Annotated in this window: 47 protein-coding genes, 1 tRNA gene, 1 pseudogene and 1 other annotated feature (1 of these 50 running past the window's edge); of the genes and pseudogenes, 13 read left to right on the top strand and 36 right to left on the bottom strand. The window is 57.6% G+C overall.

Annotated elements, in window-relative coordinates; genetic code table 11:
- Window positions 1-1,240 carry the beginning of a phosphoribosylformylglycinamidine synthase gene (locus DWZ54_RS09615; RefSeq protein WP_118475868.1) on the bottom strand. The gene continues 2,537 nt to the left of window position 1, outside the view, so 1,240 of the gene's 3,777 nt are visible here — the first part of the coding sequence; its start codon is at window positions 1,238-1,240; the stop codon falls past the left edge of the window.
- A 323-nt stretch (window positions 1,241-1,563) separates the two neighbouring features.
- Between DWZ54_RS09615 and DWZ54_RS09610 the strand changes: the two genes are divergently transcribed.
- From DWZ54_RS09610 to DWZ54_RS09595, 4 genes are all read left to right on the top strand, one after another.
- Window positions 1,564-2,043 (top strand): Lrp/AsnC family transcriptional regulator, encoded by a 480-nt coding sequence (locus DWZ54_RS09610; RefSeq protein ID WP_118015293.1) that lies wholly within the window; start codon window positions 1,564-1,566, stop codon window positions 2,041-2,043.
- Window positions 2,040-3,230, top strand: coding sequence for an aminotransferase class I/II-fold pyridoxal phosphate-dependent enzyme (locus DWZ54_RS09605; RefSeq protein ID WP_118475866.1), 1,191 nt, complete (start codon window positions 2,040-2,042; stop codon window positions 3,228-3,230). Before DWZ54_RS09610 ends, DWZ54_RS09605 begins: the two co-directional genes overlap by 4 nt.
- Window positions 3,231-3,413: 183 nt before the next feature.
- The gene (locus DWZ54_RS09600) at window positions 3,414-3,635 is read left to right on the top strand and encodes a hypothetical protein (protein ID WP_118475864.1); all 222 of its coding nucleotides are present in this window, start codon (window positions 3,414-3,416) and stop codon (window positions 3,633-3,635) included.
- Between the two features lie 81 nt (window positions 3,636-3,716).
- Window positions 3,717-3,791 (top strand) — tRNA-Arg (locus tag DWZ54_RS09595).
- A gap of 174 nt (window positions 3,792-3,965) precedes the next feature.
- Here DWZ54_RS09595 and DWZ54_RS09590 read toward each other — a convergent pair.
- Entirely contained in the window at window positions 3,966-4,862 is an 897-nt protein-coding gene (locus DWZ54_RS09590; protein ID WP_199663334.1) for a 5'-nucleotidase, lipoprotein e(P4) family, read from the bottom strand.
- Window positions 4,863-5,076: 214 nt separating this feature from the next.
- Between DWZ54_RS09590 and DWZ54_RS09585 the strand changes: the two genes are divergently transcribed.
- On the top strand, window positions 5,077-6,759 hold the full coding sequence (locus tag DWZ54_RS09585; protein ID WP_118475862.1) for an alpha-glucosidase: 1,683 nt from the start codon (window positions 5,077-5,079) through the stop codon (window positions 6,757-6,759).
- A gap of 70 nt (window positions 6,760-6,829) precedes the next feature.
- Here DWZ54_RS09585 and DWZ54_RS09580 read toward each other — a convergent pair whose 3' ends face one another.
- From DWZ54_RS09580 to DWZ54_RS09570, 3 genes are read right to left on the bottom strand one after another with little or no spacing between them, the layout of a single operon-like run.
- Complete coding sequence (locus DWZ54_RS09580; protein ID WP_118475860.1) at window positions 6,830-10,213, bottom strand: ATP-binding protein; 3,384 nt, start codon at window positions 10,211-10,213, stop codon at window positions 6,830-6,832.
- Complete coding sequence (locus tag DWZ54_RS09575) at window positions 10,210-10,896, bottom strand: DUF4194 domain-containing protein (RefSeq protein WP_118475858.1); 687 nt, start codon at window positions 10,894-10,896, stop codon at window positions 10,210-10,212. The genes DWZ54_RS09580 and DWZ54_RS09575 overlap by 4 nt, the downstream gene beginning before the upstream one ends.
- Window positions 10,896-12,404 carry a DUF3375 domain-containing protein gene (locus DWZ54_RS09570; protein WP_158573646.1) on the bottom strand — a complete coding sequence of 503 codons (1,509 nt, stop codon included), beginning with the start codon at window positions 12,402-12,404 and terminating at the stop codon, window positions 10,896-10,898. Before DWZ54_RS09570 ends, DWZ54_RS09575 begins: the two co-directional genes overlap by 1 nt.
- A 118-nt stretch (window positions 12,405-12,522) precedes the next feature.
- Between DWZ54_RS09570 and DWZ54_RS09565 the strand changes: the two genes are divergently transcribed.
- A complete protein-coding gene (locus tag DWZ54_RS09565; RefSeq protein ID WP_118475854.1) occupies window positions 12,523-13,296 on the top strand; it encodes an SDR family oxidoreductase in 774 nt (257 codons plus the stop codon).
- A 210-nt stretch (window positions 13,297-13,506) separates the two neighbouring features.
- Here DWZ54_RS09565 and DWZ54_RS09560 read toward each other — a convergent pair whose 3' ends face one another.
- From DWZ54_RS09560 to ileS, 6 genes and pseudogenes are all read right to left on the bottom strand, one after another.
- Entirely contained in the window at window positions 13,507-15,174 is a 1,668-nt protein-coding gene (locus DWZ54_RS09560) for a 2-isopropylmalate synthase (RefSeq protein ID WP_118475899.1), read from the bottom strand.
- Window positions 15,175-15,211: 37 nt separating this feature from the next.
- Window positions 15,212-15,464, bottom strand: a binding site (T-box leader).
- Window positions 15,465-15,560: 96 nt separating this feature from the next.
- Window positions 15,561-16,076: an acyl-CoA thioesterase gene (locus tag DWZ54_RS09555; protein ID WP_118475853.1), complete on the bottom strand. Its 516-nt coding sequence runs from the start codon at window positions 16,074-16,076 to the stop codon at window positions 15,561-15,563.
- 201 nt (window positions 16,077-16,277) lie between these two features.
- A complete protein-coding gene (locus tag DWZ54_RS09550; protein WP_233519483.1) occupies window positions 16,278-16,613 on the bottom strand; it encodes a metal-sensing transcriptional repressor in 336 nt (111 codons plus the stop codon).
- Window positions 16,614-16,795: 182 nt separating this feature from the next.
- Window positions 16,796-17,920 (bottom strand): annotated as a pseudogene (gene tnpB / locus DWZ54_RS09545) (IS200/IS605 family element RNA-guided endonuclease TnpB).
- 5 nt (window positions 17,921-17,925) lie between these two features.
- Window positions 17,926-18,333 carry an IS200/IS605 family transposase gene (tnpA, locus tag DWZ54_RS09540; RefSeq protein WP_040636139.1) on the bottom strand — a complete coding sequence of 136 codons (408 nt, stop codon included), beginning with the start codon at window positions 18,331-18,333 and terminating at the stop codon, window positions 17,926-17,928.
- A 271-nt stretch (window positions 18,334-18,604) separates the two neighbouring features.
- Window positions 18,605-21,742 carry an isoleucine--tRNA ligase gene (ileS, locus tag DWZ54_RS09535; RefSeq protein ID WP_118475851.1) on the bottom strand — a complete coding sequence of 1,046 codons (3,138 nt, stop codon included), beginning with the start codon at window positions 21,740-21,742 and terminating at the stop codon, window positions 18,605-18,607.
- A gap of 431 nt (window positions 21,743-22,173) precedes the next feature.
- Between ileS and lgt the strand changes: the two genes are divergently transcribed.
- The 3 genes from lgt (at window position 22,174) to DWZ54_RS09520 (ending at window position 24,341) form a co-directional block, all read left to right on the top strand.
- A complete protein-coding gene (gene lgt / locus DWZ54_RS09530) occupies window positions 22,174-22,995 on the top strand; it encodes a prolipoprotein diacylglyceryl transferase (RefSeq protein ID WP_118475849.1) in 822 nt (273 codons plus the stop codon).
- A gap of 81 nt (window positions 22,996-23,076) precedes the next feature.
- Window positions 23,077-23,535, top strand: coding sequence for an adenosylmethionine decarboxylase (gene speD / locus DWZ54_RS09525; RefSeq protein WP_118475847.1), 459 nt, complete (start codon window positions 23,077-23,079; stop codon window positions 23,533-23,535).
- A 95-nt stretch (window positions 23,536-23,630) separates the two neighbouring features.
- Window positions 23,631-24,341: a DUF554 domain-containing protein gene (locus DWZ54_RS09520; RefSeq protein WP_118475845.1), complete on the top strand. Its 711-nt coding sequence runs from the start codon at window positions 23,631-23,633 to the stop codon at window positions 24,339-24,341.
- 12 nt (window positions 24,342-24,353) lie between these two features.
- Here the strand turns inward: DWZ54_RS09520 and recO are convergent, their stop codons facing one another.
- From recO to DWZ54_RS09485, 7 genes are all read right to left on the bottom strand, one after another.
- Window positions 24,354-25,085: a DNA repair protein RecO gene (recO, locus tag DWZ54_RS09515; RefSeq protein WP_118475843.1), complete on the bottom strand. Its 732-nt coding sequence runs from the start codon at window positions 25,083-25,085 to the stop codon at window positions 24,354-24,356.
- Window positions 25,085-25,750, bottom strand: coding sequence for a DUF502 domain-containing protein (locus tag DWZ54_RS09510; protein WP_118475841.1), 666 nt, complete (start codon window positions 25,748-25,750; stop codon window positions 25,085-25,087). The genes recO and DWZ54_RS09510 overlap by 1 nt, the downstream gene beginning before the upstream one ends.
- On the bottom strand, window positions 25,750-26,655 hold the full coding sequence (gene era, locus DWZ54_RS09505; RefSeq protein WP_118015277.1) for a GTPase Era: 906 nt from the start codon (window positions 26,653-26,655) through the stop codon (window positions 25,750-25,752). The genes DWZ54_RS09510 and era overlap by 1 nt, the downstream gene beginning before the upstream one ends.
- A 213-nt stretch (window positions 26,656-26,868) precedes the next feature.
- The gene (locus DWZ54_RS09500; protein ID WP_118475840.1) at window positions 26,869-28,170 is read right to left on the bottom strand and encodes an RNA-guided endonuclease TnpB family protein; all 1,302 of its coding nucleotides are present in this window, start codon (window positions 28,168-28,170) and stop codon (window positions 26,869-26,871) included.
- The gene (locus DWZ54_RS09495) at window positions 28,118-28,774 is read right to left on the bottom strand and encodes an IS607 family transposase (RefSeq protein WP_118475838.1); all 657 of its coding nucleotides are present in this window, start codon (window positions 28,772-28,774) and stop codon (window positions 28,118-28,120) included. Before DWZ54_RS09495 ends, DWZ54_RS09500 begins: the two co-directional genes overlap by 53 nt.
- Window positions 28,775-28,861: 87 nt before the next feature.
- Window positions 28,862-29,323 (bottom strand): rRNA maturation RNase YbeY, encoded by a 462-nt coding sequence (gene ybeY / locus DWZ54_RS09490; RefSeq protein ID WP_118475836.1) that lies wholly within the window; start codon window positions 29,321-29,323, stop codon window positions 28,862-28,864.
- Window positions 29,320-30,345 (bottom strand): PhoH family protein, encoded by a 1,026-nt coding sequence (locus DWZ54_RS09485; protein WP_118475835.1) that lies wholly within the window; start codon window positions 30,343-30,345, stop codon window positions 29,320-29,322. The genes ybeY and DWZ54_RS09485 overlap by 4 nt, the downstream gene beginning before the upstream one ends.
- Before the next feature lie 258 nt (window positions 30,346-30,603).
- Between DWZ54_RS09485 and bioB the strand changes: the two genes are divergently transcribed.
- On the top strand, window positions 30,604-31,608 hold the full coding sequence (bioB, locus tag DWZ54_RS09480; protein ID WP_118475897.1) for a biotin synthase BioB: 1,005 nt from the start codon (window positions 30,604-30,606) through the stop codon (window positions 31,606-31,608).
- An 85-nt stretch (window positions 31,609-31,693) separates the two neighbouring features.
- Here the strand turns inward: bioB and DWZ54_RS09475 are convergent, their stop codons facing one another.
- The 18 genes from DWZ54_RS09475 to tsaE all read right to left on the bottom strand — a co-directional run bounded on the left by DWZ54_RS09475 (window position 31,694) and on the right by tsaE (window position 53,622).
- A complete protein-coding gene (locus DWZ54_RS09475; protein WP_118475833.1) occupies window positions 31,694-32,350 on the bottom strand; it encodes an HAD family phosphatase in 657 nt (218 codons plus the stop codon).
- Between the two features lie 123 nt (window positions 32,351-32,473).
- A complete protein-coding gene (gene glmS, locus DWZ54_RS09470) occupies window positions 32,474-34,303 on the bottom strand; it encodes a glutamine--fructose-6-phosphate transaminase (isomerizing) (protein WP_118015273.1) in 1,830 nt (609 codons plus the stop codon).
- Window positions 34,304-34,693: 390 nt separating this feature from the next.
- Window positions 34,694-36,319, bottom strand: coding sequence for a chaperonin GroEL (gene groL, locus DWZ54_RS09465; protein WP_118015272.1), 1,626 nt, complete (start codon window positions 36,317-36,319; stop codon window positions 34,694-34,696).
- 51 nt (window positions 36,320-36,370) lie between these two features.
- A complete protein-coding gene (gene groES, locus DWZ54_RS09460) occupies window positions 36,371-36,652 on the bottom strand; it encodes a co-chaperone GroES (protein ID WP_118015271.1) in 282 nt (93 codons plus the stop codon).
- A 222-nt stretch (window positions 36,653-36,874) separates the two neighbouring features.
- The gene (locus DWZ54_RS09455; RefSeq protein ID WP_118475831.1) at window positions 36,875-38,506 is read right to left on the bottom strand and encodes a sulfate adenylyltransferase subunit 1; all 1,632 of its coding nucleotides are present in this window, start codon (window positions 38,504-38,506) and stop codon (window positions 36,875-36,877) included.
- Between the two features lies 1 nt (window position 38,507).
- On the bottom strand, window positions 38,508-39,416 hold the full coding sequence (gene cysD / locus DWZ54_RS09450; protein ID WP_118015269.1) for a sulfate adenylyltransferase subunit CysD: 909 nt from the start codon (window positions 39,414-39,416) through the stop codon (window positions 38,508-38,510).
- A 32-nt stretch (window positions 39,417-39,448) separates the two neighbouring features.
- Window positions 39,449-39,763 (bottom strand): ferredoxin family protein, encoded by a 315-nt coding sequence (locus DWZ54_RS09445; RefSeq protein WP_118015268.1) that lies wholly within the window; start codon window positions 39,761-39,763, stop codon window positions 39,449-39,451.
- Entirely contained in the window at window positions 39,744-41,444 is a 1,701-nt protein-coding gene (locus tag DWZ54_RS09440; RefSeq protein ID WP_118475829.1) for an adenylyl-sulfate reductase subunit alpha, read from the bottom strand. Before DWZ54_RS09440 ends, DWZ54_RS09445 begins: the two co-directional genes overlap by 20 nt.
- 67 nt (window positions 41,445-41,511) lie before the next feature.
- Window positions 41,512-43,005, bottom strand: a complete 1,494-nt coding sequence (locus tag DWZ54_RS09435; RefSeq protein WP_158573645.1) for a chromate transporter — start codon at window positions 43,003-43,005, stop codon at window positions 41,512-41,514.
- Window positions 43,006-43,174: 169 nt separating this feature from the next.
- Entirely contained in the window at window positions 43,175-44,326 is a 1,152-nt protein-coding gene (locus DWZ54_RS09430; RefSeq protein WP_118475825.1) for a mannitol-1-phosphate 5-dehydrogenase, read from the bottom strand.
- 71 nt (window positions 44,327-44,397) lie between these two features.
- Window positions 44,398-46,287, bottom strand: coding sequence for a PTS mannitol transporter subunit IICBA (locus DWZ54_RS09425; protein WP_118475823.1), 1,890 nt, complete (start codon window positions 46,285-46,287; stop codon window positions 44,398-44,400).
- Between the two features lie 60 nt (window positions 46,288-46,347).
- On the bottom strand, window positions 46,348-48,471 hold the full coding sequence (locus tag DWZ54_RS09420; protein WP_118475821.1) for a BglG family transcription antiterminator: 2,124 nt from the start codon (window positions 48,469-48,471) through the stop codon (window positions 46,348-46,350).
- Between the two features lie 231 nt (window positions 48,472-48,702).
- Window positions 48,703-49,293 carry an ANTAR domain-containing response regulator gene (locus DWZ54_RS09415; RefSeq protein WP_118015262.1) on the bottom strand — a complete coding sequence of 197 codons (591 nt, stop codon included), beginning with the start codon at window positions 49,291-49,293 and terminating at the stop codon, window positions 48,703-48,705.
- Between the two features lie 50 nt (window positions 49,294-49,343).
- Window positions 49,344-50,783: a sensor histidine kinase gene (locus tag DWZ54_RS09410; RefSeq protein WP_118475819.1), complete on the bottom strand. Its 1,440-nt coding sequence runs from the start codon at window positions 50,781-50,783 to the stop codon at window positions 49,344-49,346.
- Window positions 50,784-50,933: 150 nt separating this feature from the next.
- Window positions 50,934-51,956: a tRNA (adenosine(37)-N6)-threonylcarbamoyltransferase complex transferase subunit TsaD gene (gene tsaD / locus DWZ54_RS09405; protein ID WP_118475817.1), complete on the bottom strand. Its 1,023-nt coding sequence runs from the start codon at window positions 51,954-51,956 to the stop codon at window positions 50,934-50,936.
- A gap of 40 nt (window positions 51,957-51,996) precedes the next feature.
- Entirely contained in the window at window positions 51,997-52,452 is a 456-nt protein-coding gene (gene rimI, locus DWZ54_RS09400; protein WP_118475815.1) for a ribosomal protein S18-alanine N-acetyltransferase, read from the bottom strand.
- Entirely contained in the window at window positions 52,449-53,159 is a 711-nt protein-coding gene (gene tsaB, locus DWZ54_RS09395; RefSeq protein ID WP_118475813.1) for a tRNA (adenosine(37)-N6)-threonylcarbamoyltransferase complex dimerization subunit type 1 TsaB, read from the bottom strand. The genes rimI and tsaB overlap by 4 nt, the downstream gene beginning before the upstream one ends.
- Window positions 53,140-53,622 carry a tRNA (adenosine(37)-N6)-threonylcarbamoyltransferase complex ATPase subunit type 1 TsaE gene (gene tsaE, locus DWZ54_RS09390; RefSeq protein ID WP_118016350.1) on the bottom strand — a complete coding sequence of 161 codons (483 nt, stop codon included), beginning with the start codon at window positions 53,620-53,622 and terminating at the stop codon, window positions 53,140-53,142. The genes tsaB and tsaE overlap by 20 nt, the downstream gene beginning before the upstream one ends.
- A 369-nt stretch (window positions 53,623-53,991) precedes the next feature.
- On the opposite strand from tsaE, the gene DWZ54_RS09385 reads away from it, so the two are divergent.
- The 3 genes from DWZ54_RS09385 (at window position 53,992) to DWZ54_RS09375 (ending at window position 57,302) form a co-directional block, all read left to right on the top strand.
- The gene (locus DWZ54_RS09385; RefSeq protein WP_118016351.1) at window positions 53,992-54,537 is read left to right on the top strand and encodes an NADH peroxidase; all 546 of its coding nucleotides are present in this window, start codon (window positions 53,992-53,994) and stop codon (window positions 54,535-54,537) included.
- 286 nt (window positions 54,538-54,823) lie between these two features.
- Window positions 54,824-56,017 carry a type III PLP-dependent enzyme gene (locus DWZ54_RS09380; protein ID WP_118475811.1) on the top strand — a complete coding sequence of 398 codons (1,194 nt, stop codon included), beginning with the start codon at window positions 54,824-54,826 and terminating at the stop codon, window positions 56,015-56,017.
- A 142-nt stretch (window positions 56,018-56,159) separates the two neighbouring features.
- On the top strand, window positions 56,160-57,302 hold the full coding sequence (locus DWZ54_RS09375) for a metallophosphoesterase (protein WP_118475809.1): 1,143 nt from the start codon (window positions 56,160-56,162) through the stop codon (window positions 57,300-57,302).
- Window positions 57,303-57,671: the final 369 nt, after the last annotated feature.

Raw genomic sequence — 57,671 nt, 5'->3', positions numbered from 1 at the left:
CGTGGTAGACTTCGCGGACCTGGCCCGTCGCGAGGCCGATCTGATTGCCGTAGGAGCTGTAGCCGGCTGCGGCGCCGAGCGTGATTTTCTTCTGCGGCAGCTTGCCCGGCAGCGTCTCACTGAACGGGCGGCGCGGATCGGCAGCGCCCGTCACACGCATGGCCTGATAGACGTAGGAACGGCCGGAGAGCGGATCGCGGATGGCACCGCCGAGGCAGGTGGCCGCGCCGCCGAACGGCTCGATTTCCGTCGGATGGTTGTGCGTCTCGTTCTTGAACATGACGAGCCAGTCTTCCTGCCTGCCGCCGATATCGGCCTTGATCTCAATGCTGCAGGCATTGATTTCCTCGGATTTATCGAGGTCTTCGAGCAGGCCCTGCTTGCGCAGTGCCTTCATGCCGATGACAGCGATGTCCATGAGCGTGACCGCGCGGTCCGTATCCTCACCGTAGAGGTCTTTGCGGTCTTTCATATACTGGTCATACGCCTTCTTCATGGCCGGCGTGAAATAGCCGTCCTCGATCTTCACGTCGTCGATGGCCGTCGTGAATGTCGTGTGGCGGCAGTGGTCCGACCAGTACGTGTCGATGACGCGCAGCTCCGTGATTGTCGGGGCGCGGTGCTCCGTGTCGCGGAAATACGTCTGGCAGAACTTAAGGTCCTCAAAGCTCATGGCAAAGCCGCGCGCATCCATGAAAGCGTGCAAACCGGTTTCATCGAGGTCGTTGAATTCGCTCAGGACTTCGACATCGGCCGGCTCCGTCGTCACCATGTCGAGGGATTCCGGCTTCTCGAGCGAGGCCTCGCGGCTCTCGACGGCGTTGATGCAGTAATCCTTAATCTTGGCAAAGTCGGCATCGCTGACCTCGCCCGTCAGCACGATGACGCGGGCCGTCGCGATTTCCGGGCGTTCCTTCTGCGTGACGAGCTGGACGCACTGGGCGGCCGAGTCGGCTGTCTGGTCATACTGGCCTGGCAGGTACTCGACGGCAAATACGCGGGACTGCGGGAAATCCGGCAGCGTCTCCTCGTAGACCTGGTCTACCGGAGCTTCGGCGAAGACGACGAACTTGACCTGCTCATACTCTTCCTCGCTGAGACCTTCCATATCGTAGCGCTTGATGATCCGCACCGACTGCAGGCCTTCGAGATGGAAGGTCTCCTTGAGGTCGTCGCAGAGCTGCTGAGCTGCGATATCGAATCCCTGTCTTTTTTCTACGAAAATTCTTCTTACCGTCATGAGTGTTTCTTTCCTCCAAATACAACGAGATGAACCAATTCCCTCACAAGCGATCGACTGCAATCTTGCCCGCAGGAGCTGCCACGGGTGCAGACGTGAAAATTTGCTTCTATATTCGTATTGTACCGAAAAGATTTGGCAGATGCAAGAAGCCATCACAATCTTTTCGCAAAGAGACGCTTGTCCAGCAGTTATTCATCATTTGTTTCCTTCTGGTGGATAGTATCAGCATTTGCTTTATTATTGCTTGCACTTATGATATAATTGTTCTAATTTCTATGAATTGTTTTACATGTGATTTGACCAAAAGGAGGGCCTGGAACATGAAAGAACTGCTAGAGCTCCTGGAACATGACGCGCGCCGCCCCGTCAGTGAGCTGGCATCCATGCTGCACCGCAGTGAATACGAGGTCGAGCAGGACATCAAGAAGCTCGAGAAGGACAAGATTATCCTGTCCTACAACACGCTGATCAACTGGGAAAAATTCGGCACGGATACGGTCACGGCCATCATCGAGATCAACCTGACCCCGCAGCGCGAGGTCGGCTTCGACGCGATTGCCGAGCGCATCTACCGTTTCGACGAGGTCCGCACGGTCTACCTCATGAGCGGCAGCTTCGACCTGCTCGTCATCATCGAGGGCAAATCGCTGAAGGACGTGGCCAATTTCGTCGCGACACGCCTCGCCACGATTGAGGGTGTGACGCAGACGCGCAGCCATTTCATGCTCAAGCCGTACAAGAAGGACGGCGTCATCATCAACGATGAGGAACGCGACCGCAGACTGGTGGTGACGCCATGATTGAGACCCGCTCTGACTGGCATGACCGCCTTTCCCCCGCCGTCAATGCCATTGCACCGTCCGGCATCCGCAAATTCTTTGATATCGCCGCCCAGATGGAAGATGTCATCTCCCTTGGCGTCGGCGAGCCGGATTTCGTGACGCCATGGTCCATCCGCGAAAGCTGCGTCTACGGCCTCGAACAGGGCTATACCTCGTACACGGCCAACCGCGGCCTGCCCGAGCTGCGCGAAGAGATCGCCAGGCACTATAAGGAAGAGTACGACTGCTCGTATGAGGCCAGGACCGATATCCTCGTGACCGTCGGCGTCAGCGAGGCACTCGATCTTGCGATGCGCGCCATCCTCGCACCCGGCGACGAAGTCCTGATTCCGGAGCCCTGCTACGTCTCGTACCAGGCCTGCACGACGCTTGCAGGCGGCGTTCCCGTGGCCGTGCCCGCCAAGATTGAAAACGAATTCCGCATCACGCCGCAGGAGCTCAAGGAGCACGTCACCGACAGGACGAAGGTACTGCTCATCGGCTATCCGAACAACCCGACGGGTGCCATCATGCGCCGTGAGGATCTCATGGCCATTGCAGCCTTCGCGAAGAAGCATGACCTCATCGTCATTTCCGACGAGATTTACGGCGACCTCACGTACGGCGGCGAGGAACACGTCTGCTTCTCCTCACTGCCCGACATGCAGGAGCGCACGATCCTCCTGAACGGCTTCTCGAAGGCATACGCGATGACGGGCTGGCGCATCGGCTATGCGATGAGCAATCCGACCATCATCAGCGCGATGACGAAGATCCACCAGTACACGATGCTCTGCGCGCCGATCACGGCTCAGATTGCCGCCATCGAGGCCCTGCGCCACGGCAAAAAGTACATGCAGAAGATGGTCGCGGAATACGACCGCCGCCGTCACCTCATCTACGACGGCTTCACGAAGATGGGCCTCTCCTGCTTCGAACCGAAAGGTGCCTTCTACATCTTCCCGAGCATCACGAGCACGGGCTACACCTCCGAGGAATTTGCCGAGGAACTCCTGAAGAGCGAACACGTCGCTCTGATCCCGGGTTCCGCGTTCGGCGCCTGCGGCGAAGGTCATGTGCGCTGCTCCTACGCGACGTCCATCGACAAGATTTCCGAAGCCCTCGCGCGCATCGAGAACTTCCTCAAGAACCATCCCAAACGATAAAAATGACGGCATCTCAACAGGCCCCGACCTGCGTTTACGCGCATGACGGGGCCTGTTTTTGTATTTCTGCCGTTTTCTTCTTCGCATTTCCGGATTTTCCTGTCAGTCCACTTGTCAAACGACCGCACTGTGATATAATGAAACAATCTCGTAAGTTGATCGCTTTGTTACAGGAGGTTTGTCATGGATTGGTCCAGGGGCTATGCGCTCATCGTCGCTGCCGCATTTCTTTCGGAATACATCCGCGTCCGCGTGGATTATCACATCCTGGAGCTCACGCTCATATGCATCGCGGTACCGGTCCTCTTCTTCGCCGTCAGTGTCGTCTGTTATCTCGTGCTCGCGTCGCTCACCGACCGCGTCTGCAATTTCATCGAGGGCAACGGCTTCCGCACCGATCCCTGACCGTCTCTGAAGGGCTGCCGGCTGCCGTATCGTTGACAAAGCATACCGTTCATGGTATACTATTTCCTGTTCCGGACATATGCGCTCGTAGTCCAGTGGATAGGACGTTGGCCTCCGGAGCCGAAAGCGGCAGTTCGACTCTGCCCGAGCGCACCACTATATGACAACAACAGGTTTCAGCAAAGGCTGCGTGACCTGCAGCAGGATTCCCGACACGATGTGTCGGGAATTTTTTTATGCACAGAAAAGAACAGGGGACGTTCCCGGCACATATATGCGTGCCGGAACGTCCCCTGTTCATCCATATGGTGTTATACGTTTGTCCGCCCGTTATTTGGCAGCCTGAGCGGCATCAGCCGTTTTCGTTCCTTCCGGCTGCCACTTGCGCATGGCCTCGTTGCGGACCTTGCTCTTCTCCTCCGGCGTCAGTTTCCAGTAATCGCCGAATTTGCCATCCTGCTTAAGCGCCGGCTCCCAATCGCCGTACGTCGGGTTCGGCAGGGCGATGAAGCGATGCCCAAACTCTGCCTTGTGCTGGTCAACGAGAGCATTGCGCTCCTTCTGGCCCTTGTGGTACGTGCCGATTGGCAGATCGCCTGCATTGTCGCCGAGGTAGACGACGACATCGTATTTCTGGCTGACCGCATCGTAACGCGGCTGCTTGTTGCTCGTATCCGTCTTGAAGAGCATGTGCTCGCGGTCGATCTGCGGGAAGCCGACGGCCTTCATGTTCTTGGCCGAGCCATCATACTGCGTCTTCATGCTGCGGTTCGTGACATAGAAGATGTCGACGCCGAGCTTGTCAACCGACTGCAGGAACTCTGCGGCACCCGGCATGGCCGTGGCTTTGGCGGCAGCGCACCAGGCATCCCAGTTCTTGTTGGTGTAGGCATTGTCCGTGCCGATGAGGCCAGCCTCAAAGGCGCTGTTGTCAAGAACCGTCTCGTCGGCATCGAGCACGATGGCCAGCGGCTTGTCGCCAGCCTTGTGATGAGCCACGGCGCGCACGACCTGGTCAAGAGCGGCATTGTATGCCTGATAGCAGAGCTCGCGGTATTCGGCCGAGTTCTGCATCCAGGCAGCGGCCATCGTCAGTTCGGCGTTGAGATCCTGCTGCGTGTAAGCCTGTGCTTCTGCGGCAAACGTCGTCTGCGGTGCACCCGTGATCAGCGAAATCCCCAAAGCGGCAGCAACCAGCAGGCTCTTCTTCTTGCTCATGAACGTCATCGTCATTCCTCCATTTTCTCTCTCGGAGCGATGCTCCAAGAATCTCTCTCGTTTTCAATAAACAATATTATTATAAGTCTTAAAATATAAAGATAAAAGGACATATGACCAAAAAACTTCGGACTTATGTCCTTTTTTTGTACCGGTTTCGGGTAGGAATCACCGCTGGAAGAAACGAAATAAGAAACATCAAGATTTGGCAGGAGGTTTTTTTATGGCAAATGAACAGAAGGCCTGGTGGAAAGAGGCCGTCATCTATCAAATCTATCCGCGCAGCTTCCAGGATTCCAACGGAGATGGCATCGGCGATCTGGCGGGCATCACGCACCGCATCCCCTATCTCCGGAAGCTCGGGGTCAACGTCATCTGGCTCTCCCCGATTTATCAGTCCCCGAACGACGACAACGGCTATGACATCTCCGATTACCGGGCCATCATGGACGATTTCGGCACGATGGAGGATTTCGACACCTTGCTCAAGACGGCACACGAGGCCGGCATCAAACTCGTCATGGATCTCGTCGTCAACCATACGTCCGATGAGCATGCCTGGTTCGTCGAGAGCCGCAAGTCCCGCGAGAATCCGTACCGCGATTTCTACATCTGGAAGGATGGCAGGAACGGCGGCGCACCGAACAACTGGGAGTCGTACTTCAGCGGCCCGGCCTGGCAGTACGATGAGGCAACGGATCAGTATTACCTGCACTGTTTCTCGAAGAAACAGCCCGACCTCAATTGGGAGAACCCCAAGGTCCGCGATGCCGTCTTCGACATGATGACTTGGTGGTGCGAGAAAGGCATCGACGGCTTCCGCATGGATGTCATCTCGATGATCTCGAAGGACCAGTCCTTCCCGGACGGCCCCGTCAAGGCGGACGGCTACGGCGACCTTTCGCCGCACGTCTGCAATGGGCCGCGCGTCCATGAATACCTGCAGGAGATGAACCGCCGCGTGCTCTCCCATTACGATCTGCTGACCGTCGGCGAAGCTGCCGGCGTCACGATTGATGAGGCCAAGAAGTACGCGCGCAGCGACGGCAAAGAGCTCGGCATGGTCTTCCAGTTCGAGCATGTCGGCCCGGAGAACGGCAAGGGCAGCATCATCGACAAGTGGACGACGGGCAAGCCGCAGATGCCGAAGGTCCGTGCCATCCTCAACAAATGGCAGCGGGAGCTTGAGGGCAAGGCCTGGAACTCACTCTATCTCGACAATCACGACCAGCCGCGCTGCGTCTCGATGTTCGGCAACGACAGCCCCAAGTGGCGTGTGCTCTCCGCCAAGATGCTCGCGACCTGTCTGCACATGCAGAAAGGCACGCCGTACATCTACCAGGGCGAGGAACTCGGCATGACGAATATGAAATTCCACTCGCTCGCAGACTGCCAGGATCTCGAGGAAATTAATGCCTGGCACCAGTATGTCGACGAGCAGAAGAAGGTATCGGCCGAGACGATGCTCCAGTGCTTCGATACCGTGGCCCGCGACAACGCGCGCACGCCGATGCAGTGGGATGCCAGTGCCAGCGCCGGCTTCACGACAGGCAGGCCCTGGCTCGCCGTCAACCCAAATTACACGGAAATCAACGCCGAAGCCGCGCTCAAGGACCCGGATTCCACCTTCTACTACTACCAGAAGCTCATCCGGCTGCGCCATGCACATCCCATCATCGTCTATGGCACCTTCGAGCCGCTGCTCGAGGACAGTGAGACGATTTACGCCTTCGCGCGCGAGCTCGACGGCAAGCGCCTGACAGTCGCCTGCAACTGGACGGAGCACGAGGTTCCCTGCAGCCTCTTTGACGAAAATCCGGGCGAGGAACTCATCTCGAATTACCCGAGCCATAAAGCTGGCATTCTGCAGCCTTACGAAGCGCGTGTCGTGCTCACCGATAAATAATGCGCCTCATCCTGCAAAGGATGTAAAAATCCCGCTTCCCAGGACATGTTCCCAGGAGCGGGATTTTTTATCATTCGTCGTTATTGTTCGCTGGCTGTGGATCATCCTGCTGCGCACGCAGCTCCTCGATGGAGAGATTCTGCAGATACGAACGATGCTCATCATCATGGAAATAGACGAAACCCACATGGCGCACATACGGCTCAATGGTCGCAAGCTTCAGGAGAGGCGTCACCACGAGCAGCTGGAGGTCCAGCTTGCGGAAGAGCTCGAGTCCAAAGGCCGCCGCCTCATCCGAACTCTTGAGAAAGGCCTCGTCGATGGCGACGAAACGGAAGGACTGCTCGCCCGCATGCTTGCCCTCGATGCCGAAGTTGTAGACGATGCTGGCCGCAAGGATCGTGTAGGCGAGCTTTTCCTTCTGCCCGCCGGACTTGCCGCCCGAATCCGTGTAATGCTCGTATTCACTGTCGTCCTCACGCCAGTGCTCGGCTGCTGCGAAGGCAAACCAGTTGCGCACGTCGGTGACGTGACGGCGCCAGGCAAGATCTTCGCCCGTGTGGCCGGGACGCCCCTCGAGGCGCTGCACCATGGCCGACACCTTCTGGAACTGTTGCTCGCCATAGGCAGCAGCCTCGTCCGGATGCTCTGACTCCGCGTCCGTGCAGGCTGCCAGGTCCATGCGGAAGGAACGCACGCGCTCGTCAGCCGCCTGCACGCATTCCATCTGGATGTAGCGTCCGGGATTGTAGTCAATGTCGTAAAGCGAGGTGTTGATGCGCGCGATGCGCTCCTCGATGTCGCGGGCCGCCGCCTCGAGATGCGCCCGGAAGAGCGTCATCTGCTTGATGGTGTTTTCCCGCAGCAAGGCGCGGAAACGGCTCTCGAAGCGCGGCAGATCATCTGCCTGCAATCGCTCGAGGATGGCTTCGTAATCGCGCAGGGCTTCCGGCGTGACGGCAAGGTCACGCCCTGCCTGCGGATAGCGTTCCCGGAACAGCGCCATCTGGCTGACCATGCGGCTGCTGCGCGCGGCAAGCTCCTCATCAGCGCGTTCCAGATGCTTTTTCAGCCAGGCTTCATACGCCATGCGCAGATCCCTGCCAGACTGTGCGTCGCCGCTTTTGTCCGGCCGGTCGCGCTCAAGCAGCGGCGAGATTACCTGCCACTTCGTGCTGGGAACGGCATCCCGGCTAGCCTTTGCCGCCTGCATGCGCCCGGAAAGGTCCTGCAGGCTCTGCGCACCGCGCGTCAGGGCATCGCGCAGAAGATACATCTTTTTCTGCTGAGCTGCGCGGCGTTCCTGCAAGTCCTGCACGCGCTGCTGCTGCAGGCGGTAATCCTCATTGCCCTGTTCGAGCTGCCGGCGTTCCTCTCGCAGGGCGCCGAGGGATTTTCGCAGCGGCTCCGTATCAATTGCGTCAAAGTCCGTCACGGCCGTGAGCCGGTCAAACTGGCGCAGTTTCCCCTGGATGTCCCTTTCTTCCCGCTTGAGTTTCTGGGCCGCCTGATGGAAGTAGCGTTCCTCCTCCTGCAGGTCGAGCTGCTCCGCTTCGAGTGCCTGGACCTTGCGCTGATTCGAGAAGCCCAGGATGTAGCGGCTGCGGTCGCCGATATCGCGGCGGTCATCCTTCTCATGACGGCGGCCGCCCGTCTTGATCTGGCCGGCTTTCGTCAACGCGAAGCGCGCATGGCGGAACTTCTTCATTTCCTCGACACACGTATGGGCAAAGCGGCGCGCAAGTTCCGCCTGCAGCCAATTCGCATACGGGGAATCTTCGCGAAGGTTCAGCTTGCTGCAGGCTGCATCTTGAGGGACCTCCGGCAAGTTTTCCTGCACAAGCTCATCGACGCAGTAGTAGACGAGCTTCAGGTGCAGCGGATGGCGCTCGAGCCAGTTGGCCACCTCGCCGTAATGCGTCTGCGGCACGATGAGCGAGAGGCCGAAGCTGTGCAGCAGGCGCTCGAGCGCCCCTTCCCATTCCTGTTCATCCTCGCGGACCTCCAGGAGCTCGCCGACGAACGGCATCTCACTCGGCGCGAGGTTCAGGCTTTCCGCCAGCTGCTCGCGCAGCCTGACGTACTCGTGCGGGATGTTCGACTGACGGCCGCGCAGAGAGGTCAGCTCCGTCGCGAGCGTTTCCGCGCGCTTCTTCATCTCCACCTCGTTGCTGCGGGCCGTGGCGCGCTCGTCGCCGATCTCGTCGAGGCGCTGCTCGGCAGCCTGACGCAAGGCAGTGATTTTCTCCCGGTTTTCCGCGAATTCCTCCAGGCTCTGCGGGAGACGGCAGCCGGTCACGCCGGCAGACGAAAGGGCCTCGCCATACTTGGCGGCAGCCTCCTCGCGCGCGGCGAGGGCTGCTTCCGCCAGCCTGATCCTGCCGACGAGCTCGCTGAGGCGCTGCCCGCCATGCTGGGCAAGGGCCTGGCTTGCCGTCAGGAATTCCTGTTCAAGCGCCTCCTGACGCCGCTGTTCGTCGTCAAATTCCCGCTGGCGCGCGGCCTGCTCCTGCTGCAGGCTTTCCGCCTTCTTCGAGAGAGCCTCGCAGGCCATGCCCGCGAGCCAGGCCGGCAGCACCTCGCGCATGTCGATGAGTTCCTGACGGCGGCGCTGCAGGCGGCGGTAGGCCATGCCGTCCTCAACCAGAGGCTTCAAGAGCTCCTGCTGACTCCGCGCCTGCAGGACAGACTGATGCGCCGCCTCCAGGTCGTGGTAATGGTGCAGCAGGTTCTCGACATAGGCATCCGTATCCGGCACATCGAGCATGCTCTGGCGCACGAAGTCCGTCAGCGAATCGACCTTCTTCATCGAGACGGTCTGCTGGAAGAGCTCCATGGCCTGTTCCTGATGAAGGCCGAACGCGCGCCGAAAGACGCGCGCATAGGCCGGATAGTCATCGAAGACCTCGAGGCCTTCCTGCGAGGAAAGCTCCTTCTTGAAGCGGCGCATATCCGGGCCAATCTTGCTGAACGCATCGCAGATATGGAGCTCCTTATTGGCTGCCACGTAGAAACGGCTCGGATAGCGGATGCTCTCATCGCGGAACCAGAAGACCTGCGCGAGCGTCATCGTCTTGCCGAAATTCTCATCGGCAAAAATTCCGAGGATGACGCTGTACTGACTGCGGTCGCGCAGGGCCAGCGGGCGTCCGCCGCCGTCCTCGGTCCGGCGCTGCGCATAATAGCCGAGCACGTAGCTCGCGAGGTCGCGTTCACGTGCATCGGCGTCGGCCGCCTTGTTGTACGTGACTTTGCGCGGCGGCACGAGCAGCGTCAGTATGGCATCGACGAGCGTCGACTTGCCGGAGCCGACATCGCCTGTGAGCAGTGCAGCCTCGCCGCCGAGTTCAAACGACCAGACGCGCTGGTCGAACGTTCCCCAGTTATAGACCTCGAGCCGCTGCAGGCGGTAGCCGAGCTTCGGAAGCTCGCCCGTCGTATCAAATAAATTCATTTTCCGGCCTCCTCTCCACCGTCCTGCTGACCGTATGCCTCGTATTCCTTAAGGCGCGCCTCAAAATCACGCAGCCATTCCGCCGTCACGAAGCTGCGCAGGAGCGGGCGCACGGCATAGGCCGCCTCCGCCCCAGCCGGCTCGAGAAAGCCCATCTGCACGGCCTGCTGGATGTCGCGGTCAACGCGCATGAGGAACTGCGTCTCATTCGTCACGGGCGGGAAATACGGGCGCAGCGAGAGTGCCAGATCGTCGCGCGTCACGATGAGGCGCGCATCGCCGCGGGCTGCATCGAATTCTCCTAGTTTCTTCCGCAGCGTCACGAGCATCATGCTGAGGCTGAAGCCCAGCGGATGACGCGGCATGATGCGCGGCAGCCCCGAGGATTCGTCCTGGCGCAGATAAGCGTATTCATCGGCTTCATCGACGTAGAGCTGCAGGCCAATGACGCGAAAGTAATCCATGAGCCGCACGCGTTCTTTCCATACCGTCTGCCAGAGCGCCTCATCCTTATCGCGAAAGACGACGCCGCGCAGGAGCGCAATGGCCGCGCGCGCGAGCGGAGCGGCATCGGCTGCCTGTTCTTTGTCGGAAGAAAACGCGGCTTCTCCCGACGAAGTCACGCCAGCTTCCGGTTCCGTATCTTCCCAGACCGTCCTGTCATCCCGATTTTCGATTCCCATTAAGCGTGTTCTCCTTTCCTTGCGGCATGATGATGGCGGCCATCCGGCCGTTTCCGGTGAAAGACAATCGTCTCGCAGCGCGCAGCCACATCCCGGCCATCCCTGCAGTAGAGGATGTCCTGCCACTCATCCTCCCGCACCTCGCTGCCTTCGCGGCGGCTCGCGATGACGAGATAGGCGAGCAGTTCGCCAAGTCCCTGCTCGAGCGGATGAGAGCGGATCACCTCGCCGAGCGTCACCGTTTCCTGCTGCTCCAGCATGCCGTCAATCTGCGCCTGCAGGCGCCGGCGGTCAATCGGGCGTTCCCGCAGCAGTGCCGTCACGGGGCCATCGGCCACCCCCTCGATGAGATCCTGATCGCGCAGCCGCGTGCGCTTAGGCAGGACGAACATGCGCCGGTCCATCGGCAGAGAGATGGAAGGTGCCATGCCGTCGATGGCCGTGAACGGGCCGTTCGGCACCTCCGGAAGCTTTGCTGCCCGCTGCTCGATGCGGCCGATGAGCTCATAGATGTACCGTTCCTCCTGCAAGGTGTGTTCATCGACGAAGCGGCGAATCTGCTTGTCAAGCGCTCCCACCGTCTGCTCCACGGCAGCCGCCGCGCGCAGCCAGTCCTGCATCATCTCGCCGAGCGGATGTTCTTTGAGCAGTGAGCAAAGCTCCGGCACCTCCTCGAGATGGGCAAGCGTTGCGCGGAAATCCTCCTGCTTGAATCCCGTCATGAGAAAGCGCCAGAACGCCTCAAAACTCTGCCCCTGCTCCGACTGACGGATGACATCGCGCTGCGCGAAAATCTCCTCGAGCAGATCGCCCTTGCCCTGTTTCCAGGTCATGACGTCCGTCATGAGCCGGTGCTCGAGCAGGCGGAAATTCTCCTCGACCTCGCGAAAATCGGCGAGCAGTCCCTCAGAAGTCTGCACGGCCTGCAGGAAGCGTTCCTTGACCTGGACAGCGCTGAGCGCAGGCTCCACCCTGCCGCTCGCCTCAATCGCCGCCATCTCCCGCTCGATGGCATCCTTCTGCCGGCGCAGCCAGTCCATGCGGTGCTGCGGATCCCGGTCCGTCTCGCGCTCCACCTCATGCAGCAGCGAGAAGACCGTGCGCAGCCGCGATTCCGTGCCGATGAACGGGCGATGATGAAGCCCTGCGAGCCATTCCACGGCTTTCTGGGCATCAGATGTCAGATCGTAGAGCACTTCGTTATCGGGACCGTAGAAGCGCCGCAGCCAGCGGTGCTGCTCGTCCGACCAGCTCAGAAGCAGGCTGCCGGCCTGCCGCGCAAGTTCCGCCGTATTTCCCGCGGCTCCCGTCTCATAAAGGAAGCTGGTCAGCGCATCGAGCAGCTTCTCCTCGGGCAAAGCCCGCGTTCTCTTTTGCAGAAAGACCTCATAAAAGAAGGCCGCGGCCAGCGGCCCGTGTTCTGCCGCCAGCAGCCGCCAGGCAGGGCTTTTGGCCCGCAATTCCTTCAAGGCCGCAAAGCCCATATCCGCCCGCTCTTCGTTCAACACGTTTCCCTCCCGAACCTGCCTCTCGGCAGGATTATTGCTCAAAATCACATATCTTCTATTATACACAAAAAAGTCTAAACGGTATAATAAAAGAAAACGATGCTGGGGAGGAATCATCATGCGCATTGCCATCATTACGGGTGCTTCGAGCGGCCTCGGGGCGGAATACGCCCGGCTGCTCGCCGAGGAGACCGGGCTCGAGGAAATCTGGCTCATCGCCAGAAGAAAGGAACGGCTCGAAATGCTTGCCCGCTCTCTGCCCCTGCCCTGCCGCCTGCTGCCGCTCGACCTCACGCGGGAAGAATCCCTGCGGCAGGTACGCGACCGCCTGCAGCATACAGAGGACCTCACCGTGAACTGGCTCATAAACGCCGCAGGCTTCGGCCGCATCGGCAGCTGCGAGACGATCGGCGTGATGACCGAAAGCCGCATGATTGAGCTCAACTGCCGTGCGGCCACGGCCATGACAGAACTATGCCTGCCGCACATGAAGGAAGGCTCTCATATCATCGAGGTCTGTTCCTGCGCCGCCTTCCAGCCCATCCCTTACCTGACGACCTACGCCGCCACCAAGGCCTTCCTGCTGCGCTACAGCCGCGGCCTCTGCGCGGAGCTCGCGCCACGCGGCATCTCGGTCACGGCCGTCTGCCCGTACTGGATCCGCAATACCGAATTCATCGCCGGGGCCAAGGAAACCGACCACGAGGTCCTCTTTCACGGCTTCCCGCTCGCCACGGACAAACATACTGTCGCGCGCCGTTCGCTGCACGCCGCGCAAAACGAGCGCGCCATCTGCACGCCCGACCTCGTCTCAACACTCGACCGCTTCTTCGGCGCCCTCATCCCCGATGACCTGATCATCCATCTCGTCAATCTCTACCGGCACCTGTAAAAATACAAACAGTCAGACCAGCGACGAAAGGCATGAGCCCAAGCGGAGGGATGTATTCCGCCTGGAAGCGTCCAGCGACTGCCCGCAGGGCTGGGGCCCAACACGAATGAACTTCATGCCGGATGTCGGAACGCCGCGGCAGGCTGTGGTTTGCAAACAAAAAGCTGACGTACGGATCTCGTCCATACGTCAGCTTTTACTGTCTTTTGTTTATTTACCGGCCTTCATGCGGTTGATGGCACTGATGAGCGCCTGGATGGAAGCCGTGATGATATCCGTATCCATGCCGGCACCCCAAGTGATGTGTCCATCATCGTTCGTGATGCCGATATAGGCCATCGCGCGGCTGTTCTGGCCGATTTCCAGCGCGTGCTCGCTGTACGTCAGATCCTTGTAACTCACGCCGAGATTCTGCTGCAATGCATTGGAAACGGCATCGAGGCGGCCGTTGCCCTTGGCAATGAACGTCTCCGACTTGCCGTTGACGAAAATGTCGACCGTGCCCTTGCGCGTGCCGTCCGGCTCCTTCTTGAGCAGGAAATCGTCGAGCTTGTACGGCGAATCGACATTGACATACTCATCCTGGAAGATCTGATAAATCTCATCCGGCATGAGCTCCTTATGCTTGTGATCGGAAACACCCTTGACGCAGTAACCGAAATCCTCGCGCATCTTCTTCGGCATATCGATGCCGTACTTCTGCTCCATGATGAAGCCGACGCCGCCTTTGCCGGACTGGCTGTTGATGCGGATGACATCGCCGTCGTACTCGCGGCCGACATCCTTCGGATCGATGTAGAGGTACGGCAGCGTCCATTTGTCCGGGTTCTTCTCTTCCTTCCAGTGCATGCCCTTCGCGATGGCATCCTGATGCGAACCCGAGAATGCAGCGAACACGAGGTCACCGGCATACGGCTGACGCGGCGAAACATGCATGCGCGTCACACGCTCATACATCTCGACGAGCTCCGGCATATTCGAGAAATCGAGCTCCGGATCAACGCCGAGGGCGAACATGTTCATCGCCACCGTAATGATATCGACATTGCCCGTGCGCTCGCCATTGCCGAACAGCGTGCCTTCGACGCGGTCTGCACCGGCCAGGACACCCATCTCCGTATCGGCCACGCCGCAGCCGCGGTCATTGTGCGGATGCAGCGAGAGGACGACATTGTCGCGGTACTTGAGGTGTTTGTTCATGTAAGCGACCTGCATGGCAAAAACATGCGGCATGCTCATCTCGACCGTAGCCGGCAGGTTGATGATGGCCTTGCGGTCAGCCGTCGGCTGCCATACATCGAGCACGGCATTGCAGACTTCCAAGGCGTATTCCGGCTCCGTGCCCGTGAAGGACTCCGGCGAATACTCGAAGCGGTAGTTGGCACCGGCTTCTTCGGTCAGTTCCTTGAGGAGCTTCGCGCCGTCGACAGCCATCTGCTTGATCTGCTCCTTGTCCTTGCGGAATACCTGCTGGCGCTGTGCAACCGACGTGGAATTATAGACATGGACGATGGCGTTCTTGACGCCCTTGAGGGCATCGAAAGTCTTGCGGATGATGTGCTCACGCGCCTGCGTGAGTACCTGGATCGTGACATCGTCCGGGATGAGGTCATCCTCGACGAGGCGGCGCAGGAACTCGTACTCCGTTTCCGATGCAGCCGGGAAACCGACTTCGATTTCCTTGAAGCCGACCTTGAGGAGCATCTTGTAGAATTCCAGCTTCTCATCGAGACTCATCGGAATTACCAGAGACTGGTTGCCGTCGCGCAGGTCAACGCTGCACCAGACCGGTGCATGGTCCGGCGCATCCTTCTTCGCCCACTCGAGATCGATTTCCGGCGGCATGAAATAACCTTTGCTGTACTTCTGATAATTCATCATAATGCAAAACCTCCCAATAGAAAAAGGCCTCCGTCCATGAGACGAAGGCCTGTGCCTGCGTGTTACCACTCAAATTCATGCTCATAAGGAGCATCTCTGCGGGATTCTGCCAAATCCCCCTGATGTAACGGTCAGTCCCGTTCCAGCCTAATAGCTCGTGCCCAAGGCGCGGGTGTTCAGTGGACTGCTTCGAAGCGAGTTCCGCATCCCTTCACCATTGCCTCGCACCAGACGGCAACTCTCTTGCGATGTACAGGATGTGTACTATTCTTCGTCACTGCATTTCCCTGTGTTGGGTACTAGAATAGCACAACCATGTACATTTGGCAAGCACTTTTTGTAAAACTGTAAACATTTTTTCGCGATGAATTTCCAGGCCAGAATCAGTCCTGCGGCTCGCGCAGCGTCTTCTTGGCTGCCGAACGGGCCTTCTCTACCTCGCGCTGCTGGCGTTTGCGCTCCTTGTGCGCCTCGTAGCGGCGGCGGCCGTCCTCAAACGCACGCTTGGCTTCCTCCGAATCGAGGATGAGCGGCGGTACCGACTTCGGGCGCGAATTGCGGTCGAGCGCAACCATCGTGAAATAAGCAGACAGCGCGCGCTGCGGCTTGCCTTCCTGATCGAGGTCTTCGACGTCCACATTGACGGCAATCTCCATCGAGCTGTGGCCGACAAAGACGATTTCCGCCGTGCAGGTCACGAGGTCGCCGATGAGGATTGGCAGGTGGAACTCGAGCTCGTCGACGCGGGCCGTCACCACATTTGAGCGTGCATACTTGCGGGCCGCAGCATACGCCGTCGAGTCCATCATCTTCATAATTTCGCCGCCATGCACATTGCCGTTTGGATTCGTCTGACTCGGCATCATGACCTGGCTGATCACAATCTTTGTCTGTGCCATAAAAACCTCCTGCAAATCGTTTATTCGCCGTCACCTGAAATAGATTCTCCCGATTATCATTTCATCTGTTTCTTAAATTCCGATAAGAAAAAGGGAAAAATTGTATATAAATGTCGTTTATTACGATGCATTTTATTATAGCATAAACGTACCAAGAGAAATGTGATTCTCTCACAAAACCATCATACAACTTCTTCCTCATCATTTCAGGAAACGGTCAATTGCTTTGTTGAGCTGATCGAGCGCCTCCTTGTCGTTCTCCCGCACGGCATCCACGATGCAATGCTCGAGATGATCCTTCAGGATGATGCGGCTGACGCCCTTGATGGCGCTGTCGACGGCCGAAAGCTGGATGAGCACGTCGCTGCAGTCCCGGCCATCGGCAATCATCTGCTTGATGGATTCGAGATGACCGATGAGCCGCGCCATGCGGTTGAGGACGGCCTTGGTCTGCGTATGGCTGTGCTGATGACCGTGTGCACCATGTGTGTGCGTCACGACGGTGCCGTCGGCCAGCACATGGGTATGTTCCTCCACAACTATCCCTCCTTTCCCGCATGACTGCTCTCATGCATTCAATGATATTTTGACACTCCCCATGCCTAAAGGCAGGGGATTCTTGGTTCGACGACCACTGCGCCGCCTCCGAGGAATTGGCGTCTTACACGATCTCCCCAAGCGTGAATTCCCGTGTGCCCCACGGTATGTTCTATTCCCGTTCATGCAACTTTGGATTTGTCTTCCAAAGCTTTGCGCAGGATGTTCTTTGCGGCATTCACATCTCTGTCGTGATGGGTTCCACATGCTGGGCAATCCCATTCGCGGACGCTCAAATCCTTTGTCAGTGGATTCTGACAGCCGCAGACGGAGCAAGTCTGACTTGACGGGTAGAAGGTATCGACTTTGATCAGTTCGCCGCCGTGTCGTTCTGTCTTATACGACAACTGACGGAAGAATTCGCTCCAGCTCACATCTGAGATGGACTTCGCGAGTTTATGATGCCGTAGCATTCCCTTGATGTTCAGATGTTCTACGGCTACTGTTTAATTTTCACGAGCAAGCCGTGTTGATATCTTGTGAAGGAAATCCCTGCGGATATTTGCGATACGCTCATGAACGCGTGCAACACGGACACGCGCTCTTTCACGATTCACCGATTTCGGCATCTTTCGGGAAAGCCGCCGCTGCTCTCGGCGGAGCTTGCGCTGGAGCTTCTTCAGTGGATGTGGGTTCTCTACGGTATCGCCGTTGCTATCTGAATAGAATACCTTCAGACCAACGTCAATACCAATCTGCTTGCCATCGTTTGGGCAGAACAAGGATCCTTTTTCTGCTTCGACACAAAGCGAAACGTAGTATTTGCCTGAGGCAGCCCGGCTTACCGTGGCAGAGAGAATCCGGCCATCAAAGTCACGGCTCTGCTTGATTCTCACAAGACCGAGCTTCGGGAGCTTGATTCTCTTGTCGATGATACGGATACCGTTTGTTTGATTGCGCGTCCGATAGGACTGGCTGTGACTATGCTTCGACTTGAAGCGCGGGTATCTTGCCCGTTTCGCAAAGAAGTTCTGAAATGCGCGATCAAGATTCCGCAGGGATTCCTGCAATGCCATGCTGTCCACTTCAGACAGCCATGCAGTTTCCTCGCGCTTCTTGAGGTCGGTGAGCAATTTGCTTGTCTTGACGTAAGTCAGCGAATTGTGATTTGCCTTCCATTCGTCGCGACGTACCGCGAGGAAGTGGTTGAATACGAAACGTGCACAGCCCAGCGTGCGATTGATGAGGTTTTCCTGTGTCCTGTTCGGATAGATGCGGAACTTATAGCCCAGTGTGTACGTTTCCATTTTTCTCACTTCCTTTGCGATGTCTTTTGGCTCTCGATATACTGCTTGACGATTCCAAGCGGCGCACCGCCGACCGTGGAGCAAAAATAGGAATTTGTCCAAAGTGTCGGCAGCTTCGTTGTCAGCCAATGAAATTCTTGCCGAAGTATCCTCGACGTTTTGCCCTTGATTGTCTTCACCGCTTTGTGAATTCCGAATTGCGGATCTACCTCCAAAAGCAGATGTACATGGTCTGGCATGATTTCCATCTCGATGACCTCAAAGTGGTTTTCGGCCGCGATGGACTGTATGAGCTCCTTCAATCTCACATCCACACCATTTACGAGCACTTTTCGACGATACTTAGGACAGAATACAATGTGATATTTACAGGAATATACGATGTTACGATTTGAATGATATACTCTGTTCATATTTGTATTATACTATACTTTATTAATTAATACAACAATTAAGGAGGAAAAAGTTGTCCGTCTTCAATTGCTTACGCAAATTCGGCGGACGCGCCTTATATCTCCAGCCCTAAAGGGCGGGGTTTTACGGCGCGTCCGATAACATAGAATTCGCGCCGCCCTGCGAATCTCCTGCTAACGAATCTGTTTCACTGCGTAAACCAAAAGCTCCCCTTCCGAAGAAAGGGAGCTTGGACGAAATGGGCACGCACGGCGATTTGCCGCCAGATGCTTACTTTACGGAGAGCGTCACCGTCTCGCCGTTGATGTTCCATTCTTTTTCATGGCCATCGAGAGCGTCATACGTCACTTCGTCGCAGAGCGTGATATCCTTGAGGAAGGACTCGTTCTTGCGGACGAGGCCCTCCAGTTTCTCGTTTCCTGCCATGCCGACCTTGATGTGGTCGGTGACCTCATAGCCGTTTTCCTTGCGCATCGTCTGGATCTTGCTGATGATCTCACGCACGAAGCCTTCCTCGAGGAGTTCCTCGGAAAGCGTCGTCTCGAGGGCAATCGTCACGCCGTTGTAGCGCTGGCAGTTGTAGCCTTCCGTCTGTGCCATGGAAACTTCGACATCTTCCGGCAGCAGCGTCACGTCGCCGTCCGGCAGCGAGATGACGAGTTTGCCCGTCGTGTCGAGTTCTTCCTTGGCCTTGTGGCCGTTGACGGCCTTGAGTGCCTTCTGGATGGCGCCCATCTTCTTGCCGACCTTCGGGCCGAGCACGCGGAACTGCGGCTTGAAGCTGTACGTGAGGTACGCTTCCATATCATCCTTGAAGACGACCTGCTTGACGTTGAGCTCTTCCTCAACAATCTGCTTGTAGAAGTCCGGCAGGACAACTGGAGCCTTGACATACATATTGCCGATTGGCTGGCGGTTCTTGATGTTCGCCTCGTTGCGGGCCGCACGGCCGAGCACGACGATCTCAAGAACCTCGCCCATGTTCTTCTCGAGTTCCTTGTCGATGTGCGCTTCGTTGACCTGCGGGAAATCGCAGAGATGGACGGATTCCGGCGCCTGCTTGTCGATGCTGCAGACGAGGTTGCGGTAAATGGATTCCGTCATGAACGGGATCATCGGCGCAGCGGCCTTCACCGTCGTCACGAGCGCCGTGTAAAGCGTCATATAGGCATTGATCTTATCCTGCTCCATGCCCTTGGCCCAGAAGCGGCTGCGGCTGCGGCGAACATACCAGTTCGAGAGTTCATCGACGAACTGCTCGAGTGCCTTCGCGGCTTCCGTGACGCGGTAGTTCGAGAGGTCGTAATCGACATCCTTGACCATCGTATTGAGGCGCGAGAGGCACCACTTGTCCATGACCGGCAGTTTGTCATAGTCGAGCGTGTACTTCGTCGCATCGAAGTTGTCAATGTTGGCGTAAAGCACGAAGAACGCATACGTATTCCAGAGCGTGCCCATGAACTTGCGCTGGCCTTCCTGCACGGCATCGTCGTGGAAGCGGTTCGGCAGCCACGGCGCGCTGTTCTCGTAGAAGTACCAGCGGATGGCATCGGCGCCATGCTTGTTGAGCGCCTCCATCGGATCGACGGCATTGCCCTTCGACTTCGACATCTTGCGGCCATCCTTATCCTGGACATGGCCGAGCACGATGACATTCTTGTACGGAGCCTTGTGGAAGAGCAGCGTCGAGATGGCGATCAGCGAATAGAACCAGCCGCGCGTCTGATCGACGGCTTCGGAGATGAAGTCCGCCGGGAAGCGCTTGGCAAAGATTTCCTTGTTCTCAAACGGATAATGCCACTGCGCGAACGGCATGGAGCCGGAATCGAACCAGCAGTCGATGACTTCCGGCACGCGATGCATCTCCTGGCCGCAGTCCGGGCACTTGATCGTGACCTTGTCGATGTACGGGCGATGCAGCTCGATATCATTGGGGCAGTTGTCACTGAGGCTCTTGAGCTCTGCGATGGAGCCGATGACATGCTGATGGCCGCATTCGCACTGCCATACCGGCAGCGGCGTGCCCCAGTAACGGTTGCGCGAGAGGCCCCAGTCCTGCACGTGCTCGAGCCAATTGCCGAAGCGGCCCTCGCCGATGGATTTCGGGATCCAGTTTACCGTCTTGTTGTTGGCCACGAGCTCGTCCTTGACCGCCGTCATCTTGATGAACCAGGTCGGGAACGAGTAGTAAAGCAGCGGCGTATCGCAGCGCCAGCAATGCGGATAGCTGTGCGTGAATTCCGGTGCCTTGAAGAGCTTGCCCTGCTGCTTGAGATCATCGAGGATCATGGGATCGGCCTTCTTGACGAAGACACCCGGCCAGGCCGTCTCTGCCGTCAGCTCCCCCTTGCTGTTGACGAGATTGACGAACGCGACGTTGTAGTTGCGGCAGACGCGGTTATCGTCTTCACCGAAGGCCGGAGCCATGTGGACAATGCCCGTGCCGTCTTCCGTCGTGACGTAATCATCGCACGTGACGATGAAGGCTTTCTTGCCGGCTTTCGCCTGTTTTTCCACGGCGGCGTTGGCAAACGGATAGAGCGGCTCGTACTCTTTGTACTCGAGCTCCTTGCCCTTGCATTTGCCGAGGACTTCGCGCTCACCCTCGACACCATCAAAGACCGTGTCGACGAGAGCTTCAGCGAGGATGTAGACCGTGCCATTCACGCGCACCTTGACGTAATCGACTTCCGGATTGACGCAGAGTGCAAGGTTCGACGGCAGCGTCCACGGCGTCGTCGTCCAGGCCAGGAAGTAAGCATCTTCGCCCTTGACCTTGAACTTGACCATGGCCGAACGCTCCGTGACGTCCTTGTAGCCCTGTGCCACCTCGTGCGAGGAAAGCGGCGTGCCGCAGCGCGGGCAGTACGGAACGACCTTGTAGCCTTCATAGAGCAGGCCCTTGTTCCAGATTTCCTTGAGCGCCCACCACTCGGACTCAATGAAGTTGTTCTCGTACGTGATGTACGGATGATCCATATCGGCCCAGAAGCCGACGACCTCGGAGAACTGCTCCCACATGCCCTTGTATTTCCAGACGGATTCACGGCATTTCTTGATGAACGGCTCGATGCCGTACTTCTCGATCTGTTCCTTGCCGTTGATGCCGATGGCTTTCTCAACCTCGAGCTCGACGGGCAGGCCGTGCGTATCCCAGCCGGCCTTGCGCAGGACCTTCTTGCCCTTCATGGACTGGAAGCGCGGCAGCATGTCCTTGATGACGCGCGTCAGCACATGGCCGATGTGCGGCTTGCCGTTTGCCGTCGGCGGGCCATCGTAAAACGTGAAGGTGTCGCATCCCTCGCGCTGGTCAATGGCTTTCTGTGCGATGTTGTGTTCCTTCCAGAACTTCGCAATTTCTCTTTCGCGTGCAACGAAATTCAGATTGGTATCTACTTTGCTGTACAAACGAAATACCTCCTTACAAAAATAAAAACCTGCACCCAAACAGGATGCAGGCTTGTTACCTACGTTAAAACCACCTATTTTGACTCACGCACCACCATGCGCTGTTCCGTAACGGGGAATACCGGCGAAACCTACTTTGTTCAGCCCGCTGCTCCGAAGTGATCTTCCCTTGTCCTTACTGACGCCCGGCTCCCACCATTCCCGGTTCGCTATCGCGTTCAAGATAAGGTACTCTCTTCCTCACCGCATTTATTTACATGTTGACAGAATTCATTGTACCACAGGGGTGGACGGAATTCAAATCTATTTTGCTTCTTTTTTCCCGTCACATCGTCTATAATAGCGCTATAGGCTGTTTGCGGCACCTGACAGCCGCCAGCTTCCACAGGCAACGGTTAAAAACAGCTAAAAAAGAAAAAGGAAGGTTCCTTATGCATCAATATCTCTTTTTCATCGACGGGTTCCCCATCCGCACGTACGGACTCGTTCTCTCGCTTTCCATCATCCTGGCCACGGGCGTCGGCTACTTCCTCGCAAAGGCCGACCGGCGCGGCTACGAAGGCCATATCGTCGATCTCGGCATCTACTGCGGCGTCGCGGGGCTACTCGGCGCACGGCTCTGGGATGTATTCTTCTTCGACTGGGACTATTACGGCAGTCACCTGACAGAGCTCTTCAACGTCTGGCAGGGCGGCATGGCCATCCAGGGCGGCGTCATTCTCGGCGTCCTCACGGGTGTCTGGTACTGCCGCCGCCACCATCTCGACACCGTGCACCTCATGGATGTGCTGGCCCCGGCCATCGTGCTCGGACAGGCGCTCGGGCGTTGCGCCAACCTCCTCAACGGCGATGCCTTCGGCGCCCCGACGGGCTCCTCGTTCGGCATCGTCTACCCGGCCACGACGCTCGCGCATCACGTCTACGGCAATCAGCCGCTCTGGCCAGCCGAGGTCTGGGAGGGCCAGCTCGACCTCGTCATCTTCGCCCTGCTCCTGATGTTCCGCACAACGCAGCATGCCAAAGGGCAGTGCTTCGCCCTCTACGTCATGCTCTACAGCGCCGCCCGCTTCGGCCTCGAATTCCTGCGCGGCGACTATACGGAAAAAGTGTTCGGACTCTTCACGAGCGCCCAGACGACAAGCCTTGCCGCCTTCACCATCGCGCTGCTCTTCTTCATCGGCCTCCATTTTTACCAGAAGAACGTCCCGACCAAACAAAAGGAAATCCCTTCCAAGTCACGGCGAAAGAATTGACGCCAGCCCCGTCCATCCTCTATAATGGAGTCTGGACTCATAACAAGAATTCATTACCATTTCATGAAGGAGCGCGGATTTATGAAAATCTTAGCACGTCATCTCACGGTGGATCTCTTCAACTGCAAGAACAGCAAGCTCAAGGACAGCAAGCAGATCAACGAGGCCATCGAGGAAATCCAGGAACAGTTCCACTTCACGCCAATCAACAGCTGCTCGGAGCAGCTCGACGAGCATCACTACGCCATCATGCTGCTCTTCCGCGAAGGCCATATCGTCCTGCACATCTACACGGAACTCAAGTATGTGGCCATCGACATCTTCCTCTGCCAGGAACATGCCGAGCCGGAGCGCATCGCACAGGCCATGCGCAATTTCTTCAAACCGGATAAAATAAAATCCACACTCCTGAAACGCGGCAGTTTCGGTACGCCCAAGGACATCCGCCCGAAGGTCAAGACAAGAGTGGCGCCGCTGCGCAAGATCCACAACACGGGAGCTAAGGTCCTGCGCGTCCTGGCCCGCCGCAACCGCAGCTGACAGGCAATCGGATCAGGAAAAGAAAAACAGCCCGCTGACGAATTTCGCCGGCGGGCTGTTATCGTAGGAATCGACATTCAGGAAGAAGGATGCTTATGCCAGGACTTGGCACTATTGTAAATGTATGCGGCATTGTCGTCGGCGGGCTGCTCGGGCTCGGATGCGGGCGACTGCTCACCAAACGCCTGCAGGACACACTGATGATGGCTGCCGCCGTCGCCGTCATCTTCATCGGCATCGGCGGCACGCTGCGCCAGATGCTCCACCTCACGCCGGACGGACTTGAGGCGACCGGCACCATGATGATGATTGCGAGCCTTTCAGGCGGAGCACTCATCGGTGAGTTCATCAATCTCGAGGACCGCCTTGCCTCCTTTGGCGAGTGGCTCAAGAAGAAATCCGGCAGCGGCGGCGATTCCTCGTTCGTTGAGGGCTTCGTCACGGCTTCGCTGACCGTCTGCATCGGGGCCATGGCAGTTATCGGCTCAATCACCGACAGCCTGCAGGGCGACCACGCCATCCTCTTCGCCAAGACGGTCCTCGACCTCATCATCGTCATGATCATGACGGCCACGCTCGGCAGGGGCTGCATCTTCTCGGCGATCTCCGTCGGCATCTTCCAGGGCAGCATCACGCTCTTTGCGCGCCTCATCGCTCCGTGGATGACCGAGCCGGCTCTTGCCAATCTCTCCTATGTCGGCAATATCTTGATCTTCTGTGTCGGCATCAATCTCTTGTTCGGCTACCGCATCCGCGTCGCCAATTTGCTGCCATCCCTGCTCATCGCCATCTTCTGGCCAGTATGAACCAAAAAAGAATCACGAGAGCTGCTGGATGAATTCGAGAGAACGCAGCGGACGGCCGAGGAGCTGCTGGAGATATTGGAGCAGGATGGATTCTGCCTGGACGAGCAGGGCGGAACGGATGCGCAGCGTCCCGCCCGCCTGCCAGTCGAGGTCGCGCAGCGAGAGGATGAGCTGTCGCAAATTCTCCGGGAAGGGCTCCGCGTACTCCGTGCGGCAGTCAGAGCAGAGCACGCCGCCTTCCCGCAGGGAGAAGTACGCTTCGCCTTTCACATCCCTGCCGCAGTGGCCGCAGTGCTCAAAATGGAGCTGCATACCCGTGAATTCCATGAGCTGGTAGACACCGGCCAGGGCCGTCACGCGCGGGTTGCGCGTCTCAAATGCCTTGAGGATCAGCAGGAGCTGATCGAGCATCCGGGGCTCCGGCTGTCCTTCCGGCAGGAACTCCCGCAGGAACTCCATGACAAAACTGCCGTAGGCCATGGCCGTAAGATCTTCGCTGAGCCTGCGGTAATGCTCGATGAGCGAAGCCTGCCTGACCGTTTCAAGCCTTCTGCCCTCCGCCAGCTGTACGTCGAGATGCGAGAACATCTGCATGGCACCGGCGAGCGGGCTGCGCGGCCGGCGGCAGCCGAAAGCCGCCGCGCGCACGAGGCCGCGTTCGCGCGTGAAAAGCGTCATGACCTTGTCGGCTTCTCCCCAGTTCTTCGAGCCGAGCACGACGGCTTCCGTCTGATACAGGGCCATCAGGAATGCCCTTCTTCCCTGCCGGCAGTTTTTTCGGACGACGGGCGGGCCGGCTCCTGCGGCGGCTCGTTGCGCCGCGGCATGACGGCACCAGCCGTCAACATGTACTGCAGGGCCGATTCGCTGCTGATGTCGAGGTAAATGACATCACTCTTCTTGACGAAAAGATTCGTGCCAGAGGTCATATTGAGGCTCCAGGGCACGAATACACAGACATAATCATCCCCGAGTGCATCCTTCAGCGCCTGCGGCACATCGGCCATGATGAAGCCCAGTGCTTTTGACTGATGGAATGGCACGAGCACCACATGATCGAACATATTGTTCGATTCGAAGACGGCCGTCGACAGATGCTTGACGCTGTTGTAGATGAATTTTACCACGGGGATCTTGCCGAGCAGGACTTCGCCGAAGTGAATCATCCGGCGCATGATCCAGTAGGAAGAAAGCCAGCCCACGAAGTAGATGACAAGCAGCACCGTGATGAGTCCCATGCCGGGAAAATAGAACGGCAGGTGCTTGCCGAGCACGCCTTCCGTGAAGTGCAGGGCCTGCTCCACCACGAGCAGCGTGATGAGCAGCGGCACAAGGATGATGAGCCCGTTGACGAAACGGCGGGAGATGCACCGCGACCAGCTCTTGCGTCCTTTTTCTTCCTTTTCCATCAGGATTCCACTCCAAATCCGAAGTTATGCAGCACGCCCTCGCGGTTGCGCCAGTCCTTCTTGACCTTGACCCAGAGCTCGAGGAAGACGCGGGAGCCGAGCAGCGCCTCGATGTCCGTGCGGGCCAGCCGGCCGATTTCCTTGAGCATGGCGCCCTTGGCGCCGATGATGATGCCCTTCTGGGAATCGCGCTCCACGTAGATGGTCGCGCGGATGTAGACATCGCCGTTCTCGCGCGTGGTCATCTCATCCGTTTCCACAGCGACGGCATGCGGCACTTCGTCGCGCGTGAGCTGCAGGACCTTCTCGCGGACGAGCTCAGCCACGATCAGGCGCTCCGGCTGGTCCGTTATCATGTCCTCCGGATAATACTGCGGCCCCTCCGGCAGGTATTTCTTGACTTCGGTCAGCAGGGCATCGAGATTGAGTTCTGTCTTGGCCGAGATTGGCACAACGCCGACGAACGGATATTTTTCCGTATAGCGCGAAATGATGGGCAGCGCCTGTTCCTTCTCGATGAGGTCGAGCTTGTTGACGACAAGGATGACCGGCTTGCAGGTGGCCTGCAGGCGTTCGAGGATGTAGTATTCACCCGGGCCCATCTTCTCCGTCGCATCGACGACGAACAGGATGGCATCGACTTCCTTCAGCGTACCTTCAGCGGCCTTGACCATGTACTCGCCGAGCTTGTGCTTCGGTTTGTGGATGCCCGGCGTGTCGAGGAAGATGATCTGGGCATCGGGCTCCGTGAGGATGCAGAGGATGCGGTTCTGCGTGGTCTGCGGCTTATCGCTCATGATGGCGATCTTCTGACCGATCAGGGTGTTGATGAGCGTCGATTTGCCGACGTTCGGGCGGCCGATGACGGCGACAAAGCCGGATTTGTGTTTCGTGTTCTGTTCCATACAATCATTCCCGTTACCGAAAACTTATAAAAAGCTATATATTTCATCAGGAAAATTGACTTTTACGTTTCATTCCTCATTCTTTCCCATAAAGGGAGTTTCGCATCCGCTTTTGCCGTTCCGAAGGACAAGCTACCGACGTTTGATATAATGCTCCAGAGGCTTAAATTCCCGACTAACGAATCGGTACATATCTGCATTGACTTGTTGGTGTCAGTTTGCAGATTTGGATTGCTTCATATCTCCGTAGCGTTTCAGATTCAACGCTGCTTGGAAATCGCGGTCTATCGCGTTGCCACAATGCGGACATACATAGGTCCTGTCTGATAGTTTCAGGTCTTTCTTTACATAGCCGCACTCGACGCAAGTCTTTGAGCTTGGATACCACCTGTCAGCAATGACAACAGCTATCTTTGCCCAATGTGCCTTGTATTCAATCTGTCTGCGGAATTCATAAAGATCCTGTTCCTGAATCTTCTCGGATAAATATAGATTCTTCATCATACCACGGACATTCAAGCCTTCGAGGCATACAAAGCTTGGTTTTCGCTTTATGATTGCCGCCGTAGCCTGATGAACGTGATTCTGGCGGATGTATGCCAGCCTGTGATTGATCCGTAAAAGCTGCTTTTCACTTTTTATAAGGTTGCTCGTTTTGCAGTAACGTTCTCCTTTCTTATTCATCTGGTATTTTCGAGATACCTGACGCTGCAACCGGCGTCTTTTCTTCTTGAGTTTTCTTATTGCACGGGTCTTGTTGATATTCCCGACTTTAGTGGCGTCAGAGAGTACCGCCAAGTCCTTGATGCCTAAATCAATGCCAATTCCCTCTGAGCGAGCATATCGCCGTTTCTTGCAAACAAACAACAGTCCGCGCAAAGGTTCCAGCTTTCGGGTTGTCTGTATCCCTATCGAGAGCCACCAGCGCTCACCATCGAACGCAATCCGCGGGTTCGTGTATTTCGCTCGGACAGGAATCCTGTTCCTTTCAGCAAGCCGGATCCAGTTCAAACGCTGACGGTTCTTCCGCCTGCTTCCTGCAAGGCTTTCCAGCTTGACATGTGTCCCTGTGAATTGGATCTTGACATTGTCCTGATAGAAGCGGAAGTCCCCGTTCTTCTTGCTCCTGAACTTGGGATGCCCGTTCATGTCATAGACAGTCAAACTCTTGCCGATGCGAGTATAATGAGTAACTTTCTTCGAGGAATACTTAATGTAGCCGGGCTGCTTCTGCTTGCAGAAGAAGTTCTTGTAGGCAATACATAAATCTTTGATGGCCTGCTTCGTGACGTTATTTGATACATTCAGGAGCCACTTGTTTTCCTCTGAATGGCGCAGAATCGTGAATACTTTTCGAAGCTCACTGTCCGTCTGGATTTTGCATCCTTCACGGAAATTATCCATCTGCTTGTCCAATGCCCAATTGTAAGCATATCTTGCAGCACCAGCGAACTGGAATAGCTTAGTCCTCTGTTTGTTGTTCGGCAACAGCTGTACTCGGATTGACTTGATCATCTGAATCATCTCCTGCCAACTCTCGTATCATCTTCTTCGCTTGATGCGCTCGTTTTCCCTGAAGCTCGCAACTGAACACTGTGATGATTTGGACCAGATCTTCAACCAGTTCCTGTTGCTCGCTTTTCCGGGTCGTATCGACAATCTCAATCTTACATCCATGGATTGTTGCAATCGTTTCGAGAAGCTCAAAACCGAAACGTACGAGCCTGTCCTTATAGAGGAGAACCACTTTCTCGACCTGATTGGTTTCTATCCTGCGAATCAGCTCTTGGAGTCCATTCTTCTTATAATTGATTCCAGAACCGATATCCGTGATGATTTCAAATGGATTTCCTTGTGCGTACAGGTAGGTTCTCAGATTTTCTACTTGTCGTTCAAGATCATCCTTTTGCTTGCGGCTTGATACCCTGCAATATCCGATGACTTTTCTGGGCGCGAACTGGATCCCTGTCACAGCGCACAATTGCTCTTCTGAATAGTAACGATAGCCATTCGTCGAAGTATGATGAGGATGAAGCCTGCCGCTTCTATCCCAATTCCTGAGAGTTTGTGGGGTGACCCCGATGATCTTGGCGAATTTATTGATCGTATAGTATTTCAATGGTATCACCTCGATACTATTTTATCAATAAATTGACTTTTTAGCCAGAGTATTTGTATTATTTTACAACTTAACTTTAACTGTTAGTTACCTTCTGATACCAAGTTTTTCCATGACGAAGCGCTGTTCGGCTTCCATTTCGAGGCGGTCGGCTTCCTCCATATGGTCGTAGCCCAGGAGGTGCAGCATGCCGTGAACCGTCAGGAAGGCCATCTCGCGCTTGACGCTGTGCCCGTATTCTGCGGCCTGTTCTTCGGCACGCTCCACGGAAATCACGAGATCGCCGAGGACGTTGAGGTCGGCACCGCCCTTGACCTCGGGCTCCTCGCTCTCATTGAGCGCGAAGGAGAGCACGTCGGTTGGTCGGTCGATGCCGCGGTACTCGCGGTTGAGCTCGTGGATGTAGGCGTTGTTGGTCAGCGTGATGCTGACCTCGCCGTTCTCCACGCCGTAAAGTTCTCCGACTTTCTCTGCCGCAGCCGTCACATTCTCGACATATTCTGCCGGGACCTTGAGGTCCTCGGGGTAATTGCTGATGATGACATTCATGATTTTCGCACCTCGCGTTCTTTCTCGCGCTGCTTGAGTTCTCGTTCCTTTTCCTTCTTTTTCTTCTCTTCCCAGGCGCCGTAGGCCTCGACAATGCGCGTCACGACATCGTGGCGGATGACATCGACGGGAGCCATGCGCACGATGCTGATGCCCTTGACCTCCCGGAGTACCTGGCTGGCCTCGCGCAGACCGCTCGTCACGCCGCGCGGCAGGTCCACCTGCCCGAGATCGCCCGTGACGACCATGCGCGAGCCGAAGCCCAGGCGCGTCAGGAACATCTTCATCTGCTTATCCGTCGTGTTCTGCGCTTCGTCGAGGATGACAAACGCATCCTCGAGCGTGCGGCCGCGCATGTAGGCGAGCGGCGCAATCTCGATGATGCCCTTGGCCATGAGCTTCTGGTAGCTGTCCTGCCCCAGGATGTCCTGCAGGGCATCGTAGAGCGGCCGCAGGTACGGATCGACCTTATCCTGCAGGTCGCCCGGCAGGAAGCCGAGCCGTTCGCCCGCTTCCACGGCCGGACGCGTCAGGATGATGCGCCGCACCTCTTTGTTGCGCAGTGCGGCCACGGCCATGACGACGGCCAGGTACGTCTTGCCTGTGCCTGCCGGCCCGATGCCAAACGTGATGGCACTGTGGCGGATGGCATCGAGGTAGCGGCGCTGCCCCAGTGTTTTCGGGCGCACGTGACGTCCGCGCGAGGTCACGAGAATCGTGTCGCCGAACAAGGTGTGCAGGGCTTCTCCCTTGCCGCCGCGCACGAGGCCAATGCCGTAGCGCACCTCATGCATCGTAATCGTCGTCCCCTGACGGTAGAGATACTGCAGTTCCTCCACGAGCGTCGCCGCCATCGTGACCTCGGCGCCCTCGCCCAAGATCTCAAGCTGCTCGCCGCGGCTGATGAACTGGCAAGCGAAATTCTCCCGGAGCACCTGCAGGAATTCATCCCGGTCCCCCAAGAGCGCATATGCTTCTTTATGATCGCCAAAAACGATCTGTCGTTCCAATGCCTGTTGCAACGAATTGATTCACCTGCTTCTTTCTCTGATTGTTTCAATCCAGTACATTTCTTTTACGGATGCCCCAAGACACCCCGGCGTGATTCTTTCATTATAACATAAATCGGGGCCTTGCAGAAAATTACCGGCAAAATCCCTGCCGGATATAAGTCAACTATGACAGATAAACGAGTTGACCGTAAACCTTATTGTGTTTATAATGTTGACTATAAGCGATTTTATCCCATCACAATCATGAAACGAATCGAGGCCATCACGATGAAGATCACCAGCATTGCCAAACTCACCGACCAGATTCTCGCGGGCTATCGCCTGAAGCCTCAGGACGATGTCGGCCTGCTGCTCACGGCAGACCTTGCCGAGCTGCAGGAAGGCGCGCGCCACCTGCAGGATGAATTCTGCGGCAACCATGTCGATTTCTGCACGATCATCAACGGGCGCAGCGGACGCTGCGGCGAGAACTGCAAGTACTGTGCGCAGGCCGCCTGCCACCATACGGGTATTGACACGTACGATTTCCTGCCGAAGGAAGAAATCATACGCCACGCCAAAGCCAATCAGGACGCCGGCGCCAACCGCTTTGCCATCGTGACCTCAGGACGCGCGCTCACAGGCCGTGACTTCGACAAGGCCATCGAGGCTTACAAGGAAATGAACGCGACGCTTTCCATCGGCCTCTGCGCCTCACACGGCCTGCTGACGCGTGAGCAGCTCCACCGCCTCTATGCGGCCGGCGTGCGCAGCTATCACCACAACATCGAGACGAGCCGCCGCTTCTTCCCGCAGATCTGCACGAGCCATACGTACGACGACCGCATCCGCACCATCAAACTCGCGCAGACGGAAGGCTTCTGCGTCTGCTCGGGCGGCATCATCGGCATGGGCGAGACATGGCAGGATCGCCTCGACATGGCCTTCGCACTGCAGGAGCTCGGCATCGAGTCCATCCCCATCAATGCACTCATGGCCATCCCGGGCACGGGCATGGAAGGACGTCCGTCCCTTCCTGCCGAAGATATCCTGCGCACCATTGCGATTTTCCGCTTCATCAATCCGACGGCAAACATCCGCCTGGCAGCCGGCCGCAAGCTGCTGCCTGAGAACGGCGCGACAGCTCTGCGTGCCGGTGCCTCCGCCTCCATTACGGGCGATATGCTGACGACCTCGGGCACGACCATCAAGGACGATATGGAGATGCTCAAGCGCCTGGGCCTCACGAATGACGAGGAAGAAGAAGTCACGACGTGCGGCGCACATCGCTGAGACAGCCGTTCCTGAACATACCTGCTTATCCATACCAAAAAGGCTTTCCGCCGATGATATGCTCATCGGGCGGAAAGCCTTTTTCTCATGCATCAAAGAACTGCGTAAGATCGATGTCCTGGATTTTCTCCACGACGACGTCGCAGATGGAAAGGTCCTGAATGCTGCCGGGAGCGCGATAGCCGATGCAGGTCATGCCGGCCGACTTGGCCGCCTTGGCGCCATTACCCGAATCCTCGAGCACGACGCACTCGCGCGGATCCACGTTGAGGTAAGCCGCCGTCTGCAGGTAGATGGCCGGATTCGGCTTCGATTCCGGCAGATTCGTGCCGCTGACGAGGCAGTCAAAGCAATCCACAATATCAAAGTGCCTGACCACATACTCGATGAAGGAATCGGCACTCGAGCTCGCGATGGCTGTGCGCACGCCCGACGAGCGCAGGTCTGCCGTCTGATGGATGAGGTCAATGGTGCCGTCAATCGGATCGATGCCCTTTTCCTCAAGCAGACGCTGAAACAGATAATCCTTGGCCTTGACGGCCTGCTCGGGCGTCGGCTTGAACGGATGCGTCTTGCGCAGATCCTCATATACCATGAGATCCGTTGTTCCCTGGTATTTCACAAGATCATCCACATGAATATCATGTACGCCCATCTTGTTCAGGACATGAACGATGGCTTCCAGATGAAGCGGCTCTGTATCCACAATGACACCATCCATATCGTAAATAAACGCTTTCATGCAAAACCTCCGTTTTCTCCTTACTCTCTTATTCTTATGAATAGAACAAGAAGCCTCCTGCATCGACAGAAAGGCTTCTCGTATAAAATCAAATCCAGGGCTGAGATCAGCCGGTCATTTTGCTTACTCGACCGTGACAGACTTCGCGAGGTTACGCGGTTTGTCGACGTCGCAGCCACGCGTGATGGCAGCGTAGTAAGCGAGGAGCTGCAGCGGCACGACCGTCAGCAGCGGAATCAGGAGTTCATCCGTCTCCGGAACCTTCATGACGTGGTCGACGTACTTCTCAAGCTCCGTATCACCCTCGGCTGCAATGCCGATGACGACGGCGTCACGGGCCTTAACCTCCTTGATGTTCGAAAGGGTCTTCTCGTAAACGCTCTTCTGCGTAGCGAGAGCGATGACCGGGACACCTTCGACAATCAGGGCCAGCGTGCCGTGCTTGAGCTCACCTGCCGCATATGCCTCGGCATGGATGTAGGAAACTTCCTTGAGCTTCAGCGCACCCTCGAGAGCGACATCGTAGTCGAGCGAACGGCCGATGTAGAAAACATCCTCATTGAAGCCGTACTGCTTGGCAAACGTCTTGATCGGCTCGACATCGGAAAGCGTCTCGCTGACCTGAGCCGGGATGTTCTTGAGCTGGCTGATGAGCGACTCGATGCGCTCCGGCGTCTGCGTCTTCTTGATCTGAGCCATGTAGAGGGCCAGCATGAAGAACAGGATGAGCTGCGTCGTATAGGCCTTCGTCGAAGCGACGGCAATCTCCGGGCCAGCCCAGGTGTAGAGGACCTGGTCAGCCTCGCGGGCGATGGAAGAACCGACAACGTTCGTCAGAGCGAGCGTCTTGGCGCCGAGACGCTTCGACTCCTTCATGGCTGCGAGCGTATCACTCGTCTCACCCGACTGGGAAACGGCAATGAACAGCGTGTTCTCATCGACAATCGGGTCGCGATAACGGAACTCGGAAGCGACATCGACTTCGACGACCGTGCGGGCCAGCTTCTCGATGTAGAACTTGCCGACGAGACCGGCATGGTAAGCCGTGCCGCAGGCAACGATGTAAATCTTGTTGAAGGAATTGAGGTAATCCGCATCCCACTTGAGCTCGTCCATGACGATGCTCTTGCCGTCCTTGGCAATGCGCTGGCTCATCGTGTCGCGGACAGCCTTCGGCTGCTCGTGGATTTCCTTGAGCATGAAGTGCTCGTAGCCGCCCTTCTCGGCAGCCTCTGCATTCCAGTTGACCTCGAAGACCTTCTTCGTCACAGGCTCGCCCTGACGATTCGTGATCTTGATGGAGTCCTTCGTGACAACGGCCAGCTCGCCATCGTTGAGGATGTACGTGCGGCGCGTGCGCGAAATGATGGCCGGGATATCGGAAGCGATGAAGTTCTCACCCTCGCCAATGCCGATGACGAGCGGGTTGTCCTGCTTCGTGCAGATGAGCTCGCCCGGGTGCTTCTTGCACATGAATACGAGTGAATAGGAACCTTCGATGCGGCGCAGTACCTCGCGGACGGAGGAAACGAAATCGCCGTTGTAGACTTCCTCGATGAGGTGGGCGACAACTTCCGTATCCGTCTCGGATTTGAAGACATGGCCCTTCTCGATGAGGTCCTCTTTGAGGGACAGGTAGTTCTCGATGATGCCGTTGTGAACGACGACGAAGTCACCGGAGCAGTCCGTATGCGGATGTGCGTTGCGGTCAGACGGACGGCCGTGCGTAGCCCAGCGCGTATGTCCGATGCCCATCGTGCCCTGCGGCATGTTGTCCTTGATCTTGTCGCGCAGTGCAGCCAGTCGGCCGACGCTCTTCTCGACGCGGATCTCCTTGCCGTCGAATACGGCGATGCCAGCCGAGTCGTAACCACGATACTCGAGCTTCGACAGGCCCTCGAGCAGGAATTCTGCTGCCTGCTTGTCACCTACATAACCTACAATACCACACATAATGGAAACCTCCTAACAGGTTCCTGCTGTCGTCCCCTCTTCGTTTTGTCGTCCCGCTTGCACAGGAGTTTTCACGAAGATCTGTCGGCCGGACCGGCCGGAAGGCATCCGCTGATGATTCGACAACCTTCTCCTCGTCCTCTCACGCACCAGGGTGCATGAGAGCAAGCGCTAAATCACGGAAGCTCACGGGAGCTGCCCATGCTTTTTCCTTATACCAGAACAGCAGGTTTTATACTCTGGATTTTCATTTGCCTCACGGCAATAGCTATTGTATCTTATAAATGAAAGAAAGTCAATAAAAAAGCCCCGCGAGGCCATGCCTCGCGGGGCTTCTGTATTGCTTTTGAAAGGCCTGATGCCCTCCCTGTCACCTTCGTGACGGCAGGATTACATCATGCCCGGCATGCCGCCCATGCCCGGTGCAGCCGGTGCCGGAGCTTCTTTTTCCGGCTTGTCGGCAACGAGCGTCTCCGTGGTCAGGACCATGGAAGCGATGGAAGCAGCATTCTGCAGGGCAGAACGCGTTACCTTGGCCGGATCAACGATACCAGCCTTGAGCATGTCAACGTACTCGTTCTTGAGGGCGTTGAAGCCGATGCCCGTACCAGCCTTCTTGACGTTCTCGACAACGACAGAGCCTTCGAGGCCAGCGTTCTGAGCGATCTGGCGAACCGGCTCTTCGATGGCGCGGCGAACGATGTTGACGCCGACCTTCTCATCGCCTTCGACATTCAGTTTGTCGAGTGCCGGCAGGATGTCGAGGAACGTCGTGCCGCCGCCTGCGACGATGCCTTCCTCAACAGCTGCACGCGTAGCGTTCAGGGCATCCTCGATGCGGTACTTCTTGTCCTTCATCTCGACTTCCGTAGCGGCGCCGATCTCGATGACAGCAACACCGCCGGAGAGCTTTGCAAGGCGCTCCTGCAATTTCTCGCGGTCGAAATCGCTCGTCGTCTGGGAAATCTGCTGCTTGATCTGAGCAACGCGCTCGGCAATGGCTTCCTTGTCGCCCTTGCCGCCGATGATCGTCGTCTCATCCTTCGTGGAGACCATCTTATGAGCCTGGCCGAGGTCAGCGAGCGTGACGCTGTCGAGCTTGCGGCCGAGTTCCTCGCTGATGACCGTGCCGCCCGTCAGCGTAGCGATATCCTGCAGCATGGCCTTGCGGCGGTCACCGAAGCCCGGAGCCTTGACAGCGAGGGCCTTGAACGTGCCACGCAGCTTGTTGACGACGATCGTCGTCAGTGCTTCGCCGTCGACATCCTCAGCGATGATGGCGAGCTGCTTGCCAGCCTTGACGACCTGCTCAAGAATCGGCAGGATGTCGTTGATGGCCGAGATCTTGCGGTCCGTGATGAGGATGTACGGATCATCGAGAGCTGCTTCCATCTTGTCCGTATCCGTGACGAGGTACGGGGAGATGTAGCCGCGGTCGAACTGCATGCCTTCCTTGACGGAGAGGTTCGTGCGCATCGTCTTGGACTCTTCAACCGTGATGACGCCGTCCTTGCCGACCTTCTCCATGGCCTCAGCGATCAGCTTGCCCGTCTCTTCGTTAGCGGAAGAAATCGTAGCGACCTGAGCGATGTCAGCCTGGCCTTCAACCTTCTTGGACTTTGCCTTGATCTCCTCAACGAGTGCCTTGACGGCTTCGTCAATGCCCTTCTTGATGATCATCGGGTTGGCACCGGCAGCGACGTTCTTCATGCCTTCGTGAATCATGGCCTGTGCGAGGAGCGTTGCCGTCGTCGTGCCATCGCCGGCGATGTCGTTCGTCTTCGTGGCGACTTCCTTGACGAGCTGTGCGCCCATGTTCTCAAACGGATCTTCGAGCTCGATGTCGCGCGCAATCGTGACACCATCGTTCGTGATCGTCGGAGCGCCGAACTTCTTGTCGAGAACGACGTTGCGGCCCTTCGGTCCAAGCGTTACCTTTACTGCATTAGCCAGTGCATCAACACCGCGGCCGAGTGCGCGGCGTGCTTCTTCGTCAAACAGGATCTGTTTTGCCATTTATGATTACCTCCGAAAAATCTATGTTCTGCAATTCCGGCCGAGTCGCGATCAGATGACTGCGAGGATGTCGCTCTCGCGGACAATCAGATAATCCTTGCCGTCAACCTTAACTTCCGAGCCCGAATATTTGGAGAAGATGACGCCATCGCCAACCTTGACTTCCATGGCTGCGCGCTCGCCATTATCGAGCAGCTTGCCAGTGCCAACAGCAACGACCGTGCCCTTCTGCGGCTTCTCTTTCGCCGTGTCCGGCAGCACAATGCCGCTGGCCGTCTTTACATCGCTTTCTGCAACTTCGATGACAACTCTTTCGCCCAATGGCTTAATCATAGGTATCTTCCTCCTATAAAATGAATTTACATAATCATGCTGTTAGCACTCACCAGTCCCGAGTGCTAACTACAGTTTTTATATTAACCCCTCTAAGTCAAAATGTCAATATCATTTCCTAAAAAAGTCAAAAAAACAAAACCTCCTGCCGCGCACATGCAAAAGAGGGCTGCGTCAGGGCAGCCCTCTCAAGAGTCCGGATATGGCAAAATCAAACGAGAATCAGATGACCCAGTTGTTCGGCGCCATCATCGAATTCAGCATGGTATGATGCAGGATGGTCTCGGCAATCTGCTGCGCATCCCTGCCATCTTGTCCGGCAGCAAGCGATGCATACGGCTGAGCCGCCTCCGGCAGGGCAGCATCCTTCGGCAGCACGAGCAGGACGATAAGGCCGGCCTGCAAGAGATGCGCGAGCGTCCGCCCGTAGTCCTCACCCTCTGTCGGGGCGTAGAGATACGTGTGGCGGCCGTTGCGCACGAGGTAATACTCCGCTTCTTCCACGGCCTCAATCGACGTGCCGTCAAGGCCCGGCTGGAAGGCCACGGCCAGCGGCCTCTGCCAGTTCAGCGCGCTGCGCAGCTGCGGATTGGCCGCGAGATGGCGCCTGCCTTCGCCCGAGACGATCTCGCGCACGACGCCGCAGGCTGCCGTCATATTGCTGATGCGGTCGATGAGGATGAGCTCGCCCTGCGTGCGGTGATGCTCGAAGAGGTCGATGACGATGGGTTCCGTCACGGCGATCTCACAGACGGCAATCTCGTTCTTGTGGAGCGTATCGGCCTCGACATGCTCGCCCGTGTTGATATCAATGCGGTAGTCGATCTTCGTCAGGATGCCCGGGATTTTTTTCGTGCCGAGCAGGACGAGGAAGTTCTTGCCGATGGAAAGCGGCACATCGTCCATCCAGAGAATCTCCGTCTTGAAATTGGCAGCGAGCTGCACACCGCTCGCCTTCTCGAGCACGCAGCCGCGCGATACGTCGACTTCGCGGTTGAGCTGGATCGTGACGGGCTGGCCTTTTTGCGCCGTCTCGACCGTGCGGTCGGCCACGAGGATTTTCCTGACCTGAGCCGTTTCGCCGCTCGGACGCGACGTGACGGTATCGCCCACCGCGATGCTGCCGCTCTCAATCTGACCCTGGAAGCCGCGGAATTCGTGATTGGGACGGCAGACGCGCTGCACGGGCATGTAGAAGCCCTCTTCTTCGACGGCGCTCACATCGACCTGTTCGAGATACGGCAGCAGCGCCGGGCCGTCATACCACGCCATATGCGGCGAACGCTGCGTGATGTTGTCACCTTCCGTGGCCGATACGGGGATGACTTGGACACTGTGAAGGCCGAGTTCCCGCTGGAGCTCTGCGATCTGTGCCTCGATTTCCCGGAAACGCGCCTCATCATAAGCGGCCAGATCCATCTTGTTGACGGCGAAGACGAAGTAGCGGATGCCCATGAGCGCGCAGATGCGGGCATGGCGGCGCGTCTGCGTCAGGACGCCCTGCGTCGCATCGATGAGGATGATGGCGAGGTCGGCAAACGAGGCACCGCAGGCCATGTTGCGCGTGTATTCCTCATGGCCCGGCGTATCGGCGCAGATGAAGCTGCGGTTATCCGTCGTGAAGTAGCGGTATGCCACATCGATCGTGATGCCCTGCTCGCGCTCGGCGAGCAGTCCGTCGAGGAGCAGAGAGTAGTCGATGGCGCCGCCGCGGCTGCCGACCTTGGAGTCGAGCAGCAGGGCTTCCTCCTGATCCGCATAAATGAGCTTGGCATCGTATAAGAGATGACCGATCAGCGTGGACTTGCCGTCGTCAACGCTGCCGCAGGTGATGAATTTGAGTAAATCGTTCATATCAGAAATAACCCTCCCGTTTCCGGCGCTCCATGCTGCCGGCTCCCTCATGATCGATGACGCGGCTCGTGCGCTCCGATTCGACGGCGCCGAGCGTTTCCTCGACAATCGCGTCGAGCGTATCGGCTTCCGATTCGACGGCGCCCGTCAGCGGATAGCAGCCGAGCGTGCGGAAGCGCACCTTCTTGTGCTGGATGTCCTCCGGCTTGAGGCCGAGCTTCTCAACGATGCGGTCGTCGTCAATCATGATGAGATTCCCGTCGCGCTCGATGACCGGGCGTTCCTTGGCAAAATACAGCGAAACGATGTCGAGCTTCTCGCGGCGGATATACTGCCAGATATCCTTCTCCGTCCAGTTGGAAAGCGGGAACACGCGGATGCTCTCGCCCTTTTTGATCTCGGCATTGTAGAGCTTCCACATCTCGGGGCGCTGGTTCTTCGGGTCCCAGGCCTGTGCCGCGTTGCGGAACGAGAAGACGCGTTCCTTCGCGCGGGACTTCTCCTCGTCGCGGCGGCCGCCGCCAAACGCGGCCGTGAAACCGTATTTCGTCAGTGCCTGCTTGAGTGCCTGCGTCTTCATGATATCCGTATACGAAGCACCGTAATCGAAGGGATTGACGCCGGCCTTCAGGCCCTCTTCATTCTTGTACTCGATCATCTCGAGGCCGTATTCCCTGGCCTGCGCATCGCGGAAGGCGATCATCTCGTGGAATTTCCAGGTCGTGTTGATATGCAGGAACGGGAAGGGCGGTTTCTCCGGATAAAAGGCTTTGAGTGCGAGATGCATCATGACCGTGCTGTCCTTGCCGATGGAATAAAGCATCACCGGCTTCTCACATTCGGCCGCCACCTCGCGGATGATGTAAATGGCCTCGGCCTCCAGGGCATCGAGGTGCGATAATTTTCCCATATGAATGACTCCTTATTGATTCTGTAATCGCTTCAGTACCGGTTGGCATTCTGCCGGTCGATGGTGATGACGGTATCGGCCCTGCCGGGCTGCTCGATGCGCCAGTGGTAAAAATGCCCCTCGCGCTCGATGCGCAGCGTGCCGCCGCTGCCGCCGATGTCCGCGCCCAGGAAGTAGCCGATGGCACTCACGGGACATTCCTTCATGCAGGCCGTACAGCCCCAGCAGTCCTCCACTGCGCGGATTTCCGCCTTGCCATTTGACGAGAGCCGCAGCAGATTGCCGGGGCAGGCCTCCGTGCAGCGGCCGCAGCCGATGCAGCGTTCTTCATGGATGCGTATGCTCATAATGACCTCCCTTGACCAGCGGCCGGTACAGGATCTCAAAATCTCTGTCCTTCCACCTCGAATTGACGTAGCAGAGCCCGTTAGGCGACTGCTCCGGATGATCGGCATTCTCGCCGAACGTATGCCAGCGCGTTTCCCTGCGTGCGAGCAGATGCGCGATGAGGGCCCGGCAGACTGTCAGCCGCTCGCGCAGCTCATAAATCTTCATGAGCTCGTACATGTCGTCGGCATGCAGGGCCGGCAGCAGCGTCTCGAGATGACGGATTTTCTCTGCTGCCAGCTGCAGGCGGCTCTCGTTGTAGCGGTAATCCGTGCGGATGCCGCCGGCGTATTCATCCATGATTTTCTGCATCGCTTCTTCAAGCTGCAGTGACGTGAGACTGCCCGCTGCCTGCCGAAAATACTGCTCGTACTCCGCCGTGCGGTCAGGGCCTTCTGCCTGTATCAGCGCCTCTGCCTCCGCGAGATACGCGGCGATGGACTGTGCGGCGATGCGGCCCTCGGCCAGCGCCCCCGTCACGTATTTCTGCGGCGCGCCGCCCGCCACATCGCCCGCGGCGAAGAGGCCCGGAATCGTGCTCGCGCGGCCCGTATCAACCCAGTAGCCGCTGGCCGTGTGACCGCCCACGAGATAAGGCTCCGTGCCCTCAACCTCGACGGGCTGCTCCTTCGGCCCCCTGCCGTTTTCCACCCATTTGAGCGTCTGCGCCGGTGCCATGTTGAGATACGCATGGTAGAGGTCCTGCTGCTGCTCGTCGCTGATGTGACGCGTATCGAGGTAGCACGGGCCGTTGCCCCTGCGGTTCTCCTCGACCGTGCCGTAGATGCGCTCCGGTGTCGTCAGGCCGTATTTCGTCTCGTAGATCTCGCCCCTGGCATTGACCTGCTTCGCGCCGACGCCCTGCGCAATCGTGCCGGTCGGCGCAATCGTATCCTTGCAGCGCAGCGCCACGAAGCGATGCTCAAAGGTTGTCATCTCGGCCCCGGCCCGGATGCCCATCGCAAAGCCCGCACCGGTGTTGAACGGCGGATACCACATCTTGTGGCGTGAGAAGCCCGGATTGTTCGGCCGGTAAAGCCCGGCGGCACCGCCCGTCGCCACGAGCACGGCGCGTGCCGTGATCTCATAGGCCACGGGCTCCCGCACGGAAAAGCCCCAGGCCCCCGTGACGCGGCGCTTTCCCGCCGTGTCCTGCTGGACCTTGAGGTCCGTGATATTCACATGGTTGAGGACCGTCACATTTTTCTGCCTGCGCACCTCCCCGGCAAGCAGCGGCTTGATGTTCTCACCGTTGATCTTGACGTTGCGCCAGCCGCGCGTCACGTAGCGGCCTTCCGCATCCTTCAGGATGACGAGACCCAGCCGCTCGAGATCCTCCGTGACCGCATTGACATCTTCCGCCAGCGTCAGCATGAGATCGTCGCGGATGATGCCTTCCGCATCCCGACGCGCATACTCGACGTAATCCGCCGGCGTATGACCGCCCGATATATAGGCATTGAGGGCATTGACGCCGGCAGCCAGGCAGCCGCTGCGCTCGATATTGGCCTTTTCGGCAACGAGCACGGCAAGCTCCGGCTTCCTGCCGAGCTGCATGGCCGCATAGCAGCCCGCCGTACCGCCGCCGATAATGAGGACATCGGCCGTAAGGCGCCGCCTCTCCATCTGTACAGGTTCCATGAACATCTCTCCTAAAATCCAGTTTCAACACATTGTTGCGATGCCTGCCGCTTTCGCAGGGCCTGAATCAAATCAGGGCCAGTACCAGGCCGCTGCCGGCGGCAAGAGCCATGGGCAGGGCCAGCGACGAGCGGCGGTAATGGATGGCATAGAGGCAAATCGCAGCAAGAACGAGGGTAAAGAGCAGCACGAGTCCCGAAGAGAGGGAAAGGCTGCTGCCTGCCGCAAGATTCGTGCGCAGCATCGAGAGTGCCACATTCAGGAGCAGGCCGCTGATGATGGGCCGCACCCAGAGGCTGATCTGACGGAAGACGGGCACATCGTGGAACGTGCGCAAGAGACGCGCGGCCAGGCCGAAGATCAGGCCCGAGGCTGCCACGCTCACGGCAAAGCCGGCCAGCGCCAGCAAAAAGCCGCCCATGATGCCGCTCCAGCGCATACCCGCAAGATACCCGATGCCCGTCAGGATCTTGCAGAGAATGGAGCCCGGCAGCGCATTGGCCACGGGCACGAGCTGCCCGTAAAAATCGGGCGCCTCCGTCGTGCCGCCCTGCACGAAAATGCCATCGGCAATCGTCAGATAGGCATCGCCGCCACCAAACGAAAGCAGTGAGGAAAGAAAGCCTTGCCCGAGATACGTGAGGCTGTCCGGCACGAGCATCAGGGCCGGCACGGAAAGCATGGCCGCGAAGAAAAGCCAGATCACGATTTCCCGCAGCGTCTCCGCCCAGAATTTCCGGCTGTCAATTTTCTCGCCGCCGGCGCGAAAGCTCTGCAGCAGGCCCCGCAGACCGAGTACCGCCATCAGGAAAATGGCAAGGTGCTCCAGGAAGGGTGAGGCAAACAGCTCCATATGGCTGCCGCTCAGGAGATAGAGCATGGTGACAAGCCCAGCCGTCACCCCCCTGCCCCGCGAAAAGCCGCTGCCAAGGAAGGAAATCAGGAAGAACGCCAGGCCCAGAACCGACAGCACCGACAGATTGAAGATGGGCGCGATTGGCAGACCGAGCAATGCGTAGAGATTCTTCTCCGAGGAGAGCAGGAACACCGCCGCCATAACGAGGCACATCGCGCGGAAAATCTCACCGCCCGCCTGCTCGGCAGCTGCGAGCGATTTGAGAACATAGGCCACGAGCAGGCTGATGATGAAGGCGCCGAGGCCAACCGATACGTAGCGGATACCCGAGATGGCCGCTCCCTGCTCGCCGGTCAGGACCGAGAGGATCAGTACCGTCAGCAGGGCGCCCGGCAGGGCCATCATCGAGGCGGCGAGCAGCATACCCGGGAAACCGCCGATCCTTTGACCGATGCCGGCCGCGATCTCAACGGGCAGTGCGCCCGGCGTGATGCAGGCTGCAATCACGTCTTCTTCGTAGTCGCGCTTCGACACAAGCCGCCCGCGCTGCACGACCTCCGCCTCAATGACGGGAATCAGCGCATTGCCGCCGCCAAAGCCGATGGCTCCGATGCGCAGCATGCTGCCGGCCAGACGCACGAGCCTGCCGTATTCATGGCGCACACCTTGCACGGCCTGTCCTGCCTGCAGGAAAATCTGCTCCACTGCCCTCACCCTTTCCAAGAAAATCAAGCGACCAGCATCTGACATAAAAAAGGAGGTCCTAAGACCACAGTTCATCCCTGTGATCTTAGAACCTCCATGCATTGGTCAGTTCTTTTCAAACGATGTATTTATCATAAACGAAATAACATAGTTTGTCAATATGTAAATATTACTTTTCGTAAGCCTTGAGCTCTGCCTCTACGAGGTCGTAGAGCTTGCTGCCTTTTTCGATGCCCGTGAAGTGCGTCAGAGCCTCTTCATAGCCATGCTCCTTGACATAAGCCTGTACCTCGACGGCTTCCTTATCGCCCTCATAATCAAAGTGCAAGGCGGCGGCGATGACCTTTGCGAGCGCTGCCGGCGTCTTGCCCTGTGCGATGAGCTGCGTGGCCGGGCTCACGAGGCGGTCCTTGGCACCGAGTTTGCGTTTCGGGCCGCGGGCCACGCGCGTGACCTCATCGGAAAGATGCGGGTTTGCGAAGCGTTTTTCCGTCGTCTCGATGTATTTCTGATGGGCAGCCGGATCGAAACCATATTTCTCGATGAGCATGCTGCCCGTCTCACCCCAGACCTTGCGGACAAAAGCGACGATTTCCGGATCCTGCATGGCACTGTAGATGTCCTTGATGCCCTTCTGGTACGCGAGATAAGCGATGGAAGCATGACCCGTATTGACCGTGAAGAGCTTGCGCTCGATGTAAGCCTGCAGGTTGTCGACCCAGGTCAGGCCTTTGATTTCCGGAACTTCGCCCTTGGCCTGCGTGCGGTTGACGTCCCACTCACAGTACGGCTCAACCTGTACGAGCAGCGGCTCTTCGTTGTGCTGCAGCGGCACGATGCGGTCAACGGCAGCATCCGGGAAGCCGATGTACTTGTCGACAAGCGGCTTGGCCTCGCCCGAGAGATGCTCGTAGACGAAATTCTTGAGCACCGTCGAACCGCCGACCATGTTCTCGCAGGCGATGATATTGAGCGGCGTCGTATTCTCCTTGACGCGACGCTCAAGGCCCTTGGCAATATTCGGTGCGATAAACTTCAGGATGTTCGGTCCGATGGCCGTCGTGACGATATCGGCATGCACGATGGCTGCGAGCAGATCCTCAAGGTTCGTATTGCTGTTGATGGCCTTGACATGCTCGACATGGATCGTCTGCGGCTCATCGCCTACGATCTGGATGTTGTAGGCTTTCTTGGCGTTGATCGTCTCAACCAGCTCTTCATTGACGTCGACAAACGTCACTTCATAGCCGGACTGGACGAGCAGCTCACCGATAAAACCGCGGCCGATATTGCCTGCACCAAAATGAATTGCCTGTTTCATGATTCTGAGTCCTCCTATATCTCACACGGGCCACCGGCCGGAAGAGCCGGCCGGGAACCTGCGTGAATGTCTCAATCAACCTTCGTGAATACGTTGTAAAGGACGTTCGGGTCCTTCGTCGTGTAGAGTTCATGCAGCTGTTCATCGCTGTACTCATCCATCGTCGTGGCGAGGTTGGCGAGGATGGCCAGATGGTCATTGCCACGGCCTGCAATGCCGATGATGAGGTATGCTTTGTCATCGCCGAACTGAACACCTTCCGGATACTGCAGGACGACGATGCCGGACTTCTTGACGCTGTCCTTGACGGCATTCTCGCCATGCGGGATGGCAATGCCCTTGCCGATGTAGGTCGTGATATCCTTCTCGCGGTTCAGCATGCCCTGGATGTACGGCGTATCGACATAGCCGCCCTTGACGAGCAGCTCGCCAGCCGTCTTGATGGCTTCTTCCTTGGATACGCTCTTGAGGCCGACCTTGACGTTTTCTTTCGTCAGGATGCCTTCCTTGAGCGTTTCCTCTGCAGCCGGCGCATCGCTCTTCGCGACGCCTTCACCCTTGAGGCGGGCCGATACGATATCATAGACGTTGTTCTGCGTGAAATCCTTGACCCAGATGTGCTCGGCCTGCGGGCTGTCTTCGAGCGCGCGCTCCGCGAGCTTCTCATGGGAAACGACGAGCTGGGCATCCTTCGGGATGTTGCCGATGGCGCAGTTCGTGACCGAGATATCCGTGTAACCGTCTTTCTTGAGCTTCTTGCGCAGGGCAGCAGCGCCGAGAGCCGAGGAGCCCATGCCGGCGTCGCAGGCATAGACGATGCGTTTGAGTTCTGCACCGGAGACCTTCTTTTCGTCAGCTGGCAGATCCTTGCCGCGATTCTTCATCTCGACCATGGATTCGCGGGCAGCTTCGAGGGATTCATCGTTGCCATCATCGTGCGAACCCTTGATGAAGATGGAAGCAACGGCACAGGAAACAGCAGTGGCGACGAGGAAATCCGCGATGTTCGCGAGGAACGCGCCTTTCGGCGTCATGGCGAGCACGGCGAGAATGGAGCCCGGGGAAGCCGGAGCAATGAGGCCGCCGCCCAGGAGGTTCAGCGTGAAGACGCCGCTCATGCCGCCGGCGATGACGGCGAGAACGAGGATCGGCTTCATGAGGATGTACGGGAAATAGATTTCGTGAATACCACCGAGTACATGAATGATCATGGCACCAGGCGTGGACTCCTTGGCCATGCCTTTGCCGAAGAACCAGTAAGCGAGCAGGACACCGAAGCCAGGGCCCGGGTTTGCCTCGAGCAGGAAGAACATCGATTTGCCGTACTGCTCAGCCTGCTGGATGCCCAGCGGGGAAAGGACGCCGTGGTTGATGGCGTTGTTGAGGAAGAGGACCTTTGCCGGCTCGATGATGATGGAAGCGAGCGGCAAGAGGCCCATAGCGACGATGCCTTCGACACCGGCACGCAGGACTGCGTTGGCTGCGAGGACAACCGGGCCGATGGCCGCAAAGGCCAGGATGGCGAGGATACCGCCGATGATGCCGGCCGAGAAGTTGTTGATGAGCATCTCGAAGCCCGTCGGAATATGGTCTTCGATGGCCTTATCGAACTTCTTGATGACCCAGCCGCCGAGCGGACCCATGATCATGGCGCCGAGGAACATCGGGATGTCGGAACCAGCGATGACGCCGGACGTCGCGATGGCACCGAGGACACCGCCGCGATGGCCGTAGATGGCAGCACCGCCGCTATAGCCGAGCAGCAGCGGGATGAGCCATTTGCTCATCGGCGCACCGACCTGTGCGAGGTATTCGTTCGGACACCAGCCTGTCGGAATGAACAGGGCCGTCAAGAGGCCCCATGCGATGAATGCGCCAATGTTCGGCAGGACCATGCCGGAGAGGAAGCGGCCAAACTTCTGCATGGCTTCCTGAGCGCCTTCTTTGTTTTGATTGCTCATAAGAATCTCCTTCCATACAAGTACCTATTATGACAACACATCAAATATAAAATATAAAACCTAAGCATTCTGAGTGCCGAGGAGCTCCTGGTATTTCTTTTGATAAAAGTCCTTGAAGATGGTTTCGAGCTCCTGGTAGATATCGTGGGGATTGCCCTCGTTGAGGATTTCGATGAGTCCCCAGCGTTCGAGCAGTGCCGCGGATACGGCACCGATGGTTTCAAGCGCCTCGCGGCTGCTGTCCTCAGGACCCAGCATGACGATGGCCGTGCGGACGAGCTCACCGTCCTTCGCCGGGTACTGCACCGGCACCCGCAGATGCAGGATGCCGAAGAGCAGCGACGGTGCAAAGTGCGTGCGTGCGTGCAGCAGGACCATGGCGTTGCCGCGCAGGATGGTCTCGCCCTCCGCCTCGCGGGCGAGCAGCGCCGAAGCGATGCCTGCCCGGGCCTCGGGCTCCTCACTGGCCGCACAGGCGGCAGCGCGGCAGATATCCTGGATGGCCGGCATCTTTTCCTCAATCGCCCGACTGAAGAAATTCTGCAGGAGTTCCTGGATAGCCTTTGTGTAGGCAGCCATCTGGCGCAAGGCCTCGGGGAACGGCACGGCTTTCTTCTGCGGCAGTGCCTCGCGCAGGCGGACGGCCTTCTTCTGCTGATGCAGGATTTCTTCATCGATGCGGCGCTTGTCCGCCTTGTCGAGCAGCGGCGTCGTGACGACGACCGGCAACGGCGACCACGGGATCGGCACCGTCGAGATGACGAAGTCTGCGTGATGGCTCCTGGCGTATTCCGCATTGATCTGCAGCGCAGAGACGAGGTCGACAATCTCAAGCTCGTCGTATGACTGCTTGAGGCCGCTCGCCAGCATGCGGCTCGTGCCCATGCCGGTCTGGCAGGCCACGATGACGCGCAGGCGCTGCGGCGTCACGGCGTGATGTTCCGTGAGAGCCGCGCCGAGATGCATTGCAATGTAGGCAATTTCCGCATCCGGCAGCTTCTCTCCGAGTTCCTCTTCGAGCGGCTCGACGGATTTGCGTGCGAGCTCCATGTACTGTGGATACGTCGTGCGCATCTCCTTCAACAGCGGATTCCGGATATCCATGTGCATGCGCAGACGGCTGATGGACGGACCCAGATGATTGACGAGCCCCAGCAGCAGTTCCTTGTTGCCAAGAAGCCTGCTGCCCGTCTCCTGCTCTGCGCGCTTCATGATGGAGCGCGCCATGCGCACGAGATGAAAATTGTCGACCACCGAAGTCATGTGGTCGTCGTCCGTGCGGTAAAGGCTCCGCGCCCCCAGGAGATGCATCGTGATGTAGCCGATCTCATCTTCGGGGACCGTGATGTCAAACCGCAGGGCCATGCGCCGGGAGAGCTCCGTCGCCACCTGGTATTCCCGCCGTCCGCGCAGGGCGGCAAGCGTTTCGGCATCGATGTGGATGTCTTCCTGCTTGCGCATGCGCTGAACAGCGAGCGACAGATGAACGACGAGGCCGATGAACGCCGTGTCGGAAAGGTGATGCGGCAGGCCACTTTCCATCTCGTGAACCATCGTTTCCAATTCGTGAACGATGTGTTCATCCACGAGATTCAGCAGATACTGGTCGGCCGCGCTTCCCTTCTCACCGCCCTGCAGCTGATCGTGCACAAGGCACAACAGCTGTTCCTCATTGAGATTCGCATAGATGAGTTCGACGAGTGCACGGCGGATATCCTGTTCGCTGCCCTTGACGTAGGCCCCGAGTCCCGGGCGCCTGACGAGCAGCAGGTGGCGTTCCTGAAACCATGACTCGAGCTTGTCGAGATCATGGCTGACGGTGCCGTCCGTCACGCGCAGCATATTCGCGAGCGCGAAGAGCTTGATGGGCTCCGTCGTCCGCAGGAGCTGACCGGCCAGGATGATCTGCCGCTGCTGCGGCGTGTAGGCGGAAAACTCCGTCTGCATGGCATTCTGACGAAGCTCTTCAAGCTGAGCGTCATTACCTGCAATCCTGAGCCCCGCCCCCGTCTTGCGCACGAGTTCCAGGCCATATGCCTTGAGCATCATCTCCACTTTCGGGAGCTCGCGCGAAATCGTCTTGCTGCTGACGCCGAGCTCTTTGGCAATCGTTCCGGCTGTCACCGTATCGCCGCCTGCCAGCAGGCACTGGATGATGGCGATGGTGCGAGCACTTGTCTTCATGTTGCAGCCTCCTATGTACACTGGGAAGCCTTTTGGGTTCCTTCAACTTAAGTTACTTTTATTATAGCGGATACCCCGCCCGGAAACAATCAAAAGACATTTCGTTTCGTCCGAATTCGTTTTGGACAAAATTAAAGAACCCCTGTCAAGTCCTTATTTGGCAAGGGGTTCAAAATGTCCAGAACGGATTTCTTATTTAGTATTGCTGTGCTTACAGGCGTGCAAGAGCCGTCAAACTTTGCCACCGGCCGCCTTGACGATGGCCTCGGCCACTTCCTTAACAGTCAGCCGCTTCATCATCGCATACTGCTGGATGCGTCGGTAGGCTTCTGGCTCCGACAGGTGGTGAGCCGCCATGAGGATGCCCTTGGCGCGGTCGAGCGTCTTGCGCATGGCCAGCGAGTCCCTGAGACCAGCGAGTTCCTGTTCGAGTCCCTGCATCTCCTGCCAGCGCGACAGCGCGATTTCGATGGCGGGGAACAGGTTGTTTTCCTGCACGGGTTTGACAAGGTAGCCGAGCACGCCAGAATCCTTGGCCTTCTCGACGATTTCCGGCTGGCTGAAGGCCGTCAGCAGCAGGACGGGTGCCAGCTTCTCCTCGGCGATCTTGCCCGCCGCCGTGATGCCGTCCATCTGCGGCATCTTGATGTCCATGATGACGAGGTCCGGGCGGTGCTGACGTGTGAGTTCCACGGCCTTGCGCCCGTCGATGGCCTCACCGACAACCTCATGACCGGCCTCTTCCAGCATCTCCCGAAGGTCCATGCGAATGATGGATTCATTATCTGCGATGACGAATCTGAGTTTCTCCTGCTTTGCCATTGTCACACTTCCTGTCCATTCATCAGTATCTGTTTATTTATATCGTTCTGTCATTCATCAGTGGGGTTCGGCTGCGCCTTCGGCAGGTAAAGCCGGGCATGTGTGCCATGTCCTCTGCCCTTTTCATCATTTTCCAGCACGAACGTGCCGCCGAGGTCCCCCTCCACGAGCGTGCGCACGATGGAAAGTCCCAGAGACTTGCGCGGCCGCTTGGCAAAATCATCCGGCAGCCCGATGCCGTCGTCGTAAAAGTCGAGCTGCCAGTGATCCGGCGCCTCCTCGACAGCAAGGCCGATGAGCCCTTCCGTGCGCCCCGTGAATGCATGTTCCATCGCATTGAGCACGAGCTCATTCAAGACGAGCGCCACCGAGCTCGCACACTTCGAGGGCAGGATCAGCCGCGGCCCCTTGAACTCCGTATGGATCGTGAAGTGGCGGTCGGTCATGTTGCGCGCCGCCAGCTCGAAGATATGCTCCATGACCTCCTGCACGTCGATATCCTCACTGCCCTGCTGGGAAAGGTACTCGTGAACGACGGAAATCGAAAGGATGCGGTTGACGCTCTCCTGCAGCGCGGCCTTGACGTCCTCCGACTTCGAGCGGCGGGCCTGCAGCCGCAGCAGGCTTGCAATCGTCTGCAGATTGTTCTTGACGCGATGGTGGATCTCCTGGATGACGGCGGACTTGATGCGGATTTCCTTGTCCTTGGCCCGCGTATCCGTCACATCGGACAGGATGACGATGCGCATCTTCGTCGCGCCGCCTTCCTGGATGACAATCTCGCGTCGGATGAGGATGAGTCCGCCCGCCGTAATCTCCTTCTGCCAGGGCCGGTCGCGCTCAACCGTCTCGCGCATGACGTGCTGCGTGAGCTGCCGGTCGAAGAGATGACAGCCGCGCAGGCTGCCGACACCGAGCACCCGGTAGATGCGCTGGGCCGCCGCATCGGCAAAGACAATGCGGCTGTGCGCGTCCGTCAGGATGATGCCGTCGCGCGCCGTGATGGGATGAAACTGCTCGGGGTCGAGCGAGCGTCTGGCATATTGGAGCACCATGACGGCTGCCTCCAGGAGATGCAGGTAGCCGTCAATCGAGAGCTTGTCGGCATCGACTTCAAAGTTCAGCACACCGATGACCTTGTCGCCGTCGTGTATGCCAAACGTGTACATGTCGATCATCGAGCCGTAATTCCACTCGCGCTTGCCGCGGCCCGGCCGCCCGGTGCGGAAGGTATCCTCCACCATGGGTTCCTCGATGCAGCGCACAATCCTGCCCACGCCTTCCGGCTTGCCCGGCATATAGATGGTATGCGGACGCTCCTGCGCGATGAGCAGGAACGAATCCTGCTGTCTGGCGCGCACATAGACCTTGAGTTCTCCGTGGGCAAGATCGGCCACAAACGGAAAAACCACCGACATGCGCATCAAAAGACTGATCTGCATAACCGAAAGCATAGTATACCGCCGGCACAGTAAAGCAATATCTTCCATGTTACACGCCCCTTCATTCCATAAACATTTGTCCTATAGTATAGCAGAAAACGTTTAATTTTGTAACAACAAAATGTTAATTTTATAAAAAAAGTGGTTGCTGTATCAAGTATTTCCTTGATACCAGCAACCTTATCCATCATCCTGTATTTATTTTTCTTCCAATCCCAGCCCCGGAACGGCATTGAGATACAAATCGCTGAACTCCCCGTTCTTTGCCTGATAGTAGCCGCGGCAGGCAATCATCGCCGCATTGTCCGTGCAGAGGACGCGGCTCGGGTAGTGGAATTTCACGCCCGTGGCAGCTGCGCGCTCGCGCAGCCTTGCCTCAAGACCGCTGTTGGCCGCTACGCCGCCGGCCAGCACGAGCGTATCGCGGCCCGCCTCTTTCACGGCAGCAAAAGCCTTGCCGACGAGCACCTCAACGACTGAGTGCTGGAAGGACGCAGCGATATCCGCCTTGCGCAGCTCATGCCCCTTCATCTTCTCACTGTTGATGTAGTTGAGCACGGCCGACTTGAGGCCGCTGAAGCTGAATTCATAATTTCCCTTCTCCTCGAGAGCCCGCGGGAAATCGATGGCCAGCGGATCGCCGTCCTTGGCCAGGGCATCGATGCGCGGGCCGCCCGGATACGGCAGCCCCATGACGCGGGCAATCTTGTCAAAGGCCTCGCCGGCCGCATCGTCGCGCGTCTGCCCCATCAGATGGAAGCGGTTGTAGTCACGGACATCGACGAGCGCCGTATGACCGCCCGAAACGACGAGTGCCATGAACGGCGGCTCGAGTTCCGGCGAGGACAGGAAATTCGCGAAGATATGGCCTTCCAGATGATTGACGCCGATGAGCGGCTTGTCGAGGGCGAAGGCCAGGGACTTCGCCGCCGAAACACCGACGAGCAGCGCACCGACAAGCCCCGGGCCATACGTCACGGCCACCTGGTCGATATCCCGCAGTGTCACGCCCGCCTGCCGGATGGCCTCATCGATGACCGGCATGATGTTGACGATGTGCTTGCGCGAAGCAATTTCCGGCACGACGCCGCCAAATTTCTGATGAATGGGAATCTGGGTCGAGATGATATTCGACAGGATGGTCCGCCCGCCGCGCAGCACGGCTGCCGACGTCTCATCGCAGCTCGACTCGATCCCTAAAGTCAGGATTTCCTTTTCCAAAATAATCTCTCCTCATCGCTGCACTCAGCCAGAACAGCGATCACAATTTCGTGTTCCACATGATGATGGCATCCTCGCCGTTGTCATGATAATAGCCGCGCCGCACGCCGGCCTCCTCAAAGCCATACCTGGCATAGAGCGCACGGGCCGGCGCATTCGACGGGCGCACCTCGAGCGTCATGGCCGTAACACCGCGCGCCTTGACCGCCTCGATGACAGCCGCCATGAGCCGCGTGCCCACCCCCTGTCCGCGGTACGCGGGCAGGATGGCCACATTCGTAATCTGGGCCTCCTCAAACGAGATCCAGCAGCCCGCATAGCCGATGACGCGGGTTCCGTCAAGCGCCAGCGTATAGCTCGTGTTCTCATTGGCCGCTTCTCGCCAGAACGATTCACGCGACCACGGGATGGCAAAGCAGGCCTTCTCGACAAGCTCCACGGCATCGGCATCATCCGGCACCATCTCACGGAAATGCAAGTCAAGCGGCGCACTCATTTCGCCGCCTCTGGATGACGCTTCTCCCAGAGGACCTCCGCCTCACTGCGGCGGATGTACATGGGCTCCATATCCATGATGTTGTCGCGGCGGCCGGCGGCAAGCTCCGCCAGTCCCAGCGCCGCCACGCAGGCAGCGCGCGGCATGACAAGGTACGGCGGCGCAACGGTTACACCGGCTGGCAGCTCCATACGCCCGCGGATGCGGCGGGCCGCCACGTCGCCGAGCAGCACCGTCGGTTTTCCCGTCTCGCCGCAGGCCGCAACGATCTCCTTGACCGGCAGGACCGTGACGTCCTGCTTCGTGACGAGCTCGCCCTTCTCCCATTCGTAACTTTCAACATAGGCATTGCCCTTCTGAGCATCGAGCAGGCTGACGATGCGCACGCCCGGCACCGGATAATGGTACGCCAGTGCCTTGAGAGTTGAAACGCCGACAATCGGCAGATCGAGTGCATACGCCATGGCCTTGGCCGCTGCCAAGCCGATGCGCAGCCCCGTGAACGAGCCCGGACCGATGCTGACAGCCAGGCCCTCGAGCTCTTCCTTCTTGACCGAGGCCATCCTGAGCACCTGCTCGATATGCGGCATCAGTGTCTCGGAATGCGTCAGGCGTGCCTGCATCGTGAGTTCGGCCGACAGTTTATCAGCCGAAGCAACCGCCACACTCGACACCTGCGTCGCCGTATCAATGGCTAAGATAGACAAATGACTCCAACTCCTTTATGAACTCCTGATTGCGCTCTCCCACGCTGGCGAACGTGAAGCGGCGCTTTGTGCTTTCCGTCCCCATGCGCTCGATGCGCACCTCGACGTAATCCTCCGGCATGCACTGCGGGAATTTATCGGGCCATTCGATGACCACGATGCCCTCAGGATCTTCTGTATATTCGTAGAAACCGATGTCTTCCAGCTCATCCTCCGTCTCCAGACGGTAGAGGTCGAAATGGTAGATGGGGCAAATCCCTTCATATACATTCATGAGATTGAACGTCGGGCTTGTCACCTCGCCCTCAACCCCCAGCGTATGCGCAAGGCTCTGGACAAAGAGTGTCTTGCCGGCGCCAAGGTCGCCTTCAAGTCCCAGCACGGTCCCCTCCCTGATTTTCTGTCCGACCAGCTCGGCCAAATGGGCAGTCTCCTCGGGAGAATTCGTAGTACAGGTAAACATGTCGCTTATAATCTCTCCTATTTATTAAAGAACGAAACACCTCAATGATAAAAATCATTCGAATCTAATTTATCATTATATCACGACACAGGAAAGTAGCCTAGTCCCAATTGCCGTTCTCTCTAAATTAGATAATTATTATCCGTTAATAATTTATTTGATAAAATGTGTATCGTGTAGATTTAAAGAGAATAATGGAGTATTTTACATATAATCTTCTTAAATCACATTATACCGGTATTTCTATTTCCTCCGCTATGCCGTATAATCAAAGCATAGCAAGTGAGCAACACCAGATGAACAAAAAAGAATCTGGTACCCATTAACTAGTAATCATGTGTGTATCTATATTTTAGGAGGTTTTTGACTATGAAAAAGTTTGTTTGCACGGTTTGCGGTTATGTTTATGAAGGCGAAGCAGCTCCGGCTGAGTGCCCGATCTGCCATGCACCGGCTTCCAAGTTCGTGGAGCAGAGCGGTGAGCTGACGTTCGCGGATGAGCATCGCGTCGGCGTTGCCAAGGACGTTGATCCGCGCATCATCGAGGGTCTCCGCCAGAACTTCACGGGCGAGTGCTCCGAAGTCGGCATGTACCTCGCTATGAGCCGTCAGGCAGACCGCGAAGGCTATCCGGAGATTGCTGAGGCTTACAAGCGCTATGCATTCGAAGAGGCTGAGCATGCTTCCAAGTTCGCAGAGCTCCTCGGCGAAGTCCTCACGGACAGCACGAAGAAGAACCTCACGATGCGTATCGATGCAGAGCACGGCGCTTGCGCTGGCAAGAAAGAGCTCGCAACGCTCGCAAAACAGCTTGGCCTCGATGCTGTTCATGACACGGTTCATGAGATGGCAAAGGACGAAGCTCGTCATGGCCGCGCATTCAAGGGCCTGTTTGACCGTTACTTCGGCAAATAATCCAACACAGGATACCAATCATCCAAAGACATACACATATCCCGGAAGAGGACGTCACGATGTGGCGTCTTCTTTTTTCATACAAAACACCTGTTGTATAAAAATTCCTGCTTCCTGTATATGATGTATACTTCAAAAAACATCCTGTCCCTATTGAAAAAACAGGTAAAAAGTTTTATACTGACGTTGTCTTTAGGAATTGCAACGGAGCAAGCCGCAGGGGTTTGCTCCGTTTCGCCTATGACGAGAAGATTTTTTTAGATTCATCTACAGGAAGGGTTGTGTTATGAGAAGCTTTATCCTCAACGAAAACGAAATGAACGAATTGGCCAGGAAGCAGCCGACACCATTCATGGTGCTCTCCCTCGACAAGGTCGAGGAGAATTACCACTTACTCTCCAGGCATCTGCCGAGGGCCAAGACCTGCTACGCCGTCAAGGCCAATCCGCACGACGGCATCCTGAAGCGTCTGGCCGCTCTCGGCTCGCACTTCGATGTGGCCTCGGCCGGCGAGATGGAGATGCTCGAAGCCGCCGGCATCACGGGCGACCGCATGATTTACGCGAACCCCGTGCGCGACCGCCGCGGGCTTGAGACAGCCGCGCGCCTCGGCATCCGCCGCTTCACCTTCGACGATGCCAGTGAAATCCCAAAACTTGCAAAATTCGTTCCCGGTGCCGACGTACTCGTGCGCATCCAGGTCCACAACCAGAAAGCACTTGTGGACCTCAATACGAAATTCGGCGCACCCGTGCATGAAGCTCTGCCTCTGCTGCAGGCGGCGGAGCGGGCCGGACTCCACGCAGCAGGCATCTGCTTTCATGTGGGCAGTCAGTCCCTTTCGACGGCAGCCTACGAAGAAGCCCTGCTCGTTGCCCGGCGTCTTTTCGATGAGGCTGAAGCCCTCCATATGCATCTTACCGACCTTGATATCGGCGGCGGTTTCCCCATCCCGGCGGCAGACGGACTCTCCGTCAACCTCGCCGCGATGATGGAAGCCATCAACCGCCAGCTTGACCGCCTCTTCCCGGATACGCAGGTCTGGACGGAGCCGGGCCGTTATCTCTGCGGCACGGCCATGAACCTTGTCGCCTCAGTCATCGGCACGAAACGGCGCGGACAGACGCCCTGGTACATCCTCGACGAAGGCATCTACGGCGTTTTCTCGGGCATCCTCTTCGATCACTGGACGTATCCCCTGCACTGCTTCGGACACGGGAAAAAAGTTCCCTCCATATTTGCCGGTCCGAGCTGTGACGGTATCGACGTGCTCTACCGCGATTTCCAGGCTCCAACGCTTGCGATTGGCGACAAGGTGCTCGTGAGCGACATGGGCGCCTATACGACGGTATCGGCCACACGCTTCAACGGCTTCGCGCTTGCCCCTGTCCTCGTCTATGAAGAGCAGGACGAGCTCTTCACCGAGCGCCGGCAGAGCGAATCCAAGGGAGAAGAAAAACGTCTCGTCTCACTGTCTTGAGCCAGACCATCCGTCCATCAGAAAAACCATAGACAAAGTATGCTAAACGTGATACCGTAAGATCAAAAAAGAAAACCTCTGGAGAAGTGATCTCTGGAGGTTTCTTCTATCTAATATGCAGCAAATAAACTGAGGTGATGATTTGAAACACCGTTATCAATTTTATTGGATTCTCTGGGGATTCGGCGAGCTCTCAGGACTCGGCCAGTGGCTGCTCCTGCGCTGGGCACTGCCAATACCTGCCGGCTGGCTGCTGCTGATGATGCTCGTGCTGCCCTTTGTCTACCTGGTACCGAACATCCTCGCCCGCCATCTGCCGCTCGTTATGACGCGATGCCTGGCCAGGATCGGCGGTTATTGGTTCGTCTACGGCTATTACGCGACGATACTGCTGGTGCCGGCGTTTATCGTCTGGCTCATCTGCCTGCTCCACCCCTTCGGCCTCACCCTTGCCTGGTGGCATGGCGTCTTCGCCGTTTTCTACGGACGGGGCATGCTCTTGGTCATCCTGATGCTGCTCTTCATCGGCGCCCGGCGCGCGCGTCATCCCATCGTGCACAGCGTGCAGCTGACGACGACAAAGCCGATTGAACGCGATTTCTCCGTGGCCTTTGCGAGCGACATCCATCTGGGCGCCGTACTCGGTGCCCCGTTTGCACGCAAACTGCGCGACGATCTCATGGCCCTGCAGCCGGATCTCGTACTGCTCGGCGGTGACCTCATCGACGGGAACCTCGAATACGTGCTCTGGGACAAGAGTTTCGCCGGCTTCGATGGCCTCAAGGCCCCATGGGGTGTCTACGCCGTCTTCGGCAACCACGACACGTACGGGCTGGATCTCCGGAAAGAACAGCATCGCTTGTTTTCATACGGCATCCGCTGCCTGCGCGGCCAGACGGCACGCCTGGCCGCCGGCGTCACACTTACGGGCATGGAAGACTATATGATTGCCCCGCATGCGGAATTCCCGCAGCTTGACGAAGAGGACTTCCACATCGTCATGGAACATGAACCCCTGCGCATCGAACAGGCCGCCTCCCGCGGCGCCAGCCTCTATTTCGCCGGCCATACCCACGCCGGCCAGTTCTGGCCCAACCGCATGGTCACCCGGCGCATCTTCGCGCTCGACTACGGAGCAGCCTTCTTCGGCTCCCTGCTGGCCATCGTCTCCAGCGGCTACGGCGCCTGGGGACAGCTCTTCCGCCTGGGCCCCGCCCCCGAAATCGTCCTGGTCCACGTCAAGCGGCAAGCACAAACCAGAAGAACTGGGGGTTCCCCAATATAATACACAGCAAAAATCCCGGCGTACTGCTCATGCGCCGGGATTTTTGTGCCTGTGGGCATATGTCGGACTGACGCAACAGCGGAATACCTGCTTCAAATTGGATATTCTGCCAGCTCGACCAGATTCCCGTCGGGGTCTCTGAGATAAACGCTCCTCATCTCGTCGCGTGCACCATACCGTGTCACGGGGCCAAGTTCAACTGGATAGCCCCTGCTCTCGATTTCCTCTTTCGCTTTGTTCAGACTCCCATCGAGAATCAGGCACAGGTCGAGACTTCCGTAAGTCGGATGTTCTGCGGCCGGAAGGAACTCTGCCTTTCTCGTGTGGATGGTCAACTACCCGCGACTGAAGTCGCGAGCTTGAGGGAAT

The sequence above is a fragment of the Mitsuokella sp. AF33-22 genome (genome assembly GCF_003475755.1).
Classification (GTDB): domain Bacteria; phylum Bacillota; class Negativicutes; order Selenomonadales; family Selenomonadaceae; genus Mitsuokella.
Note: the sequence above shows the minus strand (reverse complement) of the source record. Positions and strands in the feature narration are given on the sequence as shown.

Bases quoted from the DNA above. Each gene is read 5' to 3' on its own strand.
- DWZ54_RS09610 (WP_118015293.1), top strand. From the start codon at position 1,564: ATGAAAGAACTGCTAGAGCTCCTGGAACATGACGCGCGCCGCCCCGTC.
- DWZ54_RS09605 (WP_118475866.1), top strand. From the start codon at position 2,040: ATGATTGAGACCCGCTCTGACTGGCATGACCGCCTTTCCCCCGCCGTC.
- DWZ54_RS09600 (WP_118475864.1), top strand. From the start codon at position 3,414: ATGGATTGGTCCAGGGGCTATGCGCTCATCGTCGCTGCCGCATTTCTT.
- DWZ54_RS09590 (WP_199663334.1), bottom strand. From the start codon at position 4,862: ATGACGTTCATGAGCAAGAAGAAGAGCCTGCTGGTTGCTGCCGCTTTG.
- DWZ54_RS09585 (WP_118475862.1), top strand. From the start codon at position 5,077: ATGGCAAATGAACAGAAGGCCTGGTGGAAAGAGGCCGTCATCTATCAA.
- DWZ54_RS09580 (WP_118475860.1), bottom strand. From the start codon at position 10,213: ATGAATTTATTTGATACGACGGGCGAGCTTCCGAAGCTCGGCTACCGC.
- DWZ54_RS09575 (WP_118475858.1), bottom strand. From the start codon at position 10,896: ATGGGAATCGAAAATCGGGATGACAGGACGGTCTGGGAAGATACGGAA.
- DWZ54_RS09565 (WP_118475854.1), top strand. From the start codon at position 12,523: ATGCGCATTGCCATCATTACGGGTGCTTCGAGCGGCCTCGGGGCGGAA.
- DWZ54_RS09560 (WP_118475899.1), bottom strand. From the start codon at position 15,174: ATGAATTATCAGAAGTACAGCAAAGGTTATTTCATGCCGCCGGAAATC.
- DWZ54_RS09555 (WP_118475853.1), bottom strand. From the start codon at position 16,076: ATGGCACAGACAAAGATTGTGATCAGCCAGGTCATGATGCCGAGTCAG.
- tnpA (WP_040636139.1), bottom strand. From the start codon at position 18,333: ATGAACAGAGTATATCATTCAAATCGTAACATCGTATATTCCTGTAAA.
- lgt (WP_118475849.1), top strand. From the start codon at position 22,174: ATGCATCAATATCTCTTTTTCATCGACGGGTTCCCCATCCGCACGTAC.
- speD (WP_118475847.1), top strand. From the start codon at position 23,077: ATGAAAATCTTAGCACGTCATCTCACGGTGGATCTCTTCAACTGCAAG.
- DWZ54_RS09520 (WP_118475845.1), top strand. From the start codon at position 23,631: ATGCCAGGACTTGGCACTATTGTAAATGTATGCGGCATTGTCGTCGGC.
- recO (WP_118475843.1), bottom strand. From the start codon at position 25,085: ATGGCCCTGTATCAGACGGAAGCCGTCGTGCTCGGCTCGAAGAACTGG.
- DWZ54_RS09510 (WP_118475841.1), bottom strand. From the start codon at position 25,750: ATGGAAAAGGAAGAAAAAGGACGCAAGAGCTGGTCGCGGTGCATCTCC.
- era (WP_118015277.1), bottom strand. From the start codon at position 26,655: ATGGAACAGAACACGAAACACAAATCCGGCTTTGTCGCCGTCATCGGC.
- DWZ54_RS09500 (WP_118475840.1), bottom strand. From the start codon at position 28,170: ATGATCAAGTCAATCCGAGTACAGCTGTTGCCGAACAACAAACAGAGG.
- ybeY (WP_118475836.1), bottom strand. From the start codon at position 29,323: ATGAATGTCATCATCAGCAATTACCCCGAGGACCTCAAGGTCCCGGCA.
- bioB (WP_118475897.1), top strand. From the start codon at position 30,604: ATGAAGATCACCAGCATTGCCAAACTCACCGACCAGATTCTCGCGGGC.
- DWZ54_RS09475 (WP_118475833.1), bottom strand. From the start codon at position 32,350: ATGAAAGCGTTTATTTACGATATGGATGGTGTCATTGTGGATACAGAG.
- glmS (WP_118015273.1), bottom strand. From the start codon at position 34,303: ATGTGTGGTATTGTAGGTTATGTAGGTGACAAGCAGGCAGCAGAATTC.
- groL (WP_118015272.1), bottom strand. From the start codon at position 36,319: ATGGCAAAACAGATCCTGTTTGACGAAGAAGCACGCCGCGCACTCGGC.
- groES (WP_118015271.1), bottom strand. From the start codon at position 36,652: ATGATTAAGCCATTGGGCGAAAGAGTTGTCATCGAAGTTGCAGAAAGC.
- DWZ54_RS09455 (WP_118475831.1), bottom strand. From the start codon at position 38,506: ATGAACGATTTACTCAAATTCATCACCTGCGGCAGCGTTGACGACGGC.
- cysD (WP_118015269.1), bottom strand. From the start codon at position 39,416: ATGGGAAAATTATCGCACCTCGATGCCCTGGAGGCCGAGGCCATTTAC.
- DWZ54_RS09445 (WP_118015268.1), bottom strand. From the start codon at position 39,763: ATGAGCATACGCATCCATGAAGAACGCTGCATCGGCTGCGGCCGCTGC.
- DWZ54_RS09440 (WP_118475829.1), bottom strand. From the start codon at position 41,444: ATGGAACCTGTACAGATGGAGAGGCGGCGCCTTACGGCCGATGTCCTC.
- DWZ54_RS09430 (WP_118475825.1), bottom strand. From the start codon at position 44,326: ATGAAACAGGCAATTCATTTTGGTGCAGGCAATATCGGCCGCGGTTTT.
- DWZ54_RS09425 (WP_118475823.1), bottom strand. From the start codon at position 46,287: ATGAGCAATCAAAACAAAGAAGGCGCTCAGGAAGCCATGCAGAAGTTT.
- DWZ54_RS09420 (WP_118475821.1), bottom strand. From the start codon at position 48,471: ATGAAGACAAGTGCTCGCACCATCGCCATCATCCAGTGCCTGCTGGCA.
- DWZ54_RS09415 (WP_118015262.1), bottom strand. From the start codon at position 49,293: ATGGCAAAGCAGGAGAAACTCAGATTCGTCATCGCAGATAATGAATCC.
- DWZ54_RS09410 (WP_118475819.1), bottom strand. From the start codon at position 50,783: ATGGAAGATATTGCTTTACTGTGCCGGCGGTATACTATGCTTTCGGTT.
- rimI (WP_118475815.1), bottom strand. From the start codon at position 52,452: ATGAGTGCGCCGCTTGACTTGCATTTCCGTGAGATGGTGCCGGATGAT.
- tsaE (WP_118016350.1), bottom strand. From the start codon at position 53,622: ATGTTTACCTGTACTACGAATTCTCCCGAGGAGACTGCCCATTTGGCC.
- DWZ54_RS09385 (WP_118016351.1), top strand. From the start codon at position 53,992: ATGAAAAAGTTTGTTTGCACGGTTTGCGGTTATGTTTATGAAGGCGAA.
- DWZ54_RS09380 (WP_118475811.1), top strand. From the start codon at position 54,824: ATGAGAAGCTTTATCCTCAACGAAAACGAAATGAACGAATTGGCCAGG.